Origin of the sequence: Phocaeicola oris (assembly GCF_021295095.1) — a bacterium.
Taxonomy (GTDB): domain Bacteria; phylum Bacteroidota; class Bacteroidia; order Bacteroidales; family Bacteroidaceae; genus Phocaeicola; species Phocaeicola oris.
Window position 1 is genome coordinate 1 of record NZ_JAJLQX010000014.1, and the last position, 57,671, is coordinate 57,671.

General features: G+C 38.8%; 45 protein-coding genes and 1 pseudogene (1 of these 46 running past the window's edge). 31 read left to right on the forward strand and 15 right to left on the reverse strand.

Going from position 1 to position 57,671, the window contains the following annotated elements:
• Nucleotides 1-332: hypothetical protein (locus LO761_RS08120; RefSeq protein WP_272817792.1), on the forward strand; the 332-nt coding region annotated here is incomplete at its 5' end.
• Here LO761_RS08120 and LO761_RS08125 read toward each other — a convergent pair.
• Genes LO761_RS08125 through LO761_RS08150 form a run of 6 tightly spaced genes read right to left on the reverse strand, consistent with a single transcriptional unit; the run spans nucleotide 315 to nucleotide 7,019 of the window.
• Nucleotides 315-2,441, reverse strand: a complete 2,127-nt coding sequence (locus LO761_RS08125) for a S46 family peptidase (protein ID WP_272817793.1) — start codon at nucleotides 2,439-2,441, stop codon at nucleotides 315-317. The two genes, LO761_RS08120 and LO761_RS08125, sit on opposite strands and share 18 nt — an antisense overlap.
• A 12-nt stretch (nucleotides 2,442-2,453) precedes the next feature.
• Entirely contained in the window at nucleotides 2,454-3,893 is a 1,440-nt protein-coding gene (locus LO761_RS08130; RefSeq protein ID WP_272817794.1) for a lipopolysaccharide biosynthesis protein, read from the reverse strand.
• Between the two features lie 2 nt (nucleotides 3,894-3,895).
• The gene (gene ruvB / locus LO761_RS08135; protein ID WP_272817795.1) at nucleotides 3,896-4,927 is read right to left on the reverse strand and encodes a Holliday junction branch migration DNA helicase RuvB; all 1,032 of its coding nucleotides are present in this window, start codon (nucleotides 4,925-4,927) and stop codon (nucleotides 3,896-3,898) included.
• 3 nt (nucleotides 4,928-4,930) lie between these two features.
• Nucleotides 4,931-5,854 (reverse strand): carbohydrate kinase family protein, encoded by a 924-nt coding sequence (locus LO761_RS08140; RefSeq protein ID WP_272817796.1) that lies wholly within the window; start codon nucleotides 5,852-5,854, stop codon nucleotides 4,931-4,933.
• Between the two features lie 8 nt (nucleotides 5,855-5,862).
• Entirely contained in the window at nucleotides 5,863-6,471 is a 609-nt protein-coding gene (locus LO761_RS08145) for an SIS domain-containing protein (protein WP_272817850.1), read from the reverse strand.
• A 14-nt stretch (nucleotides 6,472-6,485) separates the two neighbouring features.
• Nucleotides 6,486-7,019, reverse strand: a complete 534-nt coding sequence (locus LO761_RS08150) for an LOG family protein (RefSeq protein WP_272817797.1) — start codon at nucleotides 7,017-7,019, stop codon at nucleotides 6,486-6,488.
• Nucleotides 7,020-7,124: 105 nt separating this feature from the next.
• Between LO761_RS08150 and LO761_RS08155 the strand changes: the two genes are divergently transcribed.
• The 5 genes and pseudogenes from LO761_RS08155 to LO761_RS08175 all read left to right on the forward strand — a co-directional run.
• Nucleotides 7,125-8,351, forward strand: coding sequence for a M16 family metallopeptidase (locus tag LO761_RS08155; RefSeq protein WP_272817798.1), 1,227 nt, complete (start codon nucleotides 7,125-7,127; stop codon nucleotides 8,349-8,351).
• Nucleotides 8,352-8,391: 40 nt separating this feature from the next.
• Nucleotides 8,392-9,762, forward strand: coding sequence for a glycoside hydrolase family 27 protein (locus LO761_RS08160; RefSeq protein WP_272817799.1), 1,371 nt, complete (start codon nucleotides 8,392-8,394; stop codon nucleotides 9,760-9,762).
• Between the two features lie 758 nt (nucleotides 9,763-10,520).
• Entirely contained in the window at nucleotides 10,521-13,808 is a 3,288-nt protein-coding gene (locus LO761_RS08165; protein WP_272817800.1) for a SusC/RagA family TonB-linked outer membrane protein, read from the forward strand.
• A gap of 18 nt (nucleotides 13,809-13,826) precedes the next feature.
• A complete protein-coding gene (locus tag LO761_RS08170) occupies nucleotides 13,827-15,611 on the forward strand; it encodes a RagB/SusD family nutrient uptake outer membrane protein (protein ID WP_272817801.1) in 1,785 nt (594 codons plus the stop codon).
• 196 nt (nucleotides 15,612-15,807) lie between these two features.
• Nucleotides 15,808-16,044, forward strand: a pseudogene (locus LO761_RS08175) (IS982 family transposase); the annotation flags it as partial.
• Here the strand turns inward: LO761_RS08175 and LO761_RS08180 are convergent.
• Complete coding sequence (locus LO761_RS08180) at nucleotides 15,940-16,740, reverse strand: DUF4372 domain-containing protein (protein ID WP_272817802.1); 801 nt, start codon at nucleotides 16,738-16,740, stop codon at nucleotides 15,940-15,942. The pseudogene LO761_RS08175 and the gene LO761_RS08180 overlap by 105 nt on opposite strands.
• Nucleotides 16,741-17,116: 376 nt before the next feature.
• Here LO761_RS08180 and LO761_RS08185 point away from each other — a divergent pair, with 376 nt between their 5' ends.
• The 13 genes from LO761_RS08185 (at nucleotide 17,117) to LO761_RS08245 (ending at nucleotide 31,659) form a co-directional block, all read left to right on the forward strand.
• Entirely contained in the window at nucleotides 17,117-17,530 is a 414-nt protein-coding gene (locus LO761_RS08185) for a DUF6249 domain-containing protein (protein WP_272817803.1), read from the forward strand.
• Between the two features lie 3 nt (nucleotides 17,531-17,533).
• Nucleotides 17,534-18,109 carry an RNA polymerase sigma factor gene (locus LO761_RS08190; protein WP_272817804.1) on the forward strand — a complete coding sequence of 192 codons (576 nt, stop codon included), beginning with the start codon at nucleotides 17,534-17,536 and terminating at the stop codon, nucleotides 18,107-18,109.
• Nucleotides 18,109-18,507 carry a hypothetical protein gene (locus LO761_RS08195; RefSeq protein ID WP_272817805.1) on the forward strand — a complete coding sequence of 133 codons (399 nt, stop codon included), beginning with the start codon at nucleotides 18,109-18,111 and terminating at the stop codon, nucleotides 18,505-18,507. The genes LO761_RS08190 and LO761_RS08195 overlap by 1 nt, the downstream gene beginning before the upstream one ends.
• A gap of 362 nt (nucleotides 18,508-18,869) precedes the next feature.
• Nucleotides 18,870-19,403 carry an NUDIX hydrolase gene (locus LO761_RS08200; protein WP_272817806.1) on the forward strand — a complete coding sequence of 178 codons (534 nt, stop codon included), beginning with the start codon at nucleotides 18,870-18,872 and terminating at the stop codon, nucleotides 19,401-19,403.
• A 10-nt stretch (nucleotides 19,404-19,413) separates the two neighbouring features.
• Entirely contained in the window at nucleotides 19,414-22,302 is a 2,889-nt protein-coding gene (locus LO761_RS08205; protein WP_272817807.1) for a tetratricopeptide repeat protein, read from the forward strand.
• A gap of 12 nt (nucleotides 22,303-22,314) precedes the next feature.
• Complete coding sequence (locus tag LO761_RS08210; protein WP_272817808.1) at nucleotides 22,315-24,045, forward strand: TonB-dependent receptor; 1,731 nt, start codon at nucleotides 22,315-22,317, stop codon at nucleotides 24,043-24,045.
• Between the two features lie 119 nt (nucleotides 24,046-24,164).
• Nucleotides 24,165-26,513, forward strand: a complete 2,349-nt coding sequence (gene topA / locus LO761_RS08215; protein WP_272817809.1) for a type I DNA topoisomerase — start codon at nucleotides 24,165-24,167, stop codon at nucleotides 26,511-26,513.
• A complete protein-coding gene (locus tag LO761_RS08220; protein WP_272817810.1) occupies nucleotides 26,510-27,037 on the forward strand; it encodes a shikimate kinase in 528 nt (175 codons plus the stop codon). Before topA ends, LO761_RS08220 begins: the two co-directional genes overlap by 4 nt.
• Nucleotides 27,038-27,065: 28 nt before the next feature.
• A complete protein-coding gene (speA, locus tag LO761_RS08225) occupies nucleotides 27,066-28,958 on the forward strand; it encodes a biosynthetic arginine decarboxylase (protein ID WP_272817811.1) in 1,893 nt (630 codons plus the stop codon).
• A gap of 3 nt (nucleotides 28,959-28,961) precedes the next feature.
• Nucleotides 28,962-29,735 (forward strand): acetylglutamate kinase, encoded by a 774-nt coding sequence (gene argB / locus LO761_RS08230; protein ID WP_272817812.1) that lies wholly within the window; start codon nucleotides 28,962-28,964, stop codon nucleotides 29,733-29,735.
• 60 nt (nucleotides 29,736-29,795) lie between these two features.
• Nucleotides 29,796-30,305: an RNA polymerase sigma factor gene (locus tag LO761_RS08235; protein ID WP_272817813.1), complete on the forward strand. Its 510-nt coding sequence runs from the start codon at nucleotides 29,796-29,798 to the stop codon at nucleotides 30,303-30,305.
• Nucleotides 30,295-30,771, forward strand: coding sequence for a hypothetical protein (locus tag LO761_RS08240; protein WP_272817814.1), 477 nt, complete (start codon nucleotides 30,295-30,297; stop codon nucleotides 30,769-30,771). Before LO761_RS08235 ends, LO761_RS08240 begins: the two co-directional genes overlap by 11 nt.
• A gap of 183 nt (nucleotides 30,772-30,954) precedes the next feature.
• On the forward strand, nucleotides 30,955-31,659 hold the full coding sequence (locus tag LO761_RS08245) for a M48 family metallopeptidase (protein ID WP_272817815.1): 705 nt from the start codon (nucleotides 30,955-30,957) through the stop codon (nucleotides 31,657-31,659).
• 340 nt (nucleotides 31,660-31,999) lie between these two features.
• On the opposite strand, the gene LO761_RS08250 is transcribed toward LO761_RS08245, so the two are convergent.
• Together LO761_RS08250 and LO761_RS08255 are read right to left on the reverse strand one after the other, a co-directional pair.
• Nucleotides 32,000-32,755, reverse strand: a complete 756-nt coding sequence (locus LO761_RS08250; RefSeq protein ID WP_272817816.1) for an endonuclease/exonuclease/phosphatase family protein — start codon at nucleotides 32,753-32,755, stop codon at nucleotides 32,000-32,002.
• A gap of 7 nt (nucleotides 32,756-32,762) precedes the next feature.
• Nucleotides 32,763-33,164: a hypothetical protein gene (locus tag LO761_RS08255; RefSeq protein WP_272817817.1), complete on the reverse strand. Its 402-nt coding sequence runs from the start codon at nucleotides 33,162-33,164 to the stop codon at nucleotides 32,763-32,765.
• A 149-nt stretch (nucleotides 33,165-33,313) separates the two neighbouring features.
• On the opposite strand from LO761_RS08255, the gene rimP reads away from it, so the two are divergent.
• The 9 genes from rimP (at nucleotide 33,314) to LO761_RS08300 (ending at nucleotide 44,139) form a co-directional block, all read left to right on the forward strand.
• Nucleotides 33,314-33,781: a ribosome assembly cofactor RimP gene (rimP, locus tag LO761_RS08260; RefSeq protein ID WP_272817818.1), complete on the forward strand. Its 468-nt coding sequence runs from the start codon at nucleotides 33,314-33,316 to the stop codon at nucleotides 33,779-33,781.
• Between the two features lie 2 nt (nucleotides 33,782-33,783).
• Nucleotides 33,784-35,049, forward strand: coding sequence for a transcription termination factor NusA (nusA, locus tag LO761_RS08265; protein WP_272817819.1), 1,266 nt, complete (start codon nucleotides 33,784-33,786; stop codon nucleotides 35,047-35,049).
• Between the two features lie 41 nt (nucleotides 35,050-35,090).
• Nucleotides 35,091-38,132, forward strand: coding sequence for a translation initiation factor IF-2 (gene infB, locus LO761_RS08270; protein ID WP_272817820.1), 3,042 nt, complete (start codon nucleotides 35,091-35,093; stop codon nucleotides 38,130-38,132).
• A gap of 113 nt (nucleotides 38,133-38,245) precedes the next feature.
• Entirely contained in the window at nucleotides 38,246-38,743 is a 498-nt protein-coding gene (locus LO761_RS08275; protein WP_272817821.1) for a CvpA family protein, read from the forward strand.
• A 3-nt stretch (nucleotides 38,744-38,746) separates the two neighbouring features.
• Entirely contained in the window at nucleotides 38,747-40,189 is a 1,443-nt protein-coding gene (gene sufB / locus LO761_RS08280) for a Fe-S cluster assembly protein SufB (RefSeq protein WP_272817822.1), read from the forward strand.
• 17 nt (nucleotides 40,190-40,206) lie between these two features.
• A complete protein-coding gene (gene sufC / locus LO761_RS08285) occupies nucleotides 40,207-40,962 on the forward strand; it encodes a Fe-S cluster assembly ATPase SufC (protein WP_272817851.1) in 756 nt (251 codons plus the stop codon).
• Complete coding sequence (sufD, locus tag LO761_RS08290; RefSeq protein WP_272817823.1) at nucleotides 40,959-42,305, forward strand: Fe-S cluster assembly protein SufD; 1,347 nt, start codon at nucleotides 40,959-40,961, stop codon at nucleotides 42,303-42,305. Before sufC ends, sufD begins: the two co-directional genes overlap by 4 nt.
• 6 nt (nucleotides 42,306-42,311) lie before the next feature.
• Nucleotides 42,312-43,526, forward strand: coding sequence for an aminotransferase class V-fold PLP-dependent enzyme (locus tag LO761_RS08295; protein WP_272817824.1), 1,215 nt, complete (start codon nucleotides 42,312-42,314; stop codon nucleotides 43,524-43,526).
• Nucleotide 43,527: 1 nt separating this feature from the next.
• Nucleotides 43,528-44,139: a ribonuclease HII gene (locus tag LO761_RS08300; RefSeq protein ID WP_272817825.1), complete on the forward strand. Its 612-nt coding sequence runs from the start codon at nucleotides 43,528-43,530 to the stop codon at nucleotides 44,137-44,139.
• 28 nt (nucleotides 44,140-44,167) lie between these two features.
• On the opposite strand, the gene LO761_RS08305 is transcribed toward LO761_RS08300, so the two are convergent.
• The 4 genes from LO761_RS08305 to LO761_RS08320 all read right to left on the reverse strand — a co-directional run bounded on the left by LO761_RS08305 (nucleotide 44,168) and on the right by LO761_RS08320 (nucleotide 50,761).
• On the reverse strand, nucleotides 44,168-46,648 hold the full coding sequence (locus LO761_RS08305; RefSeq protein ID WP_272817826.1) for a heavy metal translocating P-type ATPase: 2,481 nt from the start codon (nucleotides 46,646-46,648) through the stop codon (nucleotides 44,168-44,170).
• A gap of 143 nt (nucleotides 46,649-46,791) precedes the next feature.
• Complete coding sequence (locus tag LO761_RS08310; protein WP_272817827.1) at nucleotides 46,792-47,799, reverse strand: TIM barrel protein; 1,008 nt, start codon at nucleotides 47,797-47,799, stop codon at nucleotides 46,792-46,794.
• A gap of 91 nt (nucleotides 47,800-47,890) precedes the next feature.
• Nucleotides 47,891-49,057, reverse strand: coding sequence for an acyloxyacyl hydrolase (locus tag LO761_RS08315; RefSeq protein WP_272817828.1), 1,167 nt, complete (start codon nucleotides 49,055-49,057; stop codon nucleotides 47,891-47,893).
• A gap of 162 nt (nucleotides 49,058-49,219) precedes the next feature.
• Nucleotides 49,220-50,761 (reverse strand): carboxypeptidase-like regulatory domain-containing protein, encoded by a 1,542-nt coding sequence (locus LO761_RS08320; RefSeq protein ID WP_272817829.1) that lies wholly within the window; start codon nucleotides 50,759-50,761, stop codon nucleotides 49,220-49,222.
• 708 nt (nucleotides 50,762-51,469) lie between these two features.
• Here LO761_RS08320 and LO761_RS08325 point away from each other — a divergent pair.
• Both LO761_RS08325 and LO761_RS08330 read left to right on the forward strand, forming a co-directional pair.
• On the forward strand, nucleotides 51,470-53,566 hold the full coding sequence (locus tag LO761_RS08325; protein ID WP_272817830.1) for a KamA family radical SAM protein: 2,097 nt from the start codon (nucleotides 51,470-51,472) through the stop codon (nucleotides 53,564-53,566).
• 59 nt (nucleotides 53,567-53,625) lie between these two features.
• Nucleotides 53,626-54,189 (forward strand): helix-turn-helix domain-containing protein, encoded by a 564-nt coding sequence (locus LO761_RS08330; protein ID WP_272817831.1) that lies wholly within the window; start codon nucleotides 53,626-53,628, stop codon nucleotides 54,187-54,189.
• A 5-nt stretch (nucleotides 54,190-54,194) separates the two neighbouring features.
• Here LO761_RS08330 and LO761_RS08335 read toward each other — a convergent pair whose 3' ends face one another.
• On the reverse strand, nucleotides 54,195-54,776 hold the full coding sequence (locus LO761_RS08335; RefSeq protein ID WP_272817832.1) for a DUF3109 family protein: 582 nt from the start codon (nucleotides 54,774-54,776) through the stop codon (nucleotides 54,195-54,197).
• An 88-nt stretch (nucleotides 54,777-54,864) separates the two neighbouring features.
• Nucleotides 54,865-56,403 (reverse strand): 2,3-bisphosphoglycerate-independent phosphoglycerate mutase, encoded by a 1,539-nt coding sequence (gene gpmI / locus LO761_RS08340; protein WP_272817833.1) that lies wholly within the window; start codon nucleotides 56,401-56,403, stop codon nucleotides 54,865-54,867.
• A 203-nt stretch (nucleotides 56,404-56,606) separates the two neighbouring features.
• Here gpmI and fucI point away from each other — a divergent pair, with 203 nt between their 5' ends.
• Nucleotides 56,607-57,671, forward strand: partial view of an L-fucose isomerase gene (fucI, locus tag LO761_RS08345; protein ID WP_272817834.1) — the 5' portion only. Its footprint extends 708 nt past the window's final position; only the first 1,065 of its 1,773 coding nucleotides appear in the window; its start codon is at nucleotides 56,607-56,609; its stop codon lies beyond the right edge, outside the window.

Genomic DNA, 57,671 nt, shown 5'->3' on the forward strand with positions numbered 1-57,671 from the left:
GACCGGTTCCGTTGCTACCTGGCCCCAGATTTTTTTCTTATCTGAATATCAAAATACACCTCGGCCTTGTCGATCATCATGTCGCGGGCTTTGGTTTCCAACTTGGAAAAGGACAATGCCTTTTCCAACTCCCTGATGCGCTTCTTCTGCGCCTTGATCTCCTGACGGTAATCGTCTTTGCTACGGTTTGCCATAGCGTTCTCGGATGGTTCTGCAGGCAAAGATACCGAATTTTCTTCTGTTTCGTATTGATGAAGCCATCTCAGAAACAAACTTTGCTATATCCGATTTTAATGGATAGTCATATTATCTTATTAGTTCATAAGTTTTAATTCTTTAATCAGTCGGGTATCTTTAGCATACTTATCAATCATATAAAGTACATAGCGAATATCCACTCCAATACAACGTTGCAAATTTGGCTCGAATACCAAATCACCGCTCATTGCTTCCCAGTTTCCATCGAAAGCCAAGCCGATAAGCTCACCTTTTCCGTTGAACATTCCACTTCCTGAGTTTCCTCCGGTGATATCATTATCCGAAATGAAACAGACATTCATGTCCCCATTGGTGCCGTAGCTTCCGAAGTCGCGTTTCTTCAAATTATCAAGTAATGTATCGAGAACTTCATAATCAGCATTTTCATCCGCTTCTTTCTGTTTCTCAAAGATGCCTTTAGTCGTGGTGAAGAAGTCATTATGCACGCCATCCTTCGGGTTGTAACCTCCTACCATACCAAAGCTCAAACGCATAGTTGAATTGGCATCCGGATAAAAATCTTTAGCCGATTCCATAGCGCGAAGAGCGTTGGTCAGCAGGCGTTCATCCTTTTTGATAGTTTCTTTATACTCTGCCATTTCACTATTAATCTTCATATATTCGCCAATCACTTCAATAGCCAGTTCTCCGACCGGATCATTTACCAGAACAAAAGTAGTATCTGCGCTGAAGAAACGATCTAATGCACGAGTAGAAGTAAAGTCGGAGTTACTGTACAGATAGTCGGCAAATGCTTGAGTATTGCCATTATATTTCTCATCGATATCCTTATATAAAGGAAGCAGATACGCGGTATCTACGTTAGCTTTATACTTGTCAGCTAAAGCAATAAATAGTTTCTTATCTGTTTCCAAATCGTAATCCTTATATATATTGTTTATCTGATTCCTGAAATGAGCACGTTCTTCATCGGTTGAACCTTCATTGTCAAACATCATCATTTGTAGAGCTGTAGTAATAATTTCCGGTCCGTTAAGATAAGTCTCTACTAAATACGTATTTGCATTTTTAAGCGTCTTTCGCTCTTCATAACTTTGTTCCAACTCTTTGAATATCGGTTTATATTCTGCACGATTTTCTTTCTTCTCATCAATCCATTTCTGAATTGAAGTTTCTATAGCTTGTTTCTTTTCTATTACGCTTAACTCTTTGATTGCCTTATTCATTCCGATGCTGTTTTTCCAGTAGTTAGAACTGTTGGCAAACTTTGAAGAGTACATAATACGCATTTTGTCACTGCTTTCCATAGCCTTCTTTAAAATGTCCAGCTTTACGGTTCGTACATCAATCATCGCCATGTTGTCTCGGACGCGCTCTTCCACTCCGTATGAAGAGAGGTAACGACTGGTTGAACCGGGGTATCCCATGGTCATACAGAACGATCCTTGCTGATATCCTTTTAAAGAAACAGGCGCATAATAAGTCGGGCGATAAGGAACATTGTCTTCTGAGTAGTTGCTTGGCTCATTATTTTTATTTGCATAAATACGGAATACGGAAAAGTCGCAAGTGTGTCGCGGCCACATCCAGTTATCGGTATCTCCGCCAAATTTTCCAGCAGACGAAGGAGGTGCGAAAACCAAACGAACATCATTGAAGTCTTTGTAAACAGCTAAATAGTATTCGCTACCACCATAGAACGGACTGACTTTTGCTCTCAGTGTTGAGTCCGACTGTAGAGCTTCATTTGTGATGATCTGAGAGATAGAATCAACCAATACAGTGCGACGAGCCTCATCAACACCTTTTGGTAAGACACCCAATACTCTGTTCGTTACATCTTCCGAACGGACTAAGAAGCTGATAAACAGGTCAGGGTTCGGTAATTCTTCTTTGAAAGATCGGGCAGCGAATCCATATTTTAAATAGTCGTGTTCTACTGAGCTATGTTCCTGAATGCTCCCGAATCCACAATGGTGATTAGTGAAAATCAATCCATCCGGAGAAACAACGACACCGGAACAGAAGCCTCCACCTAAGCTGACGATGGCATTACATAAACTTGTTCCGTTCGGATTATACAATTGCTCCGGAGTCATCTCAAGTCCTAACTCTTTCATAAGTTGTCTGGTTTCAGGAGTTATAACTCCCGGGAGCCACATTCCTTCGTGTCCGTACACAAAGAGAGGTAAGAACATTAACAATACAAGTAATTTCTTCATTTTAATATGTTTTTATTTGACAAAGCGATTGATAAAAGGGATAGCCTTCAATGGCAGATCCTTTTTTATGATGTAAGCGACGAATACAAATAGTAGAACTGTTCTGACAGTTAGTACAAGAATGGAATTCTCGAACGGCAGATTCATCGCAATTAGATATAGTATGATGGCAAGCAATACGTATGTCCCTATATTTTTTAGATCATAATTGATAGGGAATTTCTTTTGTCCTATGAAATACGAAAGCAACATGGCAACAGCGTATCCGGTAAAGCCAGCCCATGCACAAGCTATATATCCGTAGATAGGGACAAATATAACGTTGATGGCAATTAATACGAAACATCCGGCAAATGAGAAGTAAGCTCCCCATTTTGTTTGGTCAATTAGTTTATACCAAAAAGAGAGATTAAAGTAAACACCCATGAAAATCTCAGCGGCCATGACTATTGGAACGACTTTTAAGCCCTCCCAGTAATCCGGTTGCAGAATGTATTTCAAGATATCCAGATAAAACATGACAGCGAGGAACGCAAGTAATGTAAAGATAATGAAATACTTCATGCCTTGCGCATAAGTTTCTTTACTGTCTTTATCTTTACTCTTGCCGAAAACAAAAGGCTCGTAAGCATATCGGAATGCTTGAGTGAGCATAGCCATTATCATGGCTATTTTACTACAGGCTCCATAGATAGCTAATTGAGACTTGGCACTTTCCGCGTCCGGATAGACATGACGGAAGATGATTTTATCGGCCACTTGATTTAAAATTCCGGCTATGCCTAATATTAATATAGGATAGCTATAATTTAGCATTCGCTTAGCTAAGTGTCTGTTAAATCCGCCGCGGAATTTCAATGTTGGGATTAGCAGAAGTCCGATGAAAGAAGTACAAATCAGGTTGAACAGAAAAGCGTAGAATACGTCATTTCCTTTCATAAATACATAATAAGTTAGGTTAAGCGCAATATTCAAGATGATGAATAACAACTTCAGTAAAGCAAATTTCAAAGCCTGACGTTTATATCGTAAGTAAGCGAAAGGAATACATTGAAAAGCATCTTGAGCGACAACAAATACCATCATTCCAATATACCAAGGATGATCGGCATATCCCATAACCGAAGCAATAGGACGCAGAAGAAGTATGCAAATAATGGCAAAGAACAAAGAGGTAGTACCTACCATCTTCAGCACGGTAGAGTAAACAATTGCAGGATTTTCCGCTTCTTTATTAACGAATCGGAAGAAAGTGGTTTCCATACCATAAGTAAGAATTACCATTAACAAAGCAGTCCATGCATATACTTCAGTGACAATACCATATCCTCCTGAGGACGCTGACATAGCCATGGCATAAATAGGTACCAGCAGATAGTTTAGGAATCTGCCGATTATACTACTCAATCCATAAATGGCTGTATCTTTCGCCAGCGATTTTAACTCTGCCATCTTTAATCATCAAACAACGTCCTTTCACGTTGAGTCATTCTGTTTCTTCCTAAATGATTATAAGCCAAATCGGTTACTTCGCGACCTCTTGGTGTTCGCTTTAAAAACCCTTCTTTAATAAGGAAAGGTTCGTATACCTCCTCTACAGTTCCGGCATCTTCGCTTAAAGCTGTCGCTATGGTTGAGATTCCCACAGGTCCACCATTAAATTTATCGATGATGGTTAACAGAATCTTATTATCTACCTGATCTAATCCATAACGATCAATATTTAATGCCTCTAATGCAAAACAAGCAATTTCCACGTCAATTTTCCCAGATCCTTTTACTTGCGCGAAGTCTCGTACCCTACGGAGTAAAGCATTGGCTACACGAGGTGTTCCTCTACTTCGAGAGGCTATTTCTGCGGCAGCGTTGTCTTCACACGGTATATTCAAAATCTTTGCTGAACGAAGAATTATTTTTTTCAAAACATCATCGTCGTAGTATTCCAAATGCAAGTTAATACCAAAACGGGCACGTAATGGAGATGTCAGCAAGCCGCTTCGGGTTGTTGCTCCAATCAGTGTAAACGGATTTAACTCCAATTGAATGCTACGGGCCGATGGACCCTTGTCTATCATGATATCAATACGATAATCTTCCATCGCTGAGTAAAGGTATTCTTCGACAACCGGACTTAATCGATGTATTTCATCAATGAAAAGTACATCATTAGGCTCCAGACTGGTAAGTACACCGGCTAAGTCGCCCGGTTTATCTAATACCGGACCTGAAGTCACTTTGAATCCTACACCTAATTCATTGGCAATGATTTGGCTTAATGTCGTCTTTCCTAATCCAGGAGGTCCATGTAATAAGGTATGATCAAGAGGTTCACCTCTCAGTTTGGCAGCTTCCACAAAAATACGCAGATTTGCCACCACCTTATCTTGTCCGCTGAAATCTCCAAAACTCAGCGGCCGTAAGGCGTTCTCAAAATCTCGTTCATTCTTTGAGAGTTGTTCTTCTCGTATGTCAAATTTATCTTCCATTCTTTATTTATCGTAGCTTAAAGCGAACTCTTTTGAGATAGAGTTGCTTAAACTTTTGCAAACTTCAGCACTAAAGTCTTTTCCGTACTGAATAATCTTATCCCAATCTTCAATAGTCAGATTGGGTAAATCTTTTTTCCGAATGTCATCTTTCAATATCCCGTAGATGACGCCTGCGTTAAAATTGTCTCCGGCACCGATAGTGCTTACTGCGTCAATATGCTCTAACGGATAATCTTTTTGAATCTTTCCGGCGAACAGTCGGATTGGCTCTGATCCCTGTGTATATATAAAATAAGGAGTATAGAATTCTGTTTTTTGTTTATAGGCTTGCTTACCGTCATTTAAATTGAACATCGTTTGGAAGTCTTCTTTTGAACCTCGTATGATATCCGCATACTCAAAATTCTCTATCACTGCAGGCATCAACTTAATGGCTTCTCCTTTATGGCTGCTTCTGAAATTCACGTCGTAGTAGATGATTGCACCTTTATTACATGCGATATCTAATATTGCTTTTATTTTGTCACGGAGAATTGGAGTTACAGCGTAATAGGATCCTATTATCAGAATATCATCACTGGTGATGTCGGGGGCGTTTATGTCGAGTCGTAACTTTGGATAGTCACGATAAAACTGATATCGCGCATTGTTGTGTTCATCCAAAAAAGCTAATGAGACAGGAGATTTTCCTTCTTGGAATATGTTTACCATATTTGTGCTTACGCCATTCTCTTTCATGAAATTGAGAATCATTGTCCCTATCCGATCGCTCCCTACTTCACTGATGAAACTAACATTTACTCCTAACCTTCCTAAAGAAATAATGCCATTAAACACAGAACCTCCTGGTACGGAAGCTGTTGGTTGATTGTCTTTAAAAAGAATGTCTAATATTGTTTCCCCAACACCAATAACCTTTCGCATGTCTTTCTCTATTTATCATTGGAAAGGGCTCTGGCTTTCTTTCCCAAGTAACCACCATGATGACGTTTGCTATAGTCCTCGATGGTAAAGCCTGTCCGTTTCATTGTTTCAACAACTAATATATCGCCGATGACAGTCATGACAGTAGTCGAAGTTGTAGGTGTCATACCCAATGTACAGACTTCATCCGGATGACCGGTATAAATACAGATATCTGATTCTTTTGCCAATGGACTATCCGGATTTCCTGTAATGACAATATACCTTAATGCAGGATTTAGCACATGGGCCAGTTGAGTCAGTTCAACTATTTCACGAGTTTTCCCGGAGTTGGAAATTAACAACATTAGGTCGTTTTCCTGTAGAATACCAAGATCACCGTGTTGGGCTTCACTTGGATGCAGAAAAACGGAAGGGATGCCTGTTGAGCAAAAGGTTGTTGCAATATTCATAGCTATCTGACCGGCTTTACCCATACCGGTTGTAACCAATTTACCTTTCTTGTGATGGACTTGTTCCACTATCAAGTTGACAGCTTTTTCATAACTGTCGGTTATTGGAATATTCTTTATTGCTTCCGATTCTTTCTTCAGCAGTTCATGAATAGAATTAATAATCAGTTCCATTCCTCTTATTTTAAAAGTTCAGTTAGTTCATTTATATTATTGGCTACAACAAAATAATTGTTTAGTGGATGATGAGCAAAATGTTGTTTCTCCAGTCCGCTTAAAAAATCAATAATGCCTTGCCAAAATCCATCTATATTAAAAAAGACGATTTTCTTATGGTGATAGTCCAAAGAAGCTGCAGCCATTACATGAAACACTTCATCCAGTGTACCGATACCTCCGGGCAATGCAACCAATACATCCGACTTCTGTAGCAAAATGTCTTTTCTGTCGGTCAATGTCTTACATGGAATCATCTCGTCCAAAATAGCACTTGCTTTGCCCAATTCCAAGATACGGGTAGGCACTACTCCGATAATGCGTGAACCATATTGTTTTGCCACTCTTGAGACACAATCCATCAATCCTACATTGGCTCCACCATAAACTAATGTCTTTTTATGTTCACCCATCCATTTTCCGAATTCGTCAGCACATTTATAATACTTCGGATCGATATTGTTAGATGCCGAACAAAAAATACCTATACTCTGCATATCTCGTTTTGTTTGTTGTACAAATATAGGTCATTTATCCGTATTTTTAATGAAAGAGATGAACTTTTGTTGTAATTTTGTCGAATAATATGAATTGTTAAGGAAATGGCTTTTCAAACAGAGACATTGTCAAACGGACTGCGAATCATCCATGTACCAACAGGCTCACCTGTTACTTATTGTGGTTTCGCAACAAATGTCGGAACGCGAGACGAACAGGATGATCAGCAAGGTATGGCTCATTTTGTGGAGCATAATATTTTTAAGGGAACTCATAAGCGGCGTGCCTGGCATATTCTGAACCGTATGGAGAATGTAGGTGGAAACTTGGACGCGTTCACCGGAAAGGAAGAGACCATTGTTTACATTGACTGCTTGAAAGAAGATTTTTATAGGGCTGCGGAATTATTGACGGATATTGTATTTCACAGTATCTTTCCACAAGCAGAGATTGATAAGGAAGTGGAAGTTATTATTGATGAAATTCAGAGTTATGAGGATAGCCCGTCGGAACTGATATATGATGATATAGAGAATATGCTTTTTAAAGGACATTCTCTCGGAAGGAATATTTTAGGAAAGCCGGAATTGCTTCGTCATTTTAAAACAGCAGATGCTTTAGTGTTTACAAAAAAATTCTATCATCCGGAAAACATGGTATTCTTTGTTCAAGGAAATCATAAATTCAAACGTATTGTTAGTTTGTTGGACAAGTTAACTTCAGACTTGCCTAAGTCGCCTTTTACTTATCAGCGAATACCTATTTTGCCTTATCATCCTCAACGTGTTATGCTTCAAAAGAATACTCATCAGGATCACGTAATGATTGGCTGTCGAGGATATGGAGCTAAAGAGAAAAAGCAAAGCGTACTTTATCTGTTGAATAATATCTTGGGTGGACCGGGAATGAACAGTCGGCTGAATGTTTCACTTCGTGAACGTCATGGCTTGGTTTATACGGTGGAGGCTAATATTACCGCTTATACCGATACGGGGGTATTCTCCATCTATTTCGGTTGTGACAGGAAAGATACAGACCGGTGCTTGGAGTTAACAAAGAAAGAACTTAAAAAGTTGAAAGAAAATAAATTGACTACGCTTCAACTGGATGCTGCCAAGAAACAGCTAATAGGACAGTTAGGTGTTGCAGGAGATAATTTTGAGAATAACGCTTTGGAAATGGGAAAGATCTTCTTACATTATAACCGGTATGATGAGCCGGAAGAAATTTACGACCGTATCCGGGCGATCACTGCTAAAGAGATTCAAGAGGTGGCAAACGAAAAATTTGATGAAAGCTATCTTTCTTTCCTTATATATAAAGGAGAATAGATAGCATACAACCTGTAAAAAAACTTTAACTTATAATAATATGAAAAACGAAACGTTAGCTTTATTATGTTTTTCTGCAATATTGATTTCTTGCGGGCAGAAAAAGCAAAATCAAACTTCTATCTTTAAAGAAGGAGAATTTAAAGAATGGACTCAAACTCCTCCGATGGGATGGAACAGCTGGGATTGTTATGGCCCCACGGTTATGGAGAACGAAGTAAAGTCAAATGCCGATTATATGGCAACTAATTTGAAAGAGTATGGTTGGGAATATGTTGTAGTTGATATTCGTTGGTTTGTGGAAAATGATAAAGCGGGTGGTTATAATCAGGACGATCCACGCTATGTACTCGATGAATTCGGCCGTTATCAGCCGGCTGTCAACCGTTTCCCTTCTTCTAAAGGTGGGAAAGGATTTAAAGTATTAGCCGATTATGTTCATTCTAAAGGGCTGAAGTTTGGTATTCATATTATGCGTGGCATCCCAAAGAAAGCTGTTGAGCAAAAACTTCCGATAAAAGGAACGAAAAATATTACGGCCAATCAGATTTATTCTCCTGATAATCAGTGTGAATGGTTAAAAGATAACTATACGGTGGTTGCTTCTAAACCGGGTGCTCAGGAGTATTACAATTCTATATTTAGTATGTATGCCGATTGGGGTGTCGACTTTGTGAAGATTGATGATATTTCCCGTCCGTATCATAAGGATGAAATTGAATTGGTTCGTCATGCGATTGATCAATGCGGACGTCCCATCGTTTTAAGTCTTTCTCCAGGAAAGACTCCGATTTCGGAAGCACGACATGTCAGTAACCATGCGAATATGTGGCGTATGGTGGATGATGTCTGGGATGTATGGAAAGATATTCCGAACTTAATGAAGGTTGCAGAGGATTGGTTCCCGAACAACTTTAAAGGAGCTTGGCCGGATTGTGATATGATTCCGTTGGGGCATATTTCTATCCGTGGTGAACGTGGTGAGGATCGTATGACCCGACTTACAAAAGATGAGCAATATACGCTTATGACGCTTTTTACCATTGTTCGTTCCCCGTTGATGTATGGAGGTGATTTGGGCACAATGGATGATTTTACGCTTTCATTGCTCACCAACAAAGAAATTTTAAGAATGCATCGTGACGCAAAGGTAACAAGTTATGAAGTAGAAGGTGATTCAAAATATATCATTTCATCGGTCAATCAGGAAACAGGAGAATGCTATCTTGCGTTTTTTAATTTAGATGATGACAAAGATGTTGACTTTACTCCCGACTTAGCACAATATGGGGTTATTAACTCTATGCAATGCGTTAATCTGTGGACAGGTGAGAAAGTGGAGTATGGTAAAGCATTGGTAGTAACATTAAAGCCGCATAGTTCTGTTTTATATAAGTTTCAAAAGCAGTAAATCTTTTATTAAGATAGCAAATCTTAACCGATGAATCATCATAATATTCTAATATAATAGATTGATAATCAAATAAATGTTGTAGCGGATACACGAAGACTTACTCGGTAATGAGGATAAGTCATAAAAGTGATACGGACGAGCTGCTAAAATGATGCGGATGAGTTACTCAGTTCATGCGGACGAGTTGATCGATTCATGCGGATGAGTTGAGCAACTCATACGTATGAGTTAGATGATTTATACGGATCACTTTGCCGGTTTATCTGTATCTCTTTTTAAAGAGGTCTTGATTGAGGTTTTGTCTCAACAATATCGCACAAGTGAGCTTTATAATTTGAATATAACTTTTCTATCATCGTTTCTGATATTTGTATTTTCATCGCATTTAAAGATTTGATTTTCATAAACTTAATTATCATATATATATTAAGAGATATTGGAAATTATGAAAGGCTATTTTATGATTTTTATTTATTATGGGTTAAAAAACTTGTTTTATTTGTTGAATAGGAAAAAAATAAAAAAGATCTTGATATTTAGAAAAGTTCCTGTATTTTTGTGAAAATATGTAGTGTGAGTGAATACTTATATATTGCTTAAGTATAAATAAGAACAGCTAAAGTCATGTTTTACAAAAGATTGACTTTTAAGGAAAGAAAGGGTTCTGATCGGGTGGGATGAAGCTAATACTTGTATGTCGTTAAAAAAAATTAAGGTAGTATAATGATTAAATTATTAATTATTTGAGCGAAGTTATGAGAAAAAAGACGTTGTTAGGTAAGTCCACCCTAAGAACAAAGAAATGGACATCTAATTTTGTGAGAGTTTCATTCTTAATGGCTCTCGTTTGCTTTGCACAACACCCAGTTTATGCAGAGAAATTTGATAGCACTCCTGAGGGGGTTAATCTTACTCAGCAAACCAAGAAAAGAGTAACCGGTCGTGTTGTTGATAGTAATGGCGAAGCAGTTATTGGCGCAAGTATCCTTGAAAAAGGAACATCTAACGGAACAATTACCGATTACGATGGAAACTTCTCTTTGGAAGTACATGGCAATGCTACATTAGAGGTATCTTTCGTAGGTTATAAGACCCAGCAAATAGGAGTCAGTGGTAAAACTGCGTTAAATATAACTCTTGTAGAAGACTCTGAATCTTTGGAAGAGGTTGTAGTCGTTGGTTATGCTGTTCAGAAGAAAGCTAATCTGTCCGGTGCCGTTGCAACTGCCGATACCAAGAAATTGGATGACCGTCCTATTTCAAATGTCGGTATAGCATTGCAAGGTGCTGTTGCCAACTTAAACATTGATCCAACTTCTGGTGACCCTAATGATTTACCTTCATTTAATATTCGTGGTTTTACATCTATCAACGGAGGTTCTCCTTTGGTTGTTATTGATGGCGTGATTTCAGATGCTACCGAATTGAACCATTTGAATCCGGCCGACATTGAGAATATTTCTGTCTTGAAAGATGCTGCTTCATCTGCTATTTATGGTTCTCGTGCTGCTTACGGTGTTATTTTGGTTACTACTAAGACAGGTAAGTCAGAAAAGGTTACTGTCAACTATAATGGTAATATTGATTTCCGAGGATTGACTGTCACTCCGGAATACCTTTCCGATGTAAATGCATTCTTCCGTGATAGAAACCAAGCAGAGACAGGCAATCCGAATGCAGGTTCTTGGCCGACAGAAATGTTTGACGCAATTGCTGCATGGAAAGCAGATAAGAGCAAACCGAATTATTTTTATCATTCTGCATGGGACGAGTACTTTTACTTTGATTATTTTAATCCTGCTAAGACTTATATCAAGAACAATGCATTTACGCAGAATCATAATATTAATCTTTCCGGTAAGACTGAGCGAGTGAACTATTATGTTTCCGGTAACTATCAGAATCAAGATGGCATGATTAAGTATGGCAGAAATGATTATGCTCAATATAATACACGCGCTAAATTGGATATTCAAGTCACTCCTTGGTGGAAAGTTAGTACTAATACCAGTATGATATCTACTGAATATAAGACAAGTAGTTATTATTTGGATAAACATGATGATAAACGTAAAAATCAATGGGGGTATGGTACTGTTATTGAAAGTTTGCTTTCTGCAATTCAATTTGGTCCATATTATAAATGTCCGGAGAATGGAATCGTTTATGATTGGGCTACTCAAGTAGGTTACTTGGTTGATGGAGGTAATGCAAAGAAACATGATACGACGATTAATCAGCAGTTTTCTACTCGTATTGATTTTATCAAAGATGTTCTTTTCTTTAATGGGACATACAACTTTTCTCTTCAAAAAGTTGCTACTGATAAGGCGTATCTTCCTTTTGCAGGTACGGGTGGTTTTGATTCCGGCGGATGGATAAATCAGGAAGTCTCTTCAGCAAGTTCAACCAATGCTCGTGTGAGACATATCACATGGGATATGTATGGAACATTTCATAAGAAATTTACTAATTTGCATGACGTGACAGCAATAATTGGTTTCAATCAAGAATCGTATCGTTATAATTCACAGTATGGATTTCGTGATCATCTGATTACTACTTCCGTTCCTTCTTATAATTTGGCTTATGGAACTCAAACAGTAAATGAAGAAACTATTACTTGGGCATTGCGTGGTTTATATGGTCGTTTAGGTTATATCTTCAACGATAAATATATCGCTGAATTTAATTTCCGTCGTGATATGACTTCGCGGTTCCCACACGCCAGCCGTACCGTATTCAATCCTTCGGGATCTGTCGCATGGATTGTTTCAAATGAGGCTTTTTTCGAGCCATTGAAGAGTATTGTTGATCAGTTCAAGATTCGTGGATCTTATGGTCGTTTGGGTAATCAGGACGTTGACGCGTATGCTTATATCGCCACTATGTACGCTGGAACAAATACCGGCATTAATTTAGGAGGCTCTTATCCTATGTACGTAGGAACTCCGGGATTAGTTGCCGGTAATTTAACTTGGGAGAAGGTGACAACAGCCGATATAGGTATTGATTTAGCTTTCTTGAATAATCGTTTAACTTTCACGGGTGACATTTATCGTCGTGATACAAAAGATATGTTGACAACTCAAGCTCGTGATCTTCCTTCTGTTTTAGGTACAAGTGTTCCAAAAGAGAATGCGGCGAACTTAAAAACCATTGGTTGGGATGCTACGTTGGGCTGGAGAGATCAGTTTAACTTAGCTGGTAAGCCGTTCAATTACAATATTGATTTGAATATGTCTGACGCATGGGCGGAGATTACAAAAGTAGCCAATTCAACCGGTTCTTTGGATTCTTATTATGTAGGGCAGCGGATTGGTGAAATTTGGGGCTTAAACACCTTAGGGCTTTTTGCTTCTAATGAAGAAGCTGTCAACTGGGCAGATCAGTCTGAGCTTTTGTATCAAGCGGGTAAATATCCTCAATCAGCAGGTACTATAAAATGGGAGGATCGTAATGACGATGGCAAGATTACAAGAGGAGCATATACTTTAGATGATCATGGTGATTTATATAAAATAGGTAACTCATCTATTCGCTACCGTTTTGGTATCACGTTGGGAGCTCAATGGAACAACTTCGATGTTACTGCGTTTTTCCAAGGAGTTTTGAAACATCAATATTATCCTACATGGTATGACAGGTTCTTCTGGGGTATGTATAGTATTAGTTGGTATGCCGAGCCATTATCAAATTATACTGATCGTTGGACTGAAGAGAATCAGGATACAAGTAAATACTTCCCTAAATTATGTCAAGGCAATGCCCACTCTGAAACGAAAGAGTTAGGTGCTCCCCAGACTCGTTACTTGCAAAATGCTGCTTATATTCGACTGAAGAACTTACAGATAGGTTATACCATTCCTAAATCTGTTTTAGGTAAACTCCCTATTCAAAGAATTAGAGTTTACTACTCTGGAGAGAACTTGTTCACTTGTTCGGGCTTATATGATGGTTATAAAGCCGATCCTGAGAACTTGGGCTGGGAATATTACCCAATTCAGAAACATCATTCTTTTGGTGTTAATGTTACATTCTAACCAATAAAATTTAGGAAAATGAAAAAGATATATTTAATCATATTTGCTCTTACAGGCTTGTTGATGACAAGTTGTAATGATTCTTTCCTTGATCAGAAACCGGAAACTTCAATTACTGAAACAAGTTTCTTTAAGACTGACGCTGATTTGGAGTTGTATTCTAATGGTTTCTATCCATATTATTATGTGGGAACAAATACATCTGCTGCCATAGCGGATTCTCCGTCGGATAATGTTGTAGTTGGTAATACGACGGACGGTTTGTACAGGTTCATGTCCGGCGCTGTTAACGCGAATAATATTGGTAAATGGGATTGGAGTTCGATTCGTGTAGTTAATTTTATGATTGCGCGTATGGGTAATGCCTCTGGTGCTAAAGCTAATCATTATAAAGGCTTTGCACGTTTAACTCGTGCTATGTTTTATTATGATAAAGTCAGAACGTATTCTGATGTACCTTGGTATAGTCGCGATTTGCAGACAAATGATGATGACCTGCTTTATAAAACTCAAGACTCACGTGCAATGGTGGTCGATTCAATCGTCGCTGATTTGAATTATGCCATTGAGAACATGAAACCTGCCGGTGAGCTGGGGGATCATGTTCATATTTCTAAGGATGCAGCTATAGCTCTTAAGGCTCGTATCTGTTTGGAAGAGGCTTCTTGGCGCAAGTACCATGCCGAGCTTGGTTTAAGTGATGCTAATACTTATTATCAGTTTGCTATTGATGCATGCGAACAGTTAATGACTATGGGGTATTCTTTGTCTTCCGATTATGGCGGTTTCTTCCGTAATACTTCTCTTGCAGGTAATCCGGAAGCTATCCTTTATCGCGATTATGATAGAGGTATGGGCATCATGTGGTGGTACAGCGGAGGCTTTTCGGGTGGTAATTACGGAGCTTCAAAAGACTTGTTTGACTCTTATCTTTATTTGAAGGATAATGGTACTGCTATGCCTTATACTTCTGTTGACGGTTATAATGTTAAGTCATACGTAGAAGGATTTAAGAATCGCGACCCACGGTTAGGGGCAACATTTATTTATCCGGGATTTATTCGTCCGGGAAATGAAATTCCGTATGTTCAGTATATTAATCAGGTTGAAGGCTATAATCTTCAGAAATACGAGCCCATGAAAAATGGTGAGAATGTTTCGGGGTATGGTTCAGGTAATACGTGCTTTGGTGATATCTCCTTGTTCCGTTATGCGGAGATTCTTCTGATTTATGCTGAAGCCAAGGCAGAAATGGGAACTTTAGAACAGTCTGATTTGGATAAGACAATCAATTTGCTTCGTGTACGTGCAGGTATGCCTACGGCACAGCTTTCCGATTGGTTAAGTAATATAGATCCTGTATTGAAAGCAAAATATTCTAATGTAAGTTCTTCACAAGAAGGTGCTGTTCTCGAAGTTCGTCGTGAGCGTCGTGTTGAGCTGGCATTCGAAGGTTTTCGTAGGGCTGATTTGTTCAGATGGGCAATGGGTAAGACATTCGAGGATCAGGGTAAAGGAATTTATGTGGGTACTACATTCCCTGCGGAAATTGACTTGACCGGTGACGGAAAAGCTGATGTAGCTATTGTTTCTTCTCAGGCTGAAAAGGAAGCAGAAGTTGCTAAAGGATTAGCTGTTTACATTATTGATGTTGACGGCATTAATGTATCAACAGACGGATTTATAGAACCGACAGACAAAAAAGGTATATATACATTCGATACAAAATGTTACTATACTCCAATCAGTTCTCAGGATATGGTGGTTAATCCTAATTTGAAGCAAAATCCTAATTGGAACTAATTAGTTTTTGATTTATATTTTGAATCCCGACTCACAAAAGAGCTGGGATTCTTTTTTTTCTTACCTTAACATATCGGTCATAAAACTTAATTAACGTGAGTTCGATGAATTATAAGTACTTGTAAATTGGGTGATTAGCGAAATTTGTTGTAACTTTATAGTGTTAAAATCCAAAGAATTACAAACAAAAATCGCTATGATCACCGAGAACAAAGTTACTGAAATCTTTTGTATGGCAGACGATTTCTGTAAGTTTTTTGACGCTATGATGGCAACATATACCATAAAACCGGTTCACAAGAGGAAATATCATCGCTCTTCCACGATGTCAAAGGCAGAAATTATGCTGATAATGATTCTCTTTCATGATTCCGACTATCGCTGTCTGAAGCATTTCTATCTTGAGAAGGTATGCCTTCATCTTCGTAACATAGCACACGTCCTCTTCCGTCAGTCGTTGGAATTGGGCCATGTCAATGTATGCACGATCGATAGCCAGATTGGATCCTTTGGGCAGATGCACCTCCTTGAGCAGGTAATGGTCGTGCTTGGCCGCCGATGTGAGCTGTACAACCATCGGCAGCCCCACATGATACTTCATTATCGTATGCACTTTCATGCCCCCTTTCTTCTTTCCTGATTTCGGATGGCGTCCTACTCCCTTGAGGATGTTGTCAAAGAGAGTGATGGTGGTTGAATCCATCATGTACAACAGCTTTTCCCAGTCCTTCGGCTCGTGAGTCTGTCCTTTATGGCTCTTGGGAGGGCGACTGTCCGCTAAAAATTTGGCATACTTCTCCAACAGGTAGGAATATACCTTGGCGAAGTACTCCTGGGGACGGCGGATATTGGCTTCAGCAAGCGTGCTGAGGCGCACAAGATAGTCCATGCCAAGGTGCCGGAGTTTGTGGGCCTCAGCCTTCATCCCTATCTCCAGTTCACGCAGAGAATCAAAGTGTTTCAATATGCCGAAAAGCATAACAACCAAGTGCCGATACCCGTCGAAACGCTTCACATAAGCCTCACTTCCGGGAGTCTCGCGACTGATTTGCGTGATTTTCTCGCGATCAAGTAACTTTAACACCTGACTATAAACCGGCTCTCCGAAGAAATTGCTATCTTTGCTCATGATTATGCTTTTGTTGTTATGCTAAAAACAAAGATAATCAAAAGGGCTGATATCTCGTGAGAAATGTCAGCCCTAAATTTTATTTGTGAAAAGGTTTACCGGACAGCAATGATTTGATAGGAAACTTTCTCCTTTTCGTTATTGATGAAAGACTTTGTTCTTTCTTTTTTAGGTAGAAAGTTATTATTTATATTATTATTATATTCTTATTTAACTTGTTTGTAATTAGCGCAATGGTATCTTTTAATCTTTGTTTAATGTCTGAAGTGAAACCTAAGCAAAATACTTTTTTCAAAATATTTCTTTTTATCTGTACTATTTTCAATTTTGTGGTGTCTAAAGAGTAGAAATTAATAACAAATTTAAATTATAGATTATGAATGGGATTGTTGTATCTTTGAATCTCTTTATTATTTTTGGAACATTTTATTTAATAATCGAGCTTTTTGCTCGTCGTGGTGAACGGAAAATGCTTATCAGTAAGTTGTCGGAACTCTCTCCTGAGGATGCTAAGAAAATAGAAACTCCCTATTGGGGTGTTCGATTTGGAAAAGCTTTGGAATCAACTAAACGCAATTCGGCTTTTCGCTGGGGAATGGCCTTTTTAGGAATAGGACTCGGATTATTTATTGGTTTTTATCTGAATTACTATTATGACCCAGAGGATTATGAAACGAGGTCTGTTATTTACATGGCGTGTATGTGTGTGTTCGGTGGATTAGCTTTAATTTTGTCCTATTTCATTGAAAGGAAGTTAGAGATGAAAGAAACTGATAAAAAAGAAAATTAATCAATGAAAGTTGACGAACAGCAACTAATTAATCGCATCCTCGGTGGTCATACCGAGGATTACGCATATTTCCTTGATACCTATTCACGTGAAGTGTTCGCATTTGTAATGCGAATCGTGATACAGCAGGAAGATGCCGAAGAATTGACTCAGGATGCGTTCGTCAAAGCTTTTAATCACCTTGACTCTTTCGCCGGACAGTCGGCCTTTTCCACTTGGATTTGTCGTATAGCGTACAACTGTGCCATAAACTTCCTTCGGAGAAAACAGAAAAATCTGTTCAGTTACGATGAAGATGAAAAATGGCTTAATACTATTTCTGACAATTTGGTGGATGAAGCATTATTTACAGACAATGATGAGCGTATCGCTTTGCTGGAGGCTGCAATCGATAAGCTCCCTCCGGATGATAAAACACTCGTTACCTTATTTTATTATAAAGGTCGTTCGTTTAAAGAGATAGCTTATATTATGGGAATACCTTATGATGAAGTCGATAAAGTTGCAAACAAATTAGGAACACGCTTGTGTCGGATAAGGAAAAAATTATATGTACAGATTAAAGAGATGGAACGATAATGGAGAATAAGTATACAGAACAACCAATAAGGCAGTTTCGTGATCATGATATTGGATTGCGAAAAGCGTTGGAGCATGGCATGGAAAATGATACTGCGAAATATCCTACGAATCTGCCGTACTTTACTCTTCAACGCATAAAAGAAGAACGTAACGCAGCTGCTAAGCGTGCAGGGAGATGGGATGCTGTATTGGCAGGATTGGTTGTTATAATCGGATTAATTGCCATAGTTGTATTCTGTGGACCGGCATTGGTAAGCATGATAAAGGATATGCGGCAAGATATATTGTCTGAAGGAAGTAAGTCTTTTAATGGGGTGTTTTTCATTCTGACCGGCATCTGTTTTTGTTTCCTCTTCGGACTGAATGAATTCCTTAGAAGGCATTTCTATAAATAATTCTTTAGACAGAGATGTGTATGAAACATAAACAATGATATGGATTCAATGAGTTACAAGTATCTATCAATTGGATAACGGGTTCAGGTTGTTATACCATCAAAAGAACCCTAAAAGTGATACGTATAAACAAGTCGGCTCATCTATATGAGCTGGCAAATACTTCTGATGAATCAGGAAACCAAACCTATCCGCATCTCTTCCCACACTTCTATGTATCGTAGCAGCAGCTTATATGGTTGTGTTCTGATTAGTTTTATAAAACTCTCTATAATTAAGTTAAAACCCGATTCTATTTAGCTTAATAGATTGCATTTCTTTCTCTTTTTCTATAATTTTACCCGAAAAATATAGGTGATAGCATGCATCCTTTAGAGCTATTCAAATACTGTCCGGAATGCGGTTCTTCTCATTTTGAAGTACATAATGGCAAATCAAAAAGATGTGCCAATTGTGGCTTTACATATTATTTTAATCCGAGTTCTGCTACCGTAGCCTTTATATTTAACGATAAAGAGGAGCTTTTAGTGTGTCGGCGCGGGAAAGAACCGGCAAAAGGAACTCTTGACTTGTCCGGAGGTTTTATTGATATAGATGAAACGGGAGAAGAGGGAGTAGTTCGTGAAGTGAAGGAAGAAACCGGATTGGATGTGGTTGAGGCATCTTATCTATTTTCATATCCGAACCGCTATTTGTACTCAGGCTTTTTGGTTCATACGCTTGATATGTTCTTTCTTTGCAAGGTGAGTAAAGCAGAACATGTAGAAGCCATGGATGATGTTGCTGATTCTTTTTGGCTGCCACTTGATAAAATTCGGGTGGAAGATTTTGGTTTAGAATCGGTCAGAAAAGGTTTATCACGATTTTTAAAGGAATACAAGAAAAATCTTAAATAACCAATATAATATGAGAAAAAAAATTATCGGCTTCATATTGGCTGCTTGTCTTACTGTTCCGGTCTTTGCTCAGACAGATCTCGGAGGTGAGAATAGCTTCCAGCTGTTATTAAGAGAATATCGGTTGGGTACGCGGAATAGTGTAGCGGCTTGGGAAAAATATTTAGATCGTTATCCCGACTCCCGTCATGCTAATGAAGTACGTGCATATATAGGATCTACTTATTATAATATGGGAAAGTATCAAGAAGCGATAGCCGAATTAAAGAGTTGTGACATAGAAGCTTTGGCTGAAGAACAGCGTGATGAATCAATTATGCAACTTGCGAATGCTTATCTAAAAGAAGGTCATGTTCAGGATGCCAAGATTTGGTATACCATGTTGCAAGAAATTAGCTCAAAGCATCAGGATGATGCCACATATAATCTGGCTTACATTGCATACAATGAAAAGAATTATGATAAGGCTCTGAAAGGATTTCAACAGATACAAAAAACAAAGAGCTACCATGAAATAATACCTTATTATATAGGGCAGGTTCTGTTGGAGAAAGGAGATTACGCTCAAGCTCAATCGACAGCGGTCAACTATTTGCAGAACCATGCAGGTCAGAAAGATGAAGTTGAAATGAAGCGCATTTTGGGCGAGTCATACTTCGGACAAAATCAGTATCAGAAAGCTATTCCTTTGTTGGAGAAATATATGTTAAGTACGGATAATCCGCTTCGTAAGGCGTTATACGATTTGGGAATAAGTTATTTTTATACCGGAGCTAATTCAAAAGCAGCTTCTACATTGGGTGCTGTCACCCATGTGGATGATGCACTTACGCAGAATGCTTATATGAATATGGGATTAGCTTATTTGAACTTGAAAGAACGTAATCAGGCTCGTATGGCTTTTGAGCAAGCGTCTATAAAAAATTATGACCAGAATGTAAAAGAGCAGGCTTTATATAATTATGCCCTTAATATCCATGAGACTTCTTATTCTCCGTTTGCTGAGTCAGTGATCGTATTCGAACGTTTTCTGAATGAGTACCCGAATTCCCGGTATGCTGATAAAGTACGCGATTATCTAATAGAAATATATATGAATACCAAGAGTTATGACGCAGCATTGAATTCTATTGCAAAAATTAAACAACCGGGGGTGATGATTTTAGAAGCAAAGCAAAAATTGTTGTTTCAAAAGGGTACTCAATTGTTTGCAAATTCCGATTTTAATGATGCCATTCATTATTTTGATCAATCTCTCAGTCTTGGACAATATAATCAAGGAACTAAAGCGGATGCCTATTATTGGAAAGGAGAGTCGAATTACCGTTTGGAGAATTATACTCAGGCACGGAATGATTTTCAAAATTATCTAAGTAATGCTACAGATAAGAGCAGTGATGAGTATGGGCTTGCCTTATATAACATAGGATATACACAGTTCAAGCAGAAGAATTATTTAAATGCATTGGATTGGTTTACTCAATATGTTTCTCGTGGAGCGAAGAATGATAAAACGGTCCAAGCCGATGCTTATAATAGGATAGGAGATTGTAATTTCTATAATCGTCGATTCGAGACAGCTCGTCAGAATTACGACAGAGCAAGTGATATTGACCCATCATTAGGCGATTATTCCATATATCAGGAGGCATTTGTTCAAGGTTTGCAACGGAACTACCAACAGAAGATTCAGTCTTTGAACCGTCTGTTGAAAAATTATCCGGAGAGCCAGTACGTAGATGATGCATTGTATGAACAAGGTAGAGCATTTGTTCAGTTGGAAGATAATAAAAATGCGATTGATAGGTATCAGTTGTTGGCAAATAAGTTTCCGGACAGTAATCTGGCAGTCAGAGCAGCGAATGAGATAGGTTTGCTATATTATCAGGACGATAAGTATAATGAGGCTATTCAGGCATATAAGAATGTTATTTCAAAATATCCGGGTAGTGAAGAAGCTCGTTTGGCACAGCGTGATTTGAAATCTATCTATATTGATTTGAATAAAGTTGATGAGTATGCGCAGTATGCTTCTACTATTCCGGGGGGAGTAAATTTCGATATGAACGAACATGATTCCCTGACTTATGTAGCTGCCGAGCGCATGTACATGTCGGGTAGTACAAGTGAGGCAAAGGAGAGCTTCATCCGTTATTTGCAGACATTCCCGAGCGGAACTTTCAACTTAAATGCTAATTATTATCTTGGTCTTATTGATTATAATCAAAAAGATTACAGCAGTGCGTCCGAGCATTTTGATAAAGTACTGACTTATCCGAATAATAAATTCTTGGAAGATGCTATGCTGATGAACAGTGAGATAGCTTATAATGCGAAAAACTATGAGAAAGCACTTGATATTTATAAGCAATTGAAAGATAAAGCAACTACTGCAGAACATAGACAGAATGCTATGCTTGGAACTTTAAGAAGTGCTTCTATGTTAGCGAATAATGAAGAAACGATTTTAGCTGCTTCGGATATATTGGGTGATGCTAAAGTCTCACCAGATGTAGCTAACGAAGCATATTATAATCGTGCAAAAGCATACGTCTCTACGGAAATGGTTGAAAGGGCTTTAGCCGATTGGAAAAAGCTTTCAAAAGATACCCGTAATATATATGGCGCAGAGGCTAAATACCGCTTAGCTCAGGCATATTTTGACACGGGTAATACTTCGGAAGCAGAGAAAATAGTACTTGAATATATTAAGGAAAGTACTCCTCATGCATATTGGTTGGCAAGGAGTTTTGTACTTCTATCCGATGTGTATATGAAAATAGGTAAAGAACTGGATGCTAAACAGTATTTGCTGTCATTGCAGCAGAACTATAAAGAGAATGATGATATTCAGGAAATGATAAAAAGCCGATTAAAAAAAATGGACAACAAAAAGTAAAACTATATAGACATGAAGAAACTGATAATAATTATATTAGGATTACTTCCTTTGACGACCATATATGCGCAGACTGATTCGACTTTGAACAGAACGATTGTTGTGGAAAACGAATATAATCCAACTGTTATAGATGCATCAAAGGTAAACGTACTTCCAAAAGTGGAAGAGCCTACGGTAGCGAAAAAAACGGTAGAATATGCTACGACATCACGTAAAATCATTGGTTGGACAAAGGAGTCAATGATTCCCATAGAGCGCGACATGATGAAGGAAAAGGCTTCCCGTGGATATCTGAATGCAGGCTACGGAAACTATGGCAATGCGTTGTTAGATGCAGGTTATCTTTGGGATATAACCAATGTCGATCGATTGAAGGTAGATTTTCTGCTCAACGGAATGAATGGGAATATTTATTGTCCAATGCATAAAAGATCTGATGATTGGAATTCCAGATGGTATGATACCAAAGTGAAAGTTTTTTATAACCATGTCTTTAAACCGGTAACTTTAAATATCGGCGGAAGTTATATGTCGCAGGTGTATAATTATCTGGGTATTGACTCTGCCAATTCTTTAGCTTGGGTGGGTGAGAACAAGCATCAGCATAATACTGTAGGTGATGTTTTTGTTAGTATTGCTTCATGCGATAAAGATTTACCGTTTCAGTACAAATTGCAAACCGGATTCTTGTATTTTAGTCAGAAGTATAGCACATTCGGTTCCGGTAATTTTGATACGGGCTTTTATGTTATTAATGAAGAATCTTCTAATAATCACGCTAATTATAAGCCCGATAAGGATATAGAGAAGAAGATCCACACAGAAGGTGAAATATGGACAGGCTTGAAAGAAGAACAGTATCTGGGGCTTGCTTTCGGAATGGATAATATGATATATAGTCCATCACGTATGCCGAATTACACTTCTATTTTGTTGAATCCGTATTATACGATTGAAGGTGATGTGTATCGGGCTCATCTTGGCGCACATATCGACTGGTTGTCAGGGGATAATGGTGGGGTGGATTTTGCTCCGAATGTAAAAGCAGAGTATATATTTCAAAATAGTTATATATTATATGTGAATATTGATGGCGGACGTCAGTTGAATGACTATGGTTTTGTAAATGGCATTTCCCGATATTGGAAAATGGATGAATTCTTAAAACCATCTTATACTCAAGTTGATGCAAAGATAGGATTTCGTGCCTCTCCCATGAGCGGTTTATGGTTTAATGTTTACGGGGGCTACCGGATGGTGAGTAATGATATCTACAGCTTGTCAACACTTAAATTCAATGAGCCAAATAAAGGTTATTATACGGTATCATTTGTACAAAGCAAATCAAAAGTTTCATATTTTGGAGCAGAATTGAGATATAGCTATAAAGATTTATTTGAAATTGGTATCAATGGTCTTTATCAAGGTTGGAAGACGAATGGTTTATTTGAGTATACAGATGATGTTTTGCTATATTATGCTCCAAAGTTTAAAATGGATATCTATGCAAAGGGGAAAGTTTATGCAGGGCTAAACATTGATGGAGGATTAAAATATATCAAGCGGTATAGTAATCAGTTGAATGATGTAAATGATCTCCATGTAGGAGCTAATTATGAAATCCTTAAAAACATCTCTGTTTTCGGTCAGGTACATAATTTATTAAATAAGGAGTATGGTATTCTTGGTTATCCACAAGAGAAACTGAATTTCCTTGCGGGAATTAAACTCCGTTTTTAGTAAAAAAATGCTAAAAAGCCGATTTTAAATAAAAAAAAGTAGAAACATACCTATATATTAGGTATGTTTTTTCTTTTTTTCTACTTTTGCCGAGAATTTAAATTGGCGAATTATATATCATGATAAAAAATTTAGTTATAGTTGAGTCTCCTGCAAAAGCTAAAACAATTGGAAAGTTCTTAGGAAATGATTACAAGGTAATGTCCAGCTACGGTCATATTCGTGACTTAAAGAAAAAAGCATTCAGCATAGACGTGGACGATAATTTCAAACCTTCGTATGAAGTTCCGGTAGAGAAAAAAGAGTTAGTTGAACAGTTGAAGAAAACTGCCGAACAAGCAGAAACTGTATGGTTAGCTTCCGATGAGGATCGTGAAGGAGAAGCTATATCTTGGCATTTGTTTATAGTATTGAAATTGGATCCGAAAAGAACAAAACGAATTGTTTTCCACGAGATTACAAAGAACGCAATTCTTGAAGCAATAAAACATCCTAGGGAGATTGATACTAATCTTGTGAATGCACAACAAGCTCGTCGTGTACTCGACCGTATTGTTGGTTTTGAACTGTCTCCCGTTTTATGGAAAAGAGTGAAACCCGCATTATCAGCTGGACGCGTTCAGTCTGTAGCTGTTCGTCTTATTGTAGAACGCGAGCGTGAGATAAATGCATATACGATTCAATCAGCTTATAAGGTTACAGCCCAGTTCTTTGTACTTGATGCAGACGGAAAGAAAGTAACAATAAATGCGGAATTAAATAAGCGTTTTGAAAACAAAAAAGACGCAGAGACATTCTTGAACGATTGTGCTAATGCCCAATTTAAAATTGAGGATATTACAAAAAAGCCGGTTAAGAGAAGTCCGGCTTCACCTTTTACGACATCCACTTTACAACAAGAAGCAGCTCGGAAGTTAGGATTCTCTGTTTCTCGGACGATGACCATTGCGCAACATCTGTATGAAAGCGGTTTTATTACTTACATGCGTACCGATTCTGTTAATCTTTCTTCTTTAGCATTAGGCACATGTAAAAAAGAGATTATTAAATTGGTTGGTGAAAAATATGTAAAGACTCGTCAATATACCACACATTCCAAAGGGGCACAAGAAGCTCATGAAGCTATCCGACCAACCTTTGTTTCCAATGAAACAATTGAAGGAACCGTTCAGGAAAAGAAACTTTATGACTTGATTTGGAAGCGAACCATTGCATCCCAGATGGCTGATGCAAAGATGGAAGATACAATAGCCACGATAGGTATCGGTGGGAAAGAAGAAAAATTCATTGCAACCGGTAGTATAGTTATCTTCGATGGGTTCCTTCGTGTTTATCGTGAATCATTTGACGATGAAATAGAACAAGATACAGAAGCTAAACTACCACCATTAACTATTGGAGAAGATCTTGTACAGAAGTCTGTTACAGCAGCACAGCGTTTTACACAGCATCCTCCTAGATACACGGAAGCTAGTTTGGTGCGTAAACTCGAGGAATTGGGCATTGGGCGTCCTTCAACCTATGCACCTACTATATCAACAATACAGCAACGGAGTTATGTTCAGAAAAGCAATATTGATGGTACAGAACGTTCTTATAATATCTTGGAACTGAAGAAAGGTCAGATTTCTGATATGGATAAAACAGAAATTACCGGAACGGAAAAGGGAAAGTTATTGCCAACAGATATTGGCATAGTTGTCAATGACTTCTTGATGACTAATTTCCCAGAGATTATGGATTATAATTTTACAGCGAATGTAGAGCAAGACTTTGATAAGATTGCTGCAGGTAAGGCAGAATGGACTAAATTGATGAATAATTTTTATAAGAGTTTTCATCCATTAGTTGATAAGTCAATCAATACAAAAGGAGAGCATAAGGTAGGTGAACGTATGTTAGGCAATGATCCGAAAACAGAAAAACCTGTTTATGTAAAGATTGGCAAATTTGGTCCTGTATTACAATTGGGGACTGTTGAAGATAAAGAAAAACCAACGTTTGCTCCATTACCAAAAGGTATATCAATGGATACAGTAACTTTGGAAATGGCATTGGATGCATTCAAGTTACCAAGACTATTAGGTCAGCAGGACGGTAAGGATCTTATTGTTGGTATAGGACGTTTCGGGCCATTTGTTCGCTTGGGGAATACTTTCGTTTCTGTTCCGGAGACAATAGATCCGATGGATATCACCATGGAGGAAGGATTAGCGCTGCTGCAAGCTAAAAAGGAAGCCGCAGTAAAAAAACAAATAAAGATATTTGCAGAAGAGCCTGATTTACAGATCCTCAATGGACGTTTTGGACCGTATATTTCATATAAGAAAGAGAATTACAAGATTCCTAAAAATATGAATCCGGTTAATCTGACGTTAGAAGATTGCCACCATATTATAGAAACTCCTAAAAAAGCAAAGTCAATTCGTTCTTCTCAAAAAAGGAAGGCAACTGCTAAGAAGAAATGAAACGTATATTTTTAATTGGATATATGGGGGCCGGGAAGACTACCTTAGGGAAAGCTTTCTCTAAGATTAAAGGTTTGGAATTCATTGATTTGGATTGGTATATAGAATCGCGTTTTCATAAAACTATACCTCAACTGTTTTCTGAACGTGGTGAAGATGGCTTTCGAGAATTGGAGAAGAGGATGCTTCATGAAGTAGCTGATTTTGAAGATGTGGTTATTTCGACTGGAGGTGGTACTCCTTGTCATTTTGATAATATGGATTATATGAATAAACAAGGGGAAACCGTATTACTTGAAGCAAAACCTGAAGTGTTGTTTAATAGGCTTAAAATATCTAAGAATCAGCGCCCATTACTTGCTCATAAGAGTGACGAAGATCTGATGAATGCAATAAAGGAAGGAATGACAAGTAGAGCTGTTTTTTATTCAAAAGCTATGTTTCGTTTCCCATCCGATGAATTGGAAAGCAGGGAACAAATAGCAGATTCTGTTCAGAAATTATCAGAATTATTAAATATCTAATATTATATATTACACAGAATTGAAAGAAATGAGAAAATGGCGTATTGAAGATTCGGAAGAGCTCTATAATATTATAGGCTGGGGTAGGCCGTACTTTAGTATCAATGAGAAAGGACATGTAGTAGTTACACCTAAAAAAGGTTGTGCCAGTGTTGATTTACGGGAAGTTATAGATGAGTTGCAGTTGCGTGATGTTTCAACACCTGTATTGCTTCGATTTCCTGATATTTTGGATAATCGAATAGAACAGATATCGGAATGTTTCGATAAAGCTTCAAAGGAATATGGATATAAGGGAGAAAACTTTATTATATATCCAATTAAAGTAAACCAGATGAAGCCTGTTGTTGATGAGATTATCAGTCATGGCAAGAAATTTAATTTAGGTTTGGAAGCCGGTTCAAAACCGGAATTGCATGCAGTTATTGCCGTTAATTCTGATTCTGATTCTTTGATTATTTGTAATGGATATAAGGATGAAAGTTATATAGAGTTAGCTTTACTTGCCCAGAAGATGGGTAAACGAATTTTCCTTGTAGTCGAGAAATTAAATGAACTTCGACTGATAGCAAGGATGGCAAAGCGTTTGAATGTTTGCCCCAATATAGGAATTCGCATTAAGCTTGCTTCTTCCGGTAGTGGCAAATGGGAAGAAAGTGGCGGGGACGCAAGTAAATTTGGCCTGACTTCCAGTGAATTGCTGGAAGCACTTGATTTTCTTGAGAAGAATAAACTAAAAGAGAGCCTGAAATTAATACATTTTCATATTGGTAGCCAGGTCACAAAGATACGTCGTATTAAAACAGCTTTGCGTGAAGCATCTCAGTTTTTTGTTCAACTTCATGCGATGGGATTCAATGTTGAATTTGTTGATATAGGCGGCGGATTGGGCATTGATTACGATGGAACTCGTTCCTCAAATAGCGAGAGCAGTGTAAATTATTCTATTCAAGAATATGTGAATGACTCTATTTCCACATTGGTTGATGTGGCTGATAAAAATAATATCCCTCATCCGAATATTATCACGGAAAGCGGTCGTTCTCTGGCAGCCCATCATTCTGTTCTTGTCATCAATGTCTTGGAGATAGCGTCTCTTCCAAAGATGCCGGAAGAGTTTGAGGCGACAAAGAATGAGCATGAATTAGTTCAGGAGTTATATGATATCTGGGATAATTTGAATGTAAGCCGAATGTTAGAGGACTGGCATGATGCTCAACAGATACGTGAGGAAGCTCTCGACTTGTTTAGTCATGGTATTGTAGATTTGAAGACACGGGCTCAAATTGAGCAGATGTTTTGGTCGGTTGCGCATGAAATCAATAATATGGCTAAACAGCAGAAGCATGCTCCTGATGAGTTGAAACAGTTAGATAAATTATTGGCTGATAAGTATTTTTGTAATTTTTCTTTATTTCAGTCATTGCCTGATTCTTGGGCTATTGATCAGATATTCCCTATTATGCCTATTCAGCGATTGGATGAGAAACCTGATAGAGAAGCAACCTTACAGGATATTACATGCGATTCTGATGGCAAGATTGCCAATTTTGTTACTCAAAGTACGATATCTCAATCTCTTCCTATCCACTCCTTGAAATTGGGAGAACCTTATTATATTGGTGTATTCCTTGTTGGTGCTTATCAGGAGATTTTAGGTGATTTACATAATTTGTTTGGTGATACGAATGCTGTTCATATCTCTGTGGAAGAGAAAGGATATTCTATTGAACAGATTATTGATGGAGAGACCGTTGCCGATGTATTGGATTATGTCCAGTATAGTTCCAAGCGATTAGTGCGTACGTTGGAAACATGGGTTACCCGTTCGTTGAAAGAAGGTAAGATTACCGTTGAGGAAGGTAAGGAGTTCTTGTCTACTTACCGATCGGGATTGTATGGCTATACTTATTTGGAGTAAATAATGAAAGAGAAACTTACGATAGTAAAAGTCGGTGGTAAAATTGTTGAGGAAGAAGATACACTTCAGCAGTTACTTTCCGATTTTGCTTCTTTCCCAGGGTATAAAGTACTTGTTCATGGTGGTGGACGTTCAGCTACAAAGTTAGCAACACAGATGGGAATAGAGACGAAAATGGTTAATGGCCGTCGTGTTACGGATGAGGCTATGTTGGATATTGTGACGATGGTTTATGGCGGATTGGTTAATAAACATGTGGTGGCCGGCTTACAAGGCAGAGGGCTGAATGCAATAGGTCTGACGGGAGCAGATATGAATGTGATTCTTTCTCACAAACGTCTTGTTACTGAGGTGGATTACGGAATGGTAGGGGATGTTGAAAAAGTAAATGGCGCGGCTTTAGCGTCTCTTATTGAAAAAGATATTGTTCCGGTAATAGCTCCTCTGACACATGATGGGAAAGGACATTTACTGAATACGAACGCAGATACCATAGCAGGAGAAACAGCCAAAGGCTTAGCCGACTTTTTTGATGTTACCTTAATATATTGTTTTGAGAAGAAAGGTGTTTTGCGAGATGTCGATAATGAAGACAGTATTATTCCAATCATTACAAAAGAATACTTTGCCAAATATGTCGCCGATGGCACTATCCAAGATGGTATGATTCCTAAATTAGAGAATGCTTTCTCAGCTATTAATGCCGGAGTCTCGCAAGTCATCATCGCGTCTGCGGCTGTTCTGAGGGGATATGGAGGAACAATTATAAAGAAATAATAAAAAAATGACGGGTGAGTGTAACTTTTTGGTCACTCACCCGTCTATATTAATAGAACGATGCGAGAAATCAGTTTTAAGAATGATATTTTACCACTGAAAGATAAACTTTATCGGTTAGCCTTTCGAATTACATTAGATAGTGCGGAAGCTGAAGATATTGTTCAAGACACACTGATGAGAGCCTGGGAAAAACGGGAAGAATGGAATCGGATTGATTCAATTGAAGCATTTTGTTTAACGATAGCGCGTAATTTAGCTATTGACCGAAGTCGGAAAATGGAGACACAGAATGTGGAATTGATTTCCGAAAGGGAGGAGCAACTTGATGCATCTACTCCTTATGACCAGTTGACTGAGAATGAGCTGTTAAAGTTAGTCCATCGGTTGGTGAATGAGCTACCTGAAAAACAGCGATCTATCATTCAATTGCGAGATATAGAGGGGAAGAGCTACAAAGAGATTGCAGATATTATGCAATTGCCGGAGGAACAAGTAAAAGTGAACTTGTTTAGGGCAAGGCAGAAAATAAAGCAAAAGTATTTGGAGATTGAAAATTATGGATTATAAATATATTGAACAATTGGTTGAACGTTATTGGAATGGTGAGACTTCTTTGGAAGAGGAACAAATTCTGCGTGCTTTCTTTCGTCAGAAAGAAATTCCTACCAGCCTGCTTTGCTATAAAGTAATCTTTGCTTATGAGGATAGAGAAAAGCAGAAAGGATTGGGAGATGATTTCGATGCAAAGATTTTGGAAAAGATTGAAATTCCTACTATAAAAGCAAAACGTTTGACCTTGCGTTCTCGGTTGATGCCCTTGATGAAGGCTGCTGCTATGGTAGCAGTAGTTATGCTAATTGGAATGATTGCCGAACATTCTATGGACAAGCAAGGAGAATCAATGATTTATGTTCATGATGAGTATAGTGAAACCTCCAGTGAGCCTGAGGTAGCAGTTCAGCAGACAGCTCCTGAAGATTCTGTTAAAATAATGGCTGTGGAGGATGAAGAAGACATAAGTAAGGAGAAATAACATTTTCATTTGCTTTAATATATAATGGTAGTTAGTGCTTATTTAAGAACATTAGCGAAGCTGTGAAGCTTCAATTCTCTCAAATTTTAATCAACTAACTAAATAGTGCGGGGGTGATTGCGTGAGTAATCGCCCCTTAAAATTGTTTTGATGTTTCCGTTAGAAATCATTAATTTTGTGTCTATGGTAACAAAAAGAGTGATTGCAGATAAGGATTTTAAACAGATTATCATTCGTACGCATAGAGGAATGAAGAATATGACTATGCGTGTTAAAGCCAATGGACTCTATGTTACAGTTCCTCCTTTCAGCCGGACAGATGAGGTTTTAAGGGTTTTAGAGCAGTATCGCTCTCCTTTATTAGAGAAATATAAGAAGGTTGCAAAGAAATCTTTCGATATGAACTATACTATAGATGTTCAGAGCTTTAAATTGAGATTGGCTCCGGGACCGTTTACTTTTTTTTCGGTGAAATTTGAGGATGAGAAAGTTATTATCTACTGCCCAAAGAATGTTGATTTCTCTAATGATGATGTGCAACGATTGGTACGAAATGCTATCATTCGTGCAATGAGACGCAGAGCAGAGGAATATCTTTCTCCATTGCTGAAAGTATTGGCTGAAGAGAATCATTTCACTTATAAGAAAGTGCGTATTAAGGCAACTAAAAGCAGGTGGGGAAGTTGTTCAGCTGCAGGAAGTATAAATCTTTCGTGTTATTTGTTGCTTCTTCCACCACATCTTATTGATTATGTTTTGCTACATGAACTTTGTCATACGAAAGAGATGAATCACGGACCGAAATTTTGGGAACTGCTCAACAGCGTCACCGGAGGATTGGCTTTTCAGCTACGCAAAGAATTGCGAGATCTGAAAGTTGATTTTTAAAGTTGTAATTTGATATCGAGTAAGGAAATAGACATTTTCTTAAGAAAGCACTATAGGTCTGTAAGTCCTTAAATAATAGGCATATAAGTTCAAAATGCTACATATTGCAAATCTATATCTTGTACAATGCGTATGACCAAGTGAAGTGATACGCATCAGTTAGTCAACTCATCCGTATGAATTGCTCAACTCATGCGGATGAGTTGTTCGATTCATACGGATCATTTTTGTAATTCATCCGTATGGCTTTCTGAAGTGATGCCCATCCTTTTGAATATTGATATTCGACATCTTGACATTAGATAAAAATAAATTCGGAAATTCTCTAAGAATCAATCTATCAAAGTGAAGAACTCATTTTTACTTTTATAAAGACAGGCCGATGGTCGGAAGCGACAGACTCGTTAAGGACTAGAGCTTTTTTGACCTTGACGGTCTTCGGGCTGTTTTTTAGTTTCATAATATAATCAATCGTCTTTGTTGGTTTATCTGAGGGCCATGTCGGAACAGAGACATCGTTTAAGATTGAAAAGTATTTCTCAAATAATAAGATTTCTCGGGAGTCTGGCTCAGAGTTAAAATCTCCTGCGATAAATACAGGTTTATTGACATTAAGTTCCGTCCATATTTTAATTATTTTCTCAGCAGAAGCTATGCGATCGGCTTGCGTTAGGGAAAGATGGGTGCAACAGAATACATATTGATCAAACTCTGCTATTATCAGAGCCCGTTGTTCCTCTCTTCCGGGGAGAGATGTACGAATAATTCGTAAAGGTTTCTTTTTACTTAATATGCCGATACCATATTTTCCGCCATCATAATTAATGGCCGGAGCGTATGAAGGATGAAGTCCTGTCCGAATTGCTAATTCTCCAAGAACATATTTCCCTTTGCTACGAGTAGTGGCACTGTCAATCTCCTGAATAGCAACAATATCCGGCTTCATTAGCTTAATAACATCAGCCTGACGGTTAAAATCCTGTTGATTGTCCATGCCTAATCCGCTTTTAATGTTGTAGCTCATCATCTTAATGGTTTGGGAACTAACTGAAAATACGGACAGTATCATCAATATGGAAAAACAGATTTTCTTCATATTTCTTTTATCTTTCAGTTTCGAGCATGTAAATGATTCCGTTTTGTTTGGTAATTTTTATGATGCTCCCTTTATCATTCAAATTGAATGGTGTTGTATTATCCGTTTTATTGTCTACAATCATTAAAGCACTACTTTCAGCAAAGCGATTGATAGTCATTTTGGTGGTCTCATCAGGCATAACCTTATTAAGTAAAAGGCTGTCATTGATATATACCGCAATGCTATCTCCGGCAAAATCATTCGATATTTCAATGCTGTATTTTCCTTCGTAAAAGATTTTGCCGTCTTTTCTCTGATAACGGAAAGAAAGGTAAATAAAAATAGCCACAATTAGAAAGATTCCAAGAGCCAATAGTCCGTTACCAACCATGAACTGTTTGTTGATATTTAAGTTGTTTTTACCCATAATCTCTATTTATTTATTGTTTGTTTTGCAAAAATAGATTTTTTTACTCGAATATTTTGTAGTAGTGACATATAATTTGTATATTTGCAGCGATTTGGATGAATGGTGGGGCTTGAGAGAGCCCTTTTTTTATTCTTAATTGTATATAGATGATTGACAAAAATGTTGTAACTCGAATTGTTGAAGAGTGGTTGAAAGGGAAAGACTACTTTTTAGTCGATATAAATATCAGCCAGGACGATAAAATTGTCGTAGAGATTGATCATGCCGAAGGTGTGTATATAGATGATTGCGTGGATTTAAGCCGTTACATTGAATCAAAGTTAGACCGTGACAAGGAAGACTTTGAATTGGAAGTTGGTTCAGCCGGTATTGGTCAGCCTTTTAAAGTTCTGCAGCAATATAAAAATTATATCGGCAAGGAAGTTGAAGTGATGACTAACGCAAATCGGAAATATACAGGTATTCTAAAAGATGCCGATGAAGATCACTTTATGGTTACTATAGAAAAGAAGATTAAACTTGAAGGAGCAAAGCGTCCGAAGATGGTACCGGAGGATGTTCCTTTTAAATATGATGAAATAAAATATACTAAGTACTTAATTAGGTTTAAATAGTTATGGCCAAAAAGAAAGAAGAGACAGTCAGCTTGATTGACACGTTTGCAGAATTTAAGGAACTGAAGAATATTGATAAGACCACCATGGTCAGTGTATTGGAAGAATCGTTCCGCAATGTGATTGCAAAAATGTTTGGCACGGATGAGAATTACGATGTGATCGTTAATCCGGATAAAGGAGATTTAGAGATATATCGTAATCGTAAAGTGGTGGCTGATGACCAGCTGGCAGATCCTAATATGGAAATCAAACTGTCGGATGCCCGGAAGATAGACGCTTCGTATGAAGTGGGAGAAGAAGTAACAGATGAAGTGCCTTATTCTAAGTTTGGCCGTCGGCTTATTCTGACGTTGCGTCAGACATTGGCTTCTAAGATTTTAGAACTTGAAAAGGATAGTTTGTATAATAAATATATTGATAAGGTAGGTACCGTTGTCAGTGCTGAGGTTTATCAGGTTTGGAAGAAAGAGATTTTGTTGGAAGATGATGACAAAAATGAGTTATTCTTGCCAAAGACAGAGCAGATCCCAAGTGATTTCTTCCGAAAAGGAGAAACCGTTCGTGCTGTGGTTGCTCGAGTTGAAAATACGAATAACAACCCCAAAATTATCTTAAGCCGTACGTCTCCGGTATTCTTGGAACGATTGTTTGAAGCAGAGGTTCCGGAAATCATGGATGGTTTGATTACCATTAAGAAAATTGCTCGTATTCCCGGAGAGCGTGCAAAGATTGCGGTTGAATCGTATGATGATCGTATCGATCCTGTTGGAGCTTGTGTTGGCGTGAAAGGTTCCCGTATTCATGGTATTGTTCGTGAACTGCGAAACGAGAACATTGATGTCATCAATTATACTTCAAACATTCAATTGTTTATACAGCGTGCGTTGAGTCCGGCAAAAATTTCTTCTATAGTTCTCCATGAAGAGGATAGAAAAGCAGAAGTTTATTTGAAGCCGGAGGAGGTTTCTTTGGCGATCGGTAAGGGCGGTATGAATATTAAACTTGCCAGTATGCTTACCGATTATACGATTGATGTGTTCCGCGAATTGGATTCAAATGATCAGCAGGATGAAGAAGATGTTGCTTTGGAAGAATTCAAAGATGAAATTGACGGATGGGTGATCGATGCCATCAAAAGTATTGGTTTAGACACTGCAAAGGCTGTGTTAAATGCTCCTCGTGAGATGTTGATTGAGAAAGCGGACCTTGAAGAAAGCACAGTGGATAACGTGCTGAAAATTTTAAGAGCTGAATTTGAAGATTAGTCAATCTTTAAACCGGTTCAATATTAATTAAAGGAGAATATATGGCGATAAGACTGAACAAAGTAACAAGAGATTTGAATGTGGGAATATCGACGGTAGTGGAATTCTTGCAAAAGAAAGGTTATGAAATAGAAAGTAACCCTAATGCTAAAATTACCGAAGAACAGTATGATGTACTTGTGAAGGAATTCAGCAAAGACAAGAAAGAAAAGGAAGAATCGGAAAAGTTTATTCAAAAACGTCAGAATAAGGATCGAAATCGTGCTTCTGTTTCTATTGATGATGTGAATAAAAAAGATGATATAGTTGAAACAGTTATCCCTGAAGAGGTTCGTCCTAAATTCAAGTCTGTCGGTAAAATTGATTTGGATACTCTTAATAAACATAATTCTGCCCCTAAGAAAGAGAAGCAAATGGAACAGAAACAAGAGCAAATCGATAAGATACCCTCCGTAGAGGTTAAGAGTGAGACTGTAAAGGAAGAACTCCGGAAAGAGACCTTAAAAAAGCAGGAACCGAGTGAAGAGAAGTCAATTAAATCAACAGAATTAGAGAAAGCAGAGCCTGTGGTTGTGAAAGAGCTGGCATCAAAAGAGGAAGTAAAGAATGAGTCAGCAAAGGAACAAATTAAAGAAGATGTAAAAGCTGCTGAGCCAGTGAAAGAAATAACTCAACCGGTTGTTGCTCCAAAAGTTGAGACTCCGGAACAAGAAGAAGAGATAATGGAAGATGATCAGGTATTCAAAATAGGTACTCCTGAGATAAAGTCTAAATTGAATGTAGTAGGTCAGATTGACCTGGATGCATTGAATCAGTCGACTCGTCCAAAGAAAAAATCTAAGGAAGAACGTCGAAGAGAGAGAGAGGAAAAAGATCGTCAGCGCTTAGAACAGCGTAAACAAATGAAGGATGCCATTATTAAGGAAATCCGTAAAGATGATGGTAGAAGCAATAATCAGAATAGCGATAGCCAAAATGCTCAAGGCAGTGGAAAGAAAAAACGTCGTAACCGTATAAATAAAGAACGTGTGGATCTGGATGCTGCAGAGAAGATGAATACGGGGAATGTTCGTCGGGATAATAAGAATAAAGATAATCGCGATAAAGATAACCGTGATAACGGAGGTAATAAGGGCGGAAGAAGTAAAGATCGTTTTAAGAAATCCACTCGTAAACAAGAGGTTAGTGATGAGGATGTTGCTAAGCAAATAAAAGAAACTTTAGCCCGACTTACGAATAAAAACAAAAATAAAGCAGCGAAATATCGTAAAGAGAAACGCGAACAAGTTCAGGAGCACTTGAAAGAAGAGGAAAAAGCAGAGATGAAAGAAAGTAAGATACTGAAGCTAACTGAGTTTGTAACGGCAAACGAGTTGGCAAGTATGATGAATGTCTCTGTTACTCAGGTTATTAGTACTTGTATGAGCGTGGGTATAATGGTTTCTATTAATCAACGTTTGGACGCGGAAACTATTAATTTAGTTGCCGATGAGTTTGGTTATAAAACCGAATATGTAAGTAATGAAGTTGCTCAGGCTATTGTTGAAACTCCGGATGATGAAAAAGATTTGGTTCCTCGTGCGCCTATTGTAACAGTCATGGGACATGTAGATCATGGTAAGACATCATTATTGGACTATATACGTAAGTCTAATGTCATAGCCGGTGAAGCAGGAGGTATTACTCAGCATATTGGTGCTTACAATGTAAAATTGGATAATGGGCGTCATATTACATTTTTAGATACCCCGGGACATGAAGCTTTTACTGCTATGCGTGCCCGAGGCGCAAAAATCACAGATATTGCCATTATCATTGTCGCTGCTGATGATGATGTCATGCCACAGACAAAGGAGGCTATTAATCATGCGGTTGCGGCTGGTGTTCCTATTGTATTTGCTATTAATAAGATTGATAAGCCACATGCTAATCCTGAGAAGATAAAAGAGGAATTGGCAGCCATGAATTTCTTAGTGGAGGATTGGGGAGGTAAATACCAATCTCAAGATATTTCCGCAAAGAAAGGATTAGGAATAAAAGAGTTGCTTGAAAAAGTCCTTCTTGAGGCTGATATCCTTGATTTAAAGGCTAATCCGGATCGTAAGGCAACAGGGTCTATTATTGAATCTACGTTGGATAAAGGACGTGGATATGTTGCGTCGGTGTTGGTGTCAAACGGTACACTTCATGTGGGGGATATTGTTTTAGCAGGTACCTATTTCGGACGTGTTAAAGCTATGTTTAACGAACGTAATAAGAAGTTGAAAGCTGCCGGACCGTCAGAAGCTGTTCAGATCTTGGGCTTAAGTGGTGCTCCTGCTGCCGGTGATATTTTCCATGTTATGGATACGGAACAGGAAGCTCGTGAGATCTCCAATAAACGAGAACAGTTGCAACGTGAACAAGGTTTACGAACACAAAAGATGCTTACGTTAGATGAGGTGGGACGTCGTTTGGCTTTAGGTGATTTCCATGAGTTGAATATCATTGTTAAAGGTGATGTCGATGGTTCTGTTGAGGCTTTGAGTGATTCTTTAATTAAGTTGTCTACCGAGAAAATAAAAGTAAGTGTTATTCATAAGGCTGTTGGTCAGATTACAGAATCGGATGTTGCTTTAGCTGCTGCATCAAAAGCAATTATCATAGGTTTCCAAGTTCGCCCTTCCAATACGGCACAAAGAATGGCAGAACAAGAAGGAGTTGATATTCGTAAATATTCAATCATATACGATGCTATAGAAGAAGTTAAATCGGCAATGGAAGGTATGTTGGCCCCAACTCTTAAAGAACAGGATACCGCAACTCTTGAAGTCCGTGCTGTATATAATATCAGTAAAGTGGGTGCTGTAGCCGGTGCTTATGTTATCAAGGGAAAAGTAAAACGTAGTGATAAAGCTCGTATCATTCGCGATGGTATTGTTATATTTACAGGTACTATTAATGCTTTGAAACGTTTTAAGGATGATGTTAAAGAAGTAGGAGTCAACTTTGAGTGTGGTATTAGTTTGAATGGTACAAACGATATTAAGATGGGTGATACCATTGAAACTTTTGAGGAGATAGAAGTAAAACAGACATTATAGTAAAGTAATATAGAGTCGTTAGTGGAAATGTCATCCTGATCGATACGGAGTTTGCTGTTGGGCAGATTTCCACATTCGTTCAGAATGACATTTTAGCTTTTTAATTAGATAAAATGGCTACAATAGATATTGTAATTTTAGTTGTTATCGCTGTCGGTGTAGTTCAGGGATTCATGCAGGGGTTGCTTAAACAGGTGGCTTCTATCGTTGGATTTATTGCTGGTTTACTTTTGGCGAGGGCGTTATTCGGAATGGTTGGTGAACAGTTAGCCCCTTCTTTAGGAACTTCTACTACGTTTGCTCAAATACTTGCATTTATTTTAATTTGGATCATTGTCCCTGTCGGATTCTCCCTGATTGCTTTGCTGCTTACAAAGGCTATGGGGGCTATCCATTTAGGATGGTTGAATAGATGGTTAGGTAGTGGATTAGGTGCTATTAAGTTCATTTTACTTATCGGATTATTTATTCATGTATTTGAATTTATTGATACGCGAGGAGATCTTTTCCCCGAGAAGACCAAGCAGGAGTCTGTTTTTTATAATCCAATAAAACAATTGACTAATATATTCTTTCCTGCTATTAAAGGAATGGCAAAACAAATATTTTAAGTTATGCAATTAGAACCTAATAAATATGTGAAAGAACTGACGCAGGAGAAGTATAAGTATGGCTTTACTACGGATGTCCAGACAGATATCATACCTAAAGGTTTGAATGAAGATGTCATAAGACTTATTTCCGCAAAGAAAGGAGAGCCGGAATGGCTGTTGGATTTTCGTCTGAAAGCTTATAGATATTGGCTTTCTATGAAGATGCCTCATTGGGGACATGTTGATATACCTGAGATTGATTATCAAGGAATTTCTTATTATGCAGATCCGACAAAGAAAACCAAGGGACCGGAAGAAGTCGACCCTGAGCTTATTAAAACGTTTAATAAGTTAGGAATTCCACTTCATGAGCAACGGCAGTTAACGGGGATGGCAGTGGATGCTGTCATGGATTCTGTTTCTGTGAAGACTACTTTCCGACAGACATTGATGGAGAAAGGTATTATTTTCTGTTCTATAAGTGAAGCTGTTCGTGAGCATCCCGATTTGGTTCAGAAGTATCTTGGATCTGTTGTTCCTTATCGTGATAATTTCTTTGCAGCATTAAATTCTGCTGTATTTAGTGATGGATCATTTGTGTATATTCCAAAGGGTGTTCGTTGTCCGATGGAACTGTCTACTTATTTTCGTATTAATGCTGCGCAAACCGGTCAGTTTGAACGAACATTAATCGTAGCGGATGATGAGAGTTATGTTTCTTATCTGGAAGGTTGTACTGCTCCTATGCGAGATGAAAATCAATTACATGCCGCTATTGTAGAAATTGTTGTAAATGATCATGCGGAAGTGAAATATTCTACTGTGCAGAATTGGTATCCGGGCGATGTGAACGGTAATGGAGGTATTCTTAACTTGGTTACTAAACGAGGTATGTGTAAGGGTGTAAACAGTAAACTTAGTTGGACTCAGGTTGAGACGGGTTCAGCTGTTACTTGGAAATATCCAAGTTGTGTGTTAGCTGGTGATAATTCTTCGGCAGAGTTTTATTCTGTTGCAGTTACCAACAATTATCAGCAAGCTGATACCGGAACGAAGATGATTCATATTGGAAGAAATACCAGTTCTACTATTGTTAGTAAAGGTATAAGCGCAGGGAAAAGCCAGAATTCTTATCGGGGTTTGGTTCGTGTAACCGAGCATGCCGATAATGCAAGAAACTATAGTCAGTGCGATTCTTTATTACTGGGGAGTGATTGTGGCGCTCATACCTTCCCATATATGGATATACAGAACGATACGGCCGTAGTAGAACATGAGGCTACTACCAGTAAGATTAATGAAGACCAGTTGTTTTATTGTAATCAGCGGGGAATTCCTACAGAGCAGGCTGTTGGCTTAATCGTAAATGGATACGCAAAAGAAGTGATAAATAAGTTGCCTATGGAATTTGCTGTTGAGGCACAGAAACTCTTGTCTGTATCTCTTGAGGGAACGGTTGGATAAAAAGAAGAATAGATATGATGTTAGAAATAAAAGACTTGCATGCCAGCATTAACGGCAAAGAAATTTTGAAAGGAATCAACCTGACTATTAATAAAGGTGAGGTTCATGCTATTATGGGACCTAATGGATCGGGGAAAAGTACTTTGGCTTCTGTATTGGTAGGAAACCCTGCTTATGAAGTTACTAAAGGATCGGTAACTTTCTTAGGACAGGATTTACTTTCTCTTAAACCGGAAGACCGTAGCCATCTTGGTTTGTTCCTTTCATTTCAGTATCCTGTAGAGATTCCGGGTGTCAGCATGGTTAATTTCATGCGTACGGCTGTCAATGAGAAATTAAAGTATGAAGGGAAAGAACCTTTAAGTGCCAGTGCATTTCTACGTATGATGCGAGAAAAAAAAGAATTAGTTCAATTGGATAATAAGTTGGCTAATCGTGCTGTTAATGAGGGATTCTCTGGTGGAGAAAAGAAACGTAATGAAATCTTTCAGATGGCTATGTTGGACCCTAAATTAAGTATCCTTGATGAAACAGATTCCGGCTTGGATATTGATGCTTTACGAATTGTCGGTGAGGGTGTCACTAAGTTGAGAACTCCGGAAACGAGTTGTGTGGTTATTACTCATTATCAACGTTTACTTGATTATATAAAGCCTGATATCGTTCATGTATTATATAATGGCCGGATTGTAAAAACTGCAGGTCCCGAGTTAGTATTGGATTTAGAAAAACGTGGCTACGATTGGATTAAGGAAGAGTTAGGAGAATTATGAAATCGGAACAACAATATATAGATCTCTTTCTGCAAAATGAAGCATTGATTAACCAATATAGCTCTGATGTGATGAATGCTCCTCGTAAAGAAGCTTTTGACGCATTCAGGCAGCAGGGCTTTCCCTCGCGGAAAGCGGAAGAGTATAAATACACAGATGTAGAAAAACTGTTTGAACCTGATTATGGCTTGAACGTAAAGCGTGTTGAGATACCGGTCAATCCGTATGAGGTCTTTAAATGTGATGTCCCGAATATGAGTACAGCACTTTACTTCGTGGTAAACGATACGTTTTATACAAAATCCGTTCCTAAGGTACAATTGCCGGAGGGTGTAATCTTGGGGAGCTTAAAAAATATTTCTGAACAATATCCTGATCTGATAAAGAAATACTATAATAAACTGGCAGGTTCCTCAAAAGATGCTGTTTGTGAGTTAAACACATTCCTTGCTCAGGATGGCTTTGTTTTTTATGTTCCGAAGAAGGTGACAGTGGATAGAACTATTCAGTTGGTGAATACATTACGTGCCAATTTTAATTTAATGGCCAATCGTCGTATTCTTGTCATCCTTGAAGAAGGAGCAAAAGCGCGTCTTTTGGTATGCGACCATGCCATGGATCAGAGTGCTTTTCTGACTACTCAGGTTATTGAGGTCTTTGTAGGGGAGAATGCACAACTTGATTTTTATGAACTGGAAGAGACTCATAGCAAGACTGTTCGTTTTAGTAATATGTACGTTAATCAGGAGGCTAATAGTAAATTATTACTGAATGGAATGACGCTACAGAACGGACAGACAAGAAATACCACTCGTATATACTTAACTGGTGCCGGATCGGAGGTTGATCTTTGTGGAATGGCTATTGCCGATAAGAATGAGCATGTGGACAATAATACCTTGATTGATCATAAAACGACCGATTGTATTAGTAACGAGTTGTTTAAATATGTACTCGATGACCGGTCTGTAGGAGCATTCGCAGGAAAGGTTTTGGTAGAGCATGGAGCGCAACGTACGGTATCTCAGGAGACGAATAGGAACCTTTGCGTTACGAAAGAGGCTCGCATGTATGCTCAACCTATGCTTGAGATTTATGCCGATGATGTAAAATGTTCGCATGGATCTACCGTCGGGCAACTTGATGAGAGTGCATTGTTTTATATGCAACAGCGTGGAATTCCCCGCAAAGAGGCTCGCATGTTGCTGATGTTTGCTTTTGTGAATGAAGTGATTGATAAAATCTCATTGGAGGCATTGAAAGAACGTCTGCATGTTTTGGTTGAGAAGCGGTTTCGCGGTCAGTTGAATCAGTGTGATGGTTGTTCAATCTGTAAAAAGTAATTGATTATGTTTGATATCCAAAAGGTAAGAGAAGATTTCCCTATATTAAGTCGTACTGTTTATGGAAAACCTTTAGTTTATCTTGATAATGCAGCCACGACTCAGAAACCGCGCGCGGTGGTGGAGTCAATAGCAAATGAATACTATTCGGTGAATGCGAATGTGCATCGGGGAGTACATTTCCTTTCTCAACAGGCTACCGAGCATTATGAGGCAGCACGGGAAACAGTACGTAAGTTTATTAATGCACGTACTACAAATGAGATAGTATTTACTCGTGGAACAACGGAAAGTATTAATCTTTTGGCTTCCAGTTTCGTGGAAAGTCAGATGAAACCGGGGGAAGAAGTGATTGTTTCAAACATGGAACATCATAGCAATATTGTCCCTTGGCAGGTGGAAGCTGCTAAATGCGGTATTGCGATTAAGGTGATACCTATCAATGATAAAGGAGAGCTTCTTCTGGATGAATATGAAAAACTCTTCTCTCCAAAAACCAAACTTGTCAGTATCGTTCATGTGAGTAATGTATTGGGTACTATAAATCCGGTCAAGAAAATGATTCAGATAGCTCATGCCCACGGAGTTCCTGTTCTTGTCGATGGCGCTCAAAGCATTCCGCACATGAAAGTTGATGTGCAGGATTTGGATGCGGATTTCTTGGCGTTCAGCGGTCATAAGGTGTATGGTCCTACAGGTATTGGAGTCCTTTATGGAAAGGAGGACTGGCTCGACAGACTTCCTCCTTATCAGTCTGGTGGAGAGATGATTCAGAGCGTTTCTTTTGAAAAGACTGTTTTTAATGAGCTGCCATTTAAATTTGAAGCAGGTACCCCCGATTATGTTGGTTCTGTTTCTTTGGCAAGAGCATTGGATTATGTTTCAGCTCTTGGCATGGATAATATCTTTGCTCATGAAAAGGAGCTGACGAATTATGCCATGAAACGTCTGAAAGAGATAGAGGGAATGCGTATCTATGGAGAATCTGAACAAAAAAGTGGGGTGGTTTCCTTTTTGGTCGGGCAAATTCATCATTTGGACATGGGTACTTTACTCGATCAGTTGGGTATAGCAGTGCGTACCGGACATCATTGTGCTCAGCCATTGATGATTCGTTATGGCATAGAAGGGACGGTTCGTGCTTCGTTTGGGCTTTATAACACTCTTGCCGAGGTTGATGCTTTGGTTGATGGCATTAAGCGGGTAATGAAGATGTTCTGACATGCTCCTACCATATTTAAATAAGGAACTTATTGAGGCCGGTTGTGATGAAGCAGGCAGAGGGTGCCTTGCCGGATCTGTTTATGCGGCTGCAGTGATTCTTCCTAATGATTTTAAGAATGAGTTACTCAACGATTCTAAACAACTGACTGTTCATCAGCGTTATCGTTTGCGTCCTGTCATTGAGCGAGAAGCTATCGCTTGGGCGATAGGTATGGTTATTCCCGAAGAAATTGATAAAATTAATATTCTTAATGCTTCGTTTTTAGCGATGCACCGTGCTATTGATAATTTAAATGTTCGTCCGGAATATTTGCTTATTGACGGGAATAGGTTCAATCCTTATAATGGTATCCCTTATAATACAATTGTAAAAGGTGATGGGAAATACATGTCCATCGCGGCAGCTTCTGTTCTGGCAAAGACCTATCGAGATGATTATATGCTGAAACTTGACGCGGAATATCCTCAATATCATTGGAAAAAGAATAAGGGCTATCCTACTAAGGAGCATCGTGAAGCAATTAAACTGTATGGTGTGACACCTTATCATCGTATGACGTATAATTTGCTTGGTGATGGAAGTCAGTTAGAGCTCCAGTTTGAAAGATAGTAAAGTGATACGTATGAATTCATTCTCATCACTCTCGCCATTCATCTAATTGGTAATCCCCCGCCTCTTCTGTTACTACTTTCTGTAACTCGGCAAGGCTTTTCTCCTTCCCCTCTTCAAACTCCACAGTAGCTACGGGAGGTGTCAATGTGACGGTTGCCTTTACCCCTTCCATACTGTTTAACGCTTTCTCAACATGCATTCTGCAATGCTGGCACATCATGCCTTCTACTTTAAATTCTTTCTTCATAACATTATAATTAAATGATTCTGTCTTCTCTTCTTTCGGGTCTTTCTTCCCTATCTTCTTCCATTTCAGGAGCAGACTGTTCGTAACTACGCTTACACTGCTGAACGCCATGGCTGCACCTCCTATCATCGGATTTAACAAAAATCCGTTTATCGGATAGAGTACACCGGCAGCTATCGGAACAGCGATCAGATTATAGAAGAAAGCCCAAAACAAATTCTCACAAATAGTTCGTGTAGTCAACTTTGACAATGTCAGTGCTTCCGAAATCTTTGTCAAGTCGGACGAGATAATAGTCATCTTTGCCACATCCATCGCTATATCGCTGCCATTCCCCATGGCGATACTCAAATCCGACTGCGCTAAGGCTGCACTATCATTAATTCCATCGCCCACCATAGCAACACATTTCCCTTGCTGTTGCAGTTCTTTCACAAACGAAGCCTTATCCCCCGGCAACACTCCCGATCGATAATGCCGAATACCCGACTGACGAGCAACCTCCTTTGCTGTAGACTCATTATCACCTGTCAGCATAAATACGTCTATTCCTTTATCTTGCAGCATTTTAACAGCTTTGACAGAGCTTTCCTTTATCTTGTCTGAAATGCCAATGATAGCCAATACTTGTTTTTCGTCGGCAAACCAAACAACCGTCTCTGCACGCTTCATCCACTTATCAGCTTCCGAGTCAAGATGATCAAGAACAGCTATTCGAGCATCATTTAACAGACTCTTATTCCCTATATAATAAGTTATACCGTTCACACTACCTTTTGCTCCTTTACCGGTAATAGTATTGAAATCAATCACATCAACAGAAGATACATCGTTCATATACCGAACCACAGCCTCAGCCAACGGATGTTCAGAGTGTTTTTCCAAACTAACTAATGCCTGTTTCAACCGATTATTCTCCGTTACCCATCTCATATCTATCACTTCTGGCTTTCCTTCGGTAATTGTTCCGGTCTTGTCGAGTACCACCACATTCACTTTCCTCGCTACCTCCAGACTCTCCGCGTCCTTTATCAGAATACCTCGCTCCGCCCCCTTTCCTATACCAACCATGATAGCCGTCGGAGTAGCCAATCCTAAAGCACACGGACAGGCAATGATTAACACCGTAACCAAGGCCAGCATACCATGCGAGATTCCATTGGCGTGATCCAATATTACCCAAGCAATCAACGCAATGAGGGCTATAATCATAATAGCCGGAACAAACACCGCGGCAACCCTGTCCACCAACTGTTGAACAGGAGCTTTACTACCTTGTGCGTCCTGTACCATACGGATAATCTTAGCCAATAGCGTGTCTGTGCCTACTTGCTCTGCCTGAAAACGAAAGCTGCCTCTCCCGTTCAATGTTCCGGCAAACACTTTTTCTCCTTTTCCCTTCGCTACAGGAACAGGTTCACCACTCAACATGCTCTCATCAACATACGAGCTGCCCTCTGTAACAACACCGTCAACAGCAATCCGTTCCCCCGGTTTCACCCATACGATGTCATGATGTTGAATCCGTTCAATAGGAATCAAATGCTCTTCCCCATTCCTAATGACGGTAATCGTCTTCGGGCGAAGTCCCATTAATCTCTTTATGGCTGTCGCTGTATTTCCTTTTGCTCGCGCCTCCAACAAACGACCTAAGAGGATGAAACCGATAATCATACCGGCGGAATCGAAGTAAATATGTGGAGTAACGCCACGAGAGAGCCATACCTGTGGGAAAAGCAGATTGAACAAGCTGAACAGATAGGCGATGCCCGTGCTGCCGGCAACCAATGTATCCATATTGGCAGAATGATGCTTCAACTGTTTCCAAGCGTTGATAAAGAAGCTCCTTCCTAACCAAAATACAACTATCGTAGCCAACAACCACGCTATCACTCCCACCCATGTCTCATCTTTAAAAAGCAACATCAGAACAGTAATAGGAACAGCTAAAGTAAACGCACCTATGGTACGGTGTTTCTGCGATCGGTAATGTTCCTTTCGAGTGTTCTCCAGCTTGTCTATCGAATCATTCTTATCGATATACAAATCATACCCTGCTTGCAAAACTGCTGCACGAAGCACATCCGGAGAAGTTACTTTGCTATCGTAACTCACGGTTGCCATTCCATTAGCAAAGTTAACAGTGGCTTTGCATACTCCTTGCTGTTTATTCAATGTTTTGTCGACCCGTAATGCACATGAAGCACAACTCATTCCAAGTACCGGAAACGTCTTTTTTATCATCGTTGAAGTATTCATAATTCTTTTTCTCCCTTACAAAGATACAGTGTTCTGTTGATTCGAGTGTTATAGAATTATGGGTAAGATTTATAAGATTTCACCAACAAAAAAGAGGCAGGACTTCATATCCCGCCTCTATAATCGCTATATAATCGATTACCTTACTTTACGAAAGGAGCTTTGTTCAGATAATCAACACTTGCCTGCAATCTCTCAAATTGTTTACCGCTATTGATATCTTCAATTTCAATATAGAAATATTGCAATCCATTAGCATAGAACTGATTGAAGATATTCTCGAAGTTCATCATTCCTGATTGTCCTAATACCATACGATCCTTAATGTGTAACATCTTGATACGATCTTTTGCTTTCTGCAGATACTCTACAGGGTCGTTCTGTCCCATAACAGTCCAGTAAACGTCCATCTCGAAGCAAACCTTCTCCGGATCAGTATTTGCCAAGAACAGATCATAGATCTGAGTTCCCTCTCTTCTATCGAAGATAGTACCTAAGACAGCTTGTTTTCCGCCTGGAACCACGCGGGCAAACTCCATATTATGGTTATGATATCCAAATTGCATACCGGCAGCCTTTACAATGTCACCTGCAGAGTTCAGGATTTCACAGAAACTTTTTACAGCCTCTTCACTACCCAAGATAGGCATCATCGGCTCTACTACGTATTGCACGCCTAACTTAGCGTGATCTTCCGCAATCTTCTTCCAAGACTCCATGATAGCGTCTTTCATTGATGCTGAGAATATACCATCCGAACCCTTGTTCTCCTTACCGGCAACACCGGCAAAAAGCTGAGGTGGATTCACATGTGAACTGACAATTTTCAATCCGGCATCTTCTGCTTTCTGCTTAAATTCCATCATGTCTACACCACCAATCTTACTATCAGCCGGATTGTAGCCTGCCAACTCCAGATTATCAATACCCATATCCTTAATGCGCTTGAAGTTAGCTGACAAATCACCGGCATACAGTTCCGGACCTAAGGTGTAAATTTGTAAACCAAGTGCTTTATGAACATTTGAATCAGGAGCCTGAGCACCTGATTCTGCACTTTCCGATTTTGCTTTTGGAGCGCAACCGGCCAATGCACCAACTGCCCCTACAGTGAGAAGGGAAGTAGCTTTTAAAAAATCTCTTCTAATCATAGTATTTGCTTTTATAGTCAAAATTCGCCTAAAGATAGGAATTAAAATCTAATAAACGAATCTTTCCGCAAAAAAAAATAAAATAATTACTTTAAAATAAATTCCGACGAAGATTATGCAAACGTATTCCAAAACCCAACATCAGATAGTTTGGATCCTTGAAATCCTTCAGGTTATAGCCTATATGCAAGAACAGATTCCGTGTTACATCTACCTTCAACGCTAACACCTGATAGATTCCTCTCATGTCTCCTCCATGATGCAAAACATTTACACCCATTCCCACATTAATTGCAAAGTAAGGCATGACATATTCCGCCCGACCCGACACTCCTAAAGCTATCTGTTTGGAAAATACCGGACGCTTAAACTCAGGCATGGTACCTACTATATAATCGTCATAATAAAGATTTGCGCTGGCATCATACACTCCATCAAAAGAGATTCCGGCTCGAAACCGATAATCGAAATTATACATCGGAGCGAAATTAAATCCTGCCACTCCATACGCATTGGGAGCAGCTACATGTTCATCATCTACATGCATTCCTCTGCGACGCCATGATCCAAACACAATGACATCATAGCTGGTATGTTTCTCAAAAAACGGAATAGCTTGTTTCTGTCTCCACTCATCTTTTTTACTTCTTTGTATATTATATACCAATCCCAGCTTCAACGCAGAAGTATTCAGTCCAGCGTTCGGGTACTTGGTGTTTCCGTTCGAGAAATGAGAAAACGAAACTCCCGTTTGCAGGTCGAACATTGGCGATAGCCTCCAATTTAAGTATGTACTCAGATTCAGATAAGCATTCGCCTTCGAGCCTATCATTTGATTATAATCATTTGAAAACGTATCATACGGCTTCCATCCCAGCGAAATGCCGAAATTCCATTCGTAGTTCCATGATATACGGTGATTGAGCATAGCAATGCTGGCTCCATGGAAAAAGTAGATACTCACAGGATTCCCCAGCTCTTTCGGAAACCCAAACCGGCTGTATGACACTCCGATACCTTGATACCCATTCTTATAAAGTTGCCCTGAAATAGTATAAGGACGAAAAGCAAAACTATATTTCAAATGAAAGGCATGGGCAAAATTTGCCTTTTTCTGTTCATAGTTATTCCCCTTAAGGAAAGGATTCGAACGGAAAATCAATGTTGGCTGATACTCTATCCCTATACGGTGAATCACCGATGTACTATCGGTGGGGACTATATGGCAAAAGGAAGGTATTGACAAAAGAAAACTCATCAATACAATAAATATCCTCTCTCTTATATGATGTCTCTCATTTTTCACAACCACAAAGATAGCCTTAATTTCAAAAAATGAGCAAAAAAATAAAATATTTAATAAACCGAACTCCGAGAAGTGCTCGACTAAGTCCGCAATAGCCTGATTTTTCTCGCGTCTCTATTGCTTTGCAGGCTCTGCATGGACATAGACTTCCATATACGGCCATTCCTCCTGTTTTTCTTCCACCAAGACAGCACGTGTAACAGCAGTCTGCCAATAGGCTATAACTTTAACCTCAGGAGAAAGACAATGAAAGAGCTTTTTATCGACCGTGTTGACAGCTTTACCAAAGTGAAGGTTCATCAGCTTAATAAGCTTTTCTTTGGCATCTTTTACGTAGGCATCAACATCTTCTGTTCCATTAGGCATATTTAATGTTACCGTAGAATAAAGGTGTCCGTCAGCTTGCAGTAAGGGTTCATACCTGAAATTCACTCCTTTCAACAGTTGGCTATGATATACGGTATATGTCTGTTCCCGTTCCCCTACCCGATCGTTCCAATCATGCCCAAGGAAATCTTTAGGTTTGATATCGGTCAACAATGAATCGGTATAGGCTATACGACCGTTTTTATAACCATATAGATAGGTATAAAGAGGCTTATTCCCGAAAAAATAGTTTCCCCATGATAGGAGACGCTTCTCGCGTCCTTGGACTTTCGAGTACACCGTCTCTGTATCGGGATACCCTTTGGCTCCCCAAACGATTGAATCGTAATAAGCAAATGACAAAGGGAAATCCAAATGCAATGGATCTTTATCATTTTGCTTACCAATATCAGAGGCATAGAATTGCACCATTCTAAACGGAGCAGCATCCTTAGCCGATTCAGAGGTCATATACAGTCGGAAACGAGTATCGGATGATAGATACGAATTAAACAAACAAATATCGGCAGGATCACTGTTATTCGCCTTAAATCTCTCTACGGAAGAAACCGGTTCATACGCTCCGCTACCTCCGCGCAAACATTGTAGCGATATACGATTGGAATCATTGACCGCACATAGAATTTTGAAAGGTCCGCAGACTCCTTCCTGCAAAGTAACAGGCGTCATTACAGAAATATCTCCGTCACCATAACTTATCGTGTTATTGATACCATATACATCTTTCGACGACAGTAAGTTTACGCTTTGTACGGAAACATCTATCCACCGTTTCTTAGGAATATATATGTTTTTATCATAGTTTCCCGACTTAGCTAAATCCCCTGTTTGATAGGTATAATTGATCATCTCATCCGGTTCTCCTCCATTGACGTCAGACGGCATAACATAATCGGTGCTCTTTAGCTTGCTCACATCAAAGGAGAGTATATAATCTTTACGAATGGTCATATCACTCTCCTCTTGAAGAATTTCATCATCACGTTTCTCAAAACAGAATTTATACCTACCGTTTACATCGGTTGTACATTCTGCTTTATGCTTGGTCTTCAGTGGCATCGGTACAAGATAGGCAGATTCAAAATAATCAAGTGTCACCTTAACATTAGATAATGGTTGTCCGTTGGCGGTATATACTTTACCCTTTATCGTAATACTGGCTGGACTCGGACGATCTATAATATCATTTTCCTTTTTACAGCCCGAAAGAAAGAGTGTTGACAGAAAAAACGAAGTAATACTCAAACACGTAAATAGTCCTCTTTTCATTATAGTTGTTCTTATATATCAGTAAACAAAGATATATAAAAGTATCATCGAATGGTTTATCACCCGGAATCTTTAAGTTTTTTTTTGTTTGTTCGCAATTATTAAGAAAAAGAATAGAAAACTTACTTGTTATTAGCTGATTCCATTCCCCAACAGCATTCAAATAGATGCACATCGCTATGCAAAGTCATATAGTTGAATAACAAAAGAAATCAGTATCAATCGCCCAACTCATACATATAATTTAATTGTTTCACAGATGTGATTCACTTGTTTCACAGATGTGATTCACTTGTTTCACAGATGTGATTCACTTGTTTCACAGATGTGATTCACTTGTTTCACATAAGTGATTCAATTGTTTCACACAAGTGAAACAAGAAAATCTTCTGATGAATACGACAACTTATATGGTTTACTTTACTTATTCTTACAGATTGTTTCGCCATATTGGTGGTATCACCTGTTCTGATGATAATCATGATTACAAAAATAAAAATATCATTCTGGCAGATAATACTATTATAATATGAATAAAAGATTAAAAAAATCACTTTATACTCCCATAAAGGCACGTAATAAGCATAAAATAATTAAAAATAAAATAAATACGATATTGTTAAGATACATTCTTTCGCGTTTTTTACTATATTTGTTTATATGGCTACACTAAAGTAAAAGAGTTACAAATTAAAAAAGGAATAATTAATGATTGGAAAAACACTAAAACTTACCCCAAATGAAGTCAAAGGACTTTTTAAAAAAAATCTTACGAACATATTTATATTAGCAAACAAATGCGCTGATGAAGCGGAATTTAAAAAAAGACTGATACAGGAACTACACCTTAATGACCAAGAGAATCGGAATGAGGCAAAACAAAACATAAAGAGATTAATTGAATATGACGGACAGACCATTTATGAACTGCCTTCAGAAAGGCATATCCATATTCAAACCATCACCACATTATGGAATTTCCTTTCATCAAAAAGACTAAACCAAGAAATATCCGCAGACTATCTCGTAGACATTTATCAGCAATTCAGAAGACTTAAAGGAATTGAAACCAAGCCTATTACGGAGGTACAACTCAACAAATGGATGAAAAAATGGCCAACAGGACTTGATAAAGATGTCTTGGCTATCAGAGAAGCTAATAAAGAACGTATTATCTCCTTACTTATTAATAAAATAGATCACAGACATTCTACACGCTCTCGCTATATCTTTGAGCCTGAATGGACGGCAGAGGAGAAAAAGGAAAAAGTAAAAGAATGGTGGAACGATCATCGTTTCCAATTGTCAATGGCGATAAGAAGTCCTCGTGAGCTCAATGAGATGTTGAATCATTCTCTTTCTAAAGAAACTATGCATCTTTACGAACGAGCAAAAGAAAAAGGAATGCCTATATTTATCACACCTTATTATCTTTCATTATTAAACCCGACAGAGCATGGATTTGACGACACCGCTATCAGATCTTATATAATATATTCCAAAGAGTTAGTAGATGCTTTTGGCAATATTCATGCTTGGGAGAAAGAAGATGTGATAGAAACAGGAAAGCCAAATGCCGCCGGCTGGTTGCTTCCGGAAGGGCACAACATCCACAGAAGATACCCGGAAGTGGCAATTATGATACCAGACACCATGGGAAGGGGATGTGGAGGATTATGTGCTTCTTGTCAGCGTATGTACGATTTTCAAAGTAAACGTTTCAACTTCAATTTTAAAGAACTAAAAGCCAAAGAAAGTTGGGAACACAAGTTGCGACGATTGATGAAATATTTTGAGTATGATACACAGTTACAGGACATCCTCATCACCGGTGGAGACGCTTTGATGAGCAATAACAAGGAATTAAAAAACATGCTGAAAGCAGTGTTAAAGATGGCACATAATAAGCGCAAAGCTAACCTTAAAAGACCGAAAGGTGAAAAATATGCTGAGATGCACCGTGTAAGGCTTGGATCCCGGCTACCTGTTTATCTCCCCATGCGTATAGATGATGAACTCATACAACTTTTAAAAGTATTCAAACAAGAAGCAGAAAAAGAAAATATAGATCAGTTTTTTATTCAAACGCACTTCCAGACTCCACTGGAAATAACACCGGAGGCATTAACCGGAATCAAAAAGATACAATCCTCAGGATGGATCATTACGAATCAATTGGTTTTCAACGTGGCTGCCTCCCGACGTGGGCATACAGCCCAACTACGTAAAACACTCAATGAGTTAGGCATCATCTGCTACTATACCTTTACCGTAAAAGGTTTTGAGGAAAACCATGCCATCTATGCGCCCAACAGCCGTTCGCTTCAAGAAGAAATGGAAGAGAAAGCCTTCGGGAAATTAGACGCAATGACAGAAAAAGATTTTCTCAAAAGAATTCGTGCGACAAAACATAAGGAAACAGCCATCAAAGAGACATGCAAGAAGGCCAATATTCCGTTTATAGCATCCGACAGAAATGTGATGAACCTTCCGGGAATAGGCAAAAGCATGAGCTTTGTACTTGTAGGAATCTTACCTGACGGAAGACGTGTATTGGAGTTTGATCACGACCACACCAGACATCACAGTCCTATCATTGAAAAGATGAGTAAAGTGTACATTCGTGAAAACAAGTCTATATATAAATACCTGCGACAGCTCCATCAACTGGGAGAACGTGTAAACGATTATCAAACTATCTGGAACTATACTTCAGGACAAACCGAACATCGTTTTCCTCTTTACGATTATCCTAAGGCAGGCGAAGAAAGGACTCAAGAATACACTAATTTGTTTATAGAATAGACAGGCATCACCGGCATAAGAAAGAATTTTTCGTAACTTTGCCTTAAAGGAGTTATATTATGAACACGTTACATATAAAGAATATGGTATGCAATCGCTGTATCATGGTGATAAAACAGCAGTTGGAACAGTTGGGACTACATTTGGAATCGGTAGAGCTTGGGGAAGTAACTATTCAAGAAGAGGTGACTGAGGATATCCGCAATAAGGTAAAAGCAGCCATAGAGCCTTTCGGCTTTGAATTGTTGGATGATAAACGCGAACAGTTGATAGACCAAATCAAATCTGCCATTATCGACTTAGTTCATTATCATAATGAAACATTGAAAACGAACTTAAGTGATTACTTGCAAGACAAACTTCATAAGGATTACAGCACGATAAGCAAATTGTTCAGCGAAGTAACAAATACCACGATAGAGAAATATCTCATTGCTCAGAAGATAGAACGCGCGAAAGAATTGTTAGTCTATGGCGAACTGACAACAAAAGAAATTGCCGATAAATTAAATTACAGTAGCTCCGCATACTTTTCCTCACAGTTTAAAAGTGTAACAGGATTTACTCCCTCATACTTTAGAACCATAAAAGAGCATAAACGGAAGCCGCTGGATAAAGTGTAAGACAGCTAAATATAGCCTGCTTTCTTCAATTCTTCAGCAGTGAGTTCCAACTCTCTATACCACTCCGCGCCAAACTTCCTGACAAGAGGATCTTTCAAGAATTTATAGATAGGAAGATTGGCTTGTTCTCCTTTGATAACTGCTGATTTGCAGATATCCCAACGATTATAATTGATTCCCTTCACTTTACCAAAATCTTTAATCCGGATAGGGTAAAGATAACAAGAAATTGGCTTACAAAACATTATCTTTCCTGCACGGTAAGCTTTCTCTAAAGCACAAAAGCAACAGCCTTTATCATCATAACAAGTAAAGACGCAATCCTTTCCATTAACGATAGAGGTGACCATATCACCTTCCTCATCAACATACGACACTCCCTGCTTGTTTATCACTCTACGAGCTTTTAGTGACAAATCATCCCATATCTGAGGTAGCGCTTTCTCTATCTGCGTCACTTCATTAAGTTCTAATGGAGCTCCCGCATCACCTTCCACACAGCAAGCACCGTGACATTTATCCAAGTCGCACAGAAACTTCTCACGGAAAATATCCAAAGAGACGACCACATCACCTACTTGTATCATATTTACATTCATATCTCAAAAATATTCCGGACAAAGCAAAAAGATCTCTCTGCTCTACCCGGAATAGTAATAAATATCAAGTAATAGCTTATTTATCCAAAATCAAATCATGCCCGGTCATATCCTTCGGTTGCGGCATTCCCATTACATGAAGAATAGAAGGGGCAACATCGGCAAGCACTCCGCTCTCTACCTTTACGTTCTTATTGGCCGTGACATAAACAAACGGAACGGGATTCAGAGAGTGGGCTGTATTAGGAGTACCATCTTCATTGATAGCGTGATCGGCATTACCATGATCAGCGATAATGATAACCTCGTAATCATTAGCCTTGGCAGCCTCTACAGTATCTTTCACACAAGCATCGATAGCAACAACTGCTTTCTGAATAGCTTCATAAACACCCGTATGACCTACCATATCGCCATTAGCATAATTGACTACAATAAAATCGTATTTTGCAGAGTTGATAGCATCTACCAACTTATCCTTTACCTCGTAGGCACTCATCTCAGGCTTCAAATCATAAGTAGCCACCTTTGGAGAAGGAACAAGAATACGATCCTCTCCCGAGAACGGAGCTTCGCGCCCACCATTGAAGAAGAATGTAACATGTGCATACTTCTCTGTTTCAGCAATATGCAACTGCTTTTTAGTGTTATTGGAAAGATACTCTGCCAACGTATTCTGAACATCTTCCTTATTAAAGATGATATGCACACCCTGAAACGAAGCATCGTATGGAGTCATGCAATAATACTGCAAGTCAGGAATAACGTGCATCCCCTCTTCCGGCATATCTTTCTGAGTCAAAACAGAAGTGATTTCTTTTGCACGGTCGTTACGGTAGTTGAAGAAGATAACCACATCACCCGGTTTAATACGTCCATCAACATTCTTATTAACTAACGGTTCCATGAACTCATCGGTATCTTTATTCTCCTCGGTATCGCGGGCATAACAATCACGCACAGCTTGAACCATATCAACTTCCTCACGTCCCTTGCCTTCCACCAATTGATCATAGGCAATCTTCAGGCGATTCCATCGCTTATCACGATCCATAGCATAAAAACGACCGATAATAGAAGCGATATGAGCACCATTCTTCTCACAGACATCTGTGAGAGACTCAATATAAGTAACACCACTCTTAGGATCGGTATCACGACCATCCATAAAACAGTGAACGTATGTCTTTTCACCTACGCCATACTCTCCGGCTATGTCAACTAACTTAAAGAGGTGTGTCAGCGAAGAGTGAACGCCACCGGTTGAAGTCAGTCCCATGATATGCAGTCCACAACCATGTTCCTTAGCATACGAGTAAGCAGAAATGATTTCAGGATTCTTCATGATGCTGTTGTCGGCACACGCACGGTTAATCTTAACCAAATCCTGATAAACGATTCGGCCTGCGCCGATATTTAAGTGGCCAACCTCAGAGTTTCCCATTTGTCCGTCAGGAAGACCGACGCTTTCACCACAAGCAAGCAACTGAGAATGTGGATAATCTGCTAATAAACTGTCCCAATAAGGAGTTGGTGTACACCAAATAGCATCATCTTTCTTATGATCGCCAAGACCCCAACCATCAAGAATCATCAAAAGCGCTTTTTTAGCCATAATTTTATCTGTATTTAAAGTAATATCCTTCAAAGAAATTGCAAAGTTACGAAAAAGCAAACGAATATAATAGAAAAACAAGGCGTATATTAACTTAAATTTTCTTATAATTGTGTTGTATAACACTATTTCTATATTGCTCTTCCGACTTAAATTGAGTTTCTTTGCCTAACAAAAAGAAAAACAATTAATATCAAAAAGATATGAAGCATCCAAAGATTGGTATTCGTCCCACTATTGACGGTCGCCAGGGAGGAGTACGTGAGAGCCTTGAAGACAAGACGATGGCATTGGCACATGCCGTTTCCAATTTAATTTCCAAGAATTTATACTATAGAGATGGTACTCCTGTAGAATGTATCATAGCTGATGGTACTATCGGTCGTGTTGCCGAAAGTGCTGCCTGTGCCGATAAATTTGAGCATGCCGGTGTAGGCGGAACCATTACCGTTACCTCTTGTTGGTGCTACGGTTCTGAAACTATTGACATGAACCCGTACTGGCCAAAAGCCGTATGGGGATTTAATGGGACAGAACGCCCGGGAGCTGTTTATCTGGCTTGCGCTCTGGCTGCCTATGCACAGAAAGGTCTTCCTGCATACGGTATCTACGGACACAACGTTCAGGACTTAGACGATAATACCATCCCTACTGATGTGGCAGAGAAGATTCTCCGGTTCGCCAAGGCTGCCGTTGCAGTAGCAGAAATGAGAGGCGAGTCTTATCTGTCAATAGGCAGCGTGACCATGGGCATCGCCGGTTCAATGGTCGACAACGATTTCTTTCAAACTTACTTAGGCATGCGTAACGAAAACGTTGATGAGGTAGAGATACTCCGCCGAATGGATGAGGGAATCTATGATCATGACGAATACAAAAAAGCCATGACGTGGGTAGAAAAATACTGTAAGCCTAACGAAGGATGGGATAAAAACCGTCCGGAGAAGACCAAAACCCGTGAACAGAAAGAAGCGGATTGGGACTTCATCGTTAAAATGACACTCATTGTAAAGGATTTGATGCATGGTAACCCCAAACTGTTGGATATGGGATTCAAAGAAGAATCTTTGGGACACAACGCTTTGGCTGCCGGCTTCCAAGGTCAGCGTCAATGGACCGATTGGAAACCAAATGGTGACTTTACTGAAGCTATTCTGAACACTTCATTCGATTGGAATGGTCTTCGCGAAGCTTACCCGTTTGCTACAGAAAACGACTCTTTAAACTGCACAGCGATGTTACTCGCACACCTGATTACAAATCAGGCA

Excerpts from the sequence above, each read along its gene's own strand:
- ruvB (WP_272817795.1), bottom strand. The coding sequence starts at position 4,927 with ATGGAAGATAAATTTGACATACGAGAAGAACAACTCTCAAAGAATGAA.
- LO761_RS08295 (WP_272817824.1), top strand. The coding sequence starts at position 42,312 with ATGTTTGATATCCAAAAGGTAAGAGAAGATTTCCCTATATTAAGTCGT.
- LO761_RS08335 (WP_272817832.1), bottom strand. The coding sequence starts at position 54,776 with ATGATACAAGTAGGTGATGTGGTCGTCTCTTTGGATATTTTCCGTGAG.
- sufC (WP_272817851.1), top strand. The coding sequence starts at position 40,207 with ATGTTAGAAATAAAAGACTTGCATGCCAGCATTAACGGCAAAGAAATT.
- LO761_RS08180 (WP_272817802.1), bottom strand. The coding sequence starts at position 16,740 with ATGAGCAAAGATAGCAATTTCTTCGGAGAGCCGGTTTATAGTCAGGTG.
- LO761_RS08160 (WP_272817799.1), top strand. The coding sequence starts at position 8,392 with ATGAAAAACGAAACGTTAGCTTTATTATGTTTTTCTGCAATATTGATT.
- gpmI (WP_272817833.1), bottom strand. The coding sequence starts at position 56,403 with ATGGCTAAAAAAGCGCTTTTGATGATTCTTGATGGTTGGGGTCTTGGC.
- LO761_RS08130 (WP_272817794.1), bottom strand. The coding sequence starts at position 3,893 with ATGGCAGAGTTAAAATCGCTGGCGAAAGATACAGCCATTTATGGATTG.
- rimP (WP_272817818.1), top strand. The coding sequence starts at position 33,314 with ATGATTGACAAAAATGTTGTAACTCGAATTGTTGAAGAGTGGTTGAAA.
- LO761_RS08255 (WP_272817817.1), bottom strand. The coding sequence starts at position 33,164 with ATGGGTAAAAACAACTTAAATATCAACAAACAGTTCATGGTTGGTAAC.
- LO761_RS08235 (WP_272817813.1), top strand. The coding sequence starts at position 29,796 with ATGCGAGAAATCAGTTTTAAGAATGATATTTTACCACTGAAAGATAAA.
- LO761_RS08300 (WP_272817825.1), top strand. The coding sequence starts at position 43,528 with ATGCTCCTACCATATTTAAATAAGGAACTTATTGAGGCCGGTTGTGAT.
- LO761_RS08150 (WP_272817797.1), bottom strand. The coding sequence starts at position 7,019 with ATGCAGAGTATAGGTATTTTTTGTTCGGCATCTAACAATATCGATCCG.
- LO761_RS08155 (WP_272817798.1), top strand. The coding sequence starts at position 7,125 with ATGGCTTTTCAAACAGAGACATTGTCAAACGGACTGCGAATCATCCAT.
- LO761_RS08140 (WP_272817796.1), bottom strand. The coding sequence starts at position 5,854 with ATGCGAAAGGTTATTGGTGTTGGGGAAACAATATTAGACATTCTTTTT.
- nusA (WP_272817819.1), top strand. The coding sequence starts at position 33,784 with ATGGCCAAAAAGAAAGAAGAGACAGTCAGCTTGATTGACACGTTTGCA.
- topA (WP_272817809.1), top strand. The coding sequence starts at position 24,165 with ATGATAAAAAATTTAGTTATAGTTGAGTCTCCTGCAAAAGCTAAAACA.
- LO761_RS08210 (WP_272817808.1), top strand. The coding sequence starts at position 22,315 with ATGAAGAAACTGATAATAATTATATTAGGATTACTTCCTTTGACGACC.
- LO761_RS08275 (WP_272817821.1), top strand. The coding sequence starts at position 38,246 with ATGGCTACAATAGATATTGTAATTTTAGTTGTTATCGCTGTCGGTGTA.
- LO761_RS08170 (WP_272817801.1), top strand. The coding sequence starts at position 13,827 with ATGAAAAAGATATATTTAATCATATTTGCTCTTACAGGCTTGTTGATG.
- LO761_RS08250 (WP_272817816.1), bottom strand. The coding sequence starts at position 32,755 with ATGAAGAAAATCTGTTTTTCCATATTGATGATACTGTCCGTATTTTCA.
- LO761_RS08245 (WP_272817815.1), top strand. The coding sequence starts at position 30,955 with ATGGTAACAAAAAGAGTGATTGCAGATAAGGATTTTAAACAGATTATC.
- LO761_RS08240 (WP_272817814.1), top strand. The coding sequence starts at position 30,295 with ATGGATTATAAATATATTGAACAATTGGTTGAACGTTATTGGAATGGT.
- LO761_RS08315 (WP_272817828.1), bottom strand. The coding sequence starts at position 49,057 with ATGAGTTTTCTTTTGTCAATACCTTCCTTTTGCCATATAGTCCCCACC.
- LO761_RS08305 (WP_272817826.1), bottom strand. The coding sequence starts at position 46,648 with ATGAATACTTCAACGATGATAAAAAAGACGTTTCCGGTACTTGGAATG.
- LO761_RS08325 (WP_272817830.1), top strand. The coding sequence starts at position 51,470 with ATGATTGGAAAAACACTAAAACTTACCCCAAATGAAGTCAAAGGACTT.
- LO761_RS08200 (WP_272817806.1), top strand. The coding sequence starts at position 18,870 with ATGCATCCTTTAGAGCTATTCAAATACTGTCCGGAATGCGGTTCTTCT.
- LO761_RS08125 (WP_272817793.1), bottom strand. The coding sequence starts at position 2,441 with ATGAAGAAATTACTTGTATTGTTAATGTTCTTACCTCTCTTTGTGTAC.
- speA (WP_272817811.1), top strand. The coding sequence starts at position 27,066 with ATGAGAAAATGGCGTATTGAAGATTCGGAAGAGCTCTATAATATTATA.
- LO761_RS08320 (WP_272817829.1), bottom strand. The coding sequence starts at position 50,761 with ATGAAAAGAGGACTATTTACGTGTTTGAGTATTACTTCGTTTTTTCTG.
- argB (WP_272817812.1), top strand. The coding sequence starts at position 28,962 with ATGAAAGAGAAACTTACGATAGTAAAAGTCGGTGGTAAAATTGTTGAG.
- LO761_RS08195 (WP_272817805.1), top strand. The coding sequence starts at position 18,109 with ATGGAGAATAAGTATACAGAACAACCAATAAGGCAGTTTCGTGATCAT.
- infB (WP_272817820.1), top strand. The coding sequence starts at position 35,091 with ATGGCGATAAGACTGAACAAAGTAACAAGAGATTTGAATGTGGGAATA.
- LO761_RS08205 (WP_272817807.1), top strand. The coding sequence starts at position 19,414 with ATGAGAAAAAAAATTATCGGCTTCATATTGGCTGCTTGTCTTACTGTT.
- sufB (WP_272817822.1), top strand. The coding sequence starts at position 38,747 with ATGCAATTAGAACCTAATAAATATGTGAAAGAACTGACGCAGGAGAAG.
- LO761_RS08165 (WP_272817800.1), top strand. The coding sequence starts at position 10,521 with ATGAGAAAAAAGACGTTGTTAGGTAAGTCCACCCTAAGAACAAAGAAA.
- sufD (WP_272817823.1), top strand. The coding sequence starts at position 40,959 with ATGAAATCGGAACAACAATATATAGATCTCTTTCTGCAAAATGAAGCA.
- LO761_RS08185 (WP_272817803.1), top strand. The coding sequence starts at position 17,117 with ATGAATGGGATTGTTGTATCTTTGAATCTCTTTATTATTTTTGGAACA.
- LO761_RS08310 (WP_272817827.1), bottom strand. The coding sequence starts at position 47,799 with ATGATTAGAAGAGATTTTTTAAAAGCTACTTCCCTTCTCACTGTAGGG.
- LO761_RS08190 (WP_272817804.1), top strand. The coding sequence starts at position 17,534 with ATGAAAGTTGACGAACAGCAACTAATTAATCGCATCCTCGGTGGTCAT.
- LO761_RS08330 (WP_272817831.1), top strand. The coding sequence starts at position 53,626 with ATGAACACGTTACATATAAAGAATATGGTATGCAATCGCTGTATCATG.
- LO761_RS08220 (WP_272817810.1), top strand. The coding sequence starts at position 26,510 with ATGAAACGTATATTTTTAATTGGATATATGGGGGCCGGGAAGACTACC.